Source organism: Dehalococcoidia bacterium (assembly GCA_025060295.1).
In the GTDB taxonomy this organism is placed as follows: Bacteria; Chloroflexota; Dehalococcoidia; order Lucifugimonadales; family HRBIN23; genus HRBIN23.
In genome coordinates this window covers 1-50,511 of record JANXCH010000020.1, presented here as the reverse complement: position 1 = coordinate 50,511, position 50,511 = coordinate 1, and the positions used below count along the sequence as shown (strand labels likewise).

The following is a 50,511-nucleotide window of genomic DNA, read 5'->3' as shown; positions in this document are numbered from 1 at the left end:
CAGTGGGCACACCTGGAGCGGCTTGGGGGTGGCATCGGCACCCGGGGGCCCGGCGAAAGCCAGTTGGAGACCGACCGTCGCCTTATCCGCAAGCGCATTCAACGCCTGGAGAACGCCCTTCAAGAGGTGCGGGCACAGAGGACTGTCCAGCGTACCCGTCGGCGGACTGCCGGCTTGCCTGTGGTCTCTTTGGTCGGCTATACCAATGCCGGCAAGAGCACCCTGTTCAATGCATTGACCCATGCCGCTGTGCGTGCGGAGGACCGCCTTTTCTCGACCCTGGACCCAGTAACTCGGCGCATCGTTTTGCCCGATGGGACGTTCGCCCTGCTAACGGACACGGTGGGCTTCATTCACAAGTTGCCCCCTACGCTTGTGGCAGCTTTCCACGCTACCCTGGAGGAACTGGAGGAGGCCACCGTGCTCCTGCACGTGGTAGACATAACCCATCGCAATGCCCGGCAGCAGGTTCAAGTGGTGGATGAAACTCTGGAGAGCCTGGGGCTAGCCACCAAGCCCCGGGTGTTGGCCCTTAACAAGGTGGATAAACTCGCCCCTGTGCAGGTGTCCCCCGCAGTGAGTGCGTTAGGCCTGTCCGTGCGGGAGAAGACGGTTCTGGTATCCGCCGCCCACAGATGGGGCCTTGATACCCTCTGTGAGGTGCTGGCAGAGACAATCCACGAAGTGGAGGAGAGCCGAAGGGTCGTACACTTTGTGAACTAAACCCTCGTCCAACTGGATACGGTATATAACGGGGCGGAATACAATCCGCCCACCACAGGAGGAACCAGCGGTATGCTCAATCGTATGTGGCGTGCTGCCCGTTTGGACGCGTCCCTTTACGAGGAGGTGGAGGCCGATTCTAAAGCCACAGGTCAGGCTATGGTAGTGGTGGTCCTCTCTAGCCTGGCCACCGGGATCGGAGGGCTCACGGAAGGGGGCGTAGTGGGGCTTCTTGTGGGGATTGGGATGGGGCTTTTGGGATGGGGGCTGTGGGCGTACCTGAACTACCTAATTGGGGGACGGCTGTGGAAAGAGGCGCAGACCCACGCCGATTGGGGGCAGTTGGCGCGCGTCATGGGCTTTGCCAGCACCCCGCGTCTGATAAGCGTGCTGGCGCTGGTCCCTGTCCCTGCTTTCCGGTTTCTCGTTTACCTGGTGGCGACGATCTGGACCTGGATCGCAATGGTCATCGCCGTGCGCCAGGCCTTGGACTATAAGAGCACCCTGCGGGCTGTTGTGGTTACAGGGTTGGGGTGGTTGGTCAATGCCATTGTGCTGACGCTCGTGCAAGTGGTGCTGATAGACACCTTATTCGGGGGCTAACACGAGGGGGAAGGTGTGTTGTCCTACACCTGCCCCCCTTGTCCCGCCAAGGGGGGCAGGGTATCCTTATCCCCGATAGGCTCTCCCGGTGTGTCCCGGGAGCGGAGGTGGATGCGATGGCTGTTGCCCCACGCCTTTATTACGATGTTTCCCCCGAAGGGTTGCGTATTCTCCAACCATCCCACCACGCCCAGGGGTATCAGCCGGTGCTGGTGCTCTTGGTGGGGCCGGGCAATGTCTTGGAGGCCCCACCTCGACGCGCAGTAAGCCTGGGCCCCGGTTTACTGAGCGTAGCCTGCGCTGACGGCTGGGTGGTGCTCTTGGACATCACTGAAGGGGTAGCACGCCGCACAAGGCTCCAGACAGAAGAGGTCTACGACGGGAGCCTGCAGGAGGGGAACCAGGGGCGGGGATGGATACCAGTGCGGTAGGAAGCACAGGACGGCGGGCGAGGGTTATTCGCCCTATATCTGTTATGTAGAGCACCCCCGTTGACATAACCGCCTGGTAGCGGTGCGGGGACAGTTTGGCGTCGAGGTCGGCCAGGCCTTCGGGGCGTGGGGTCTGTATAGCCACTGGCTCCCCCTCTCGCAGCCTCAACCCCATGCGCTACGCCCGGGTGCACCGTGTCGGCCCGGGTGCAGCCGTCAGGATGCGGCCCTTTGCGCCTGATTCTCCCGCTGGTCTATGGGGATATATCGCAGGTCCATGGGGCCGGTGTACAGCAGAAGGGGACGCAGGAGGATGTTGTCCCGCCACTGCTCCAACACCTGGAGCGTCCAGCCAGGGATGCGCCCCATGGCGAAGATGGGGATAAACAGGTCTTCGGGGATGCCCAGCAGGTAGTAAATAGATCCTGCGTAGAAATCCACATTCACATAGATGCCCTTGGCCCGATAGGGGGCCATGACCTCGTTTTCGAAGCGCTGGAGGATTTGGAACCACTGGGGTTGACCCTTCTTCTCCCCCAGCCAGCGGGAGCGCTCCCGCAGGTGGCGGGCGCGGGGATCCTCGGCCTTATAGACGCGGTGCCCGAAGCCCATAATGCGCTCGCCCCGGGCCAGGTGCTCCGCCGCCCAGGCCTTGGCCCGCTCGGGGTCGGCTACCTCTTTGACCATATGCATCACCGCCTCCGCCGCCCCGCCGTGCAGGGGTCCCTTGAGGGTGCCGATGCCGCTCACGATGGCCGAGTGGAGATCGCTCATCGTGGAGGCGGTTACCCGAGCAGCGAAGGCACTGGCGTTGGCCCCGTGCTCGGCGTGGAGAATAAAGTCCACGTCCAAAAGGCGCGCCTCCTCGGGGTCGGGCTCCTTCCCGAAAAGCATCCAGAGGAAGTTGGCGGCGTGGTTGAGGCGAGGGTTAGGGGGGACAGGCTCAAGCCCTTTGCGGATGCGGTCGTGGTAAGCCACAATGGTGGCCGCCTGAGCAGTAAGGCGAACACCCTTCCGGATGGTAGCCTCTTTGGAGAAGTCGTTGACATCGGGGTCAAAGGCGGACAGAGCAGAGACTGCCGTCCGCAGAACATCCATGGGATGGGCCCTCTGCACCAGGCGAATTACCTGCACCACCTCGGGAGGCAGGTATCGCGAGGCGCGTAAAGTGTTGTCCAGGTCTTGCAGTTGGGCGCGGGTAGGAAGGTGCCCATAAAGGAGCAGGTAGATCACCTCTTCAAAGGTGGATTTCTCGGCCAAGTCGTGGATATTGTACCCTCTATAGAGGAGTTTGCCCGCGCTCCCGTCTATATAACTGGCTTCCGTAGTGTCAATGTATACATCCTTAAGGCCCCGGTGAATGTGGACGCCTTTCTGTTGGGTCATGTCCTGAGTCATATCTTTGACTCCTGCGTGGTGTTCTGACATCCAGCGCTACCCCCGCCGGGGGTGGGCAAAGGAAGGCCGGGCACGCGGCCCGGCCCTCCCCCCGATGTGCAAACCTGCGTTTAGTCCCGGCGTCCGAAGATGGCCACCGCCCCCGTGAAGGAGCCGGGCCGTCCACCCAGGTTGTGGGTAAGCCCCAGGCGCGGGGTTTTCTTGATTTGCCGCGGGCCCGCCTTACCCTGCAGTTGCTTATAGACCTCGTAGATCATGCGGATGCCGCTGGCACCGATGGGGTGGCCAAAGCACTTCAACCCACCGTCGGTATTGACGGGCAGTTCGCCCTCTAGGGTGAAGGTGCCGGCCTCCACTTCCGCCGGGCCCCGCCCCCGCTCCGTGAAGCCCAAATCTTCGTAGAGGATCAACTCAGTGATGGTGAAACAGTCGTGGACGATAGCCAGGTCGATCTCCTTGCGGGGGTTCTTGACGCCGGCCTCTTGATAGGCGATGTGGGCAGCCTTGATGTTTTCGGGGAAGTGAATGAAGTCGTAATCATCATGGAGGAGGCCCTGCTTGCCACCCACTGCCAGGCCCAATCCCTTCACCAACACATAGTCGTCGCGGAAGTTCTTGGCCCAATCGGCACGCACAATGATAGCGGCCGCAGCCCCGTCGGAGACGCCACAGCAGTCATACAAGCCCAGGGGCCAGGCGATCATGGGGGCGTTGAGCACCTGCTCCTCGGTCACCTCCCGCTGGAAGTGGGCCTTGGGGTTGAGGGTGCCGTTGTGGTGGTTCTTGACGGCAATTTTGGCCAGGATGCGCTTCAACTGGTCCATGGGAATGCCGTAATGATGGGCGTAGCGGGTCGCCGCCAACGCAAACTGGGCAGGGGGCGGCGTGGGAGGCTCCACATCGCTACTGGGCCCACGCGGAACAACTAAGCCCGAGGCGCCCGAATCCTTCTGTTTCTCCACACCCATGGCCAGCACGATGTCGTAGATACCCGCCGCCACGGCGTAGCAGGCGTTGCGGAAGGCGTCGGTAGCGGTGGCGCAGGCGTTCTCGCAGCGGGTGATGGGGATGTAGTCCAGTTTGAGGGCCTCGGCCAGGCCCTGGCCGGTGCTAAAGGTGCCCACCGTGCCCACCCATGCCGCCTGGATATCCTTAGGAGAGATGCCCGCGTCCTGGTAGGCTTCGTAGGCGGCCTCCACCATCAGGTCTATGCCGTCGGCGTCCCATCGCTCGCCGAACTTCGTGCACCCCATGCCTATAATGGCCACCCGGTCCCGGATGCTCTCCATGCGCTGTCCTCCTTTCTGCCTGTTCGTCCTGGGCAGGCTAGGCCCGCACCGGCATACACTTCCAGTAGTAGTTGTGGATGCCGCCCACGGTGCGCAGTTTGCGGAAGGTTAGCTCCACCGGCATCCCAATGCGCACCTCGTGCAGTTCCCGGTCCGTCATCATCCCCAGCCAGCGCCCGCCCCCCTCAAAGTTTACCACTGCCACCACCAATGGGGTATCTATCGTGCCGGCCAGATAGTCCATAGAATACGTAAACACCGTGCCGTAGGTTTCGGCCAGACGGATAGGGGTCATCTGGTCAGCGGTCTGGCACTTGGTGCAGACCCGTTGGGGCGGGTACTGAATGTACCCGCAGGCGGTGCACCGGCTACCATAGAAGCGGATGTTCTCGTCCTTCTCCCGCCAGAGGGCCGATACCGAGGGGACAGGGGGCGGAGGCCGACGCGCCGCCTCAGAGACCCATACCTCACGCCAGCGGGTGTAGGTCTCGTAGGTAGGCAGAATACGCTTGGCCTCGGCGTAACGGCTGACGAGGCGGCGGTTCTGCTTCACCTCCCCTACGCGCTCGGTGGCCTGAAACAGGTAGACATCGCCGCCGTCCCCGTAGCCGACGGCCAAAATCCGCTCGCCCGGCTTAGCCGTCTCCAAGGCGCTGACCAGGAGCATCAAGGTGAAGGCAGCGCCCGTGTTACCTATTTTCCCGAAAAGGGGATCCACCACCTGCTCGGGGCGGAAGCCCAAGCGACGGGCCATGTCCTGGTGGCGGCGCGCATCGGGGGCGTAGAGGGCGACTTTGGCGATATCCTTGGGCACGACACCGGTCTTCTGAGAGAACTCGCTGACCACCTGGGGGACAACCCGCTGATAGCCCTCCTCCATGATGAAGCGGTCCTCCCAGGAGCGGATGAAGGTGTCCTGGGGGGTGCGCCAGGTGTCCAGCATATGCTCGGTGAGGGTGTGGCTGGCTACCACCTCCGCCACCCCCTTGTCGCGCCCCACCAGCACAGCCGCCGCTCCATCCCCCAGAGAGCGCTCCAACTCGCCCCGAGGTGCACTCATCCGACAGTCGGCAGCCACCACCAGAGCCTGGCGTGCGCTCCCCGCCTGGACGGCGTCCAGGGCGGTGCGCAAGGCGATGGTGCCTCCCCGCAGGTTGTTGGTGATGTCAGCGGCGAACACACTGGGGCGAAGGTCCAGGGCTTCGGCAATAAGGGCCGACCCCTGCTGTTCTAGGTAGGGAGGGGTGGTGGTGGCGAAATAGAGGGCGTCTATTTGGCTCCTGTCCAGGCCACGCAAGCAGTCCTGGGCAGCGGCCACGGCCATAGTTACACTGTCTTCATCAAAGTTGGCGATCGCCTTCTCTTGCGGCGAGCCCCAGCCGAGAGTTTCCTTCCCGAGGCGGAATCGGGGGATGTATGCCCCACACGCCAGAATTCCAGGCATGGGCGCTCCTTCGTGTGAAATGCCGCCCCTATCCTAACACCAACCTGCTCACTTGTCAACGGGTATGCTAGCATGACCCCAGAAGCCCCCGTGCCGCGCAGGCACGCGCGGGGGCCTCAAGGGGGAGGTCGGTATGCGCAGGCACTGGCTGCTGTGGGCTGTGATTGCGGTTCTCGTGGGGGTTATAGGGTGTCGGCAGACCCCCCAGGCGGCTTCCACCCCCACCCCCGACCAGACGCACCCGCCCGCCCTTTCCGTGCAGATACCCGAAGAGGTGCCCAAGGAGTTCAAGGCCCTTTGGGAGGCGTACACCATCCTCTCCCGAGAGTATGTGGACAAGTCCAAAATTCAACCGGACATCCTGGCACGGGGCGCAATCAAAGGCATGCTGGAGACCTTGCAAGATCCCCACACCGACTACCTGCCACCGGATCGCTACCTGCGGGAGTCCCAAGACTTCCGGGGGAGTTTTAGCGGGATAGGGGCGGAGGTGTTCCTGCGCAATGGCCGGATTATTTTGAACCCCATGCCGGGGAGCCCCGCCGAGAAAGCGGGGCTGCGCCCGGGGGATATCGTGCTTGCGGTGGACGGAGAGAAAACCGACGGCTGGACGGTGATGCAGGCGGTGTCCCGCATCCGTGGCCCGCGGGGCACGCCCGTGCGCCTTACCATCCTCCACCTGGGGGAATCTGAGCCCGTAGAGGTTACCATCGTGCGGGATATCATCCGCTTAGAGAGCGTTTTCATGAACATGATGAGCGATGGGGTGGCTTATATCCGTATTAGCGCTTTTTACGAGAACACCGAGCCGAGTTTCGTGCAGAAGGTGCAGGAGGCGCGCCAGAAGGGAGCGAAGGGCATCGTGCTGGATTTGCGCAATAACCCAGGGGGCTACCTCAGCGTGGCGGTGAACATCACCAGCCACTTTCTGAAAAGCGGACTGGTCGTGTACGAAGTAGACGGCAACGGCCGGCGCACCGATTGGCGGGTGCGCCCGGGGGGAATCGCCACCGATATCCCCCTGGTGGTGCTAGTCAACCAGTTTTCGGCCAGTGGGAGCGAGGTGGTAGCGGGTGCACTCCAAGATCATGGACGGGCGCAGGTGGTGGGCACCAAGACCCTGGGCAAGGGGAGCGTGAACCTTCTGCGGCCCCTGTCCGATGGGGGAGGCCTTTACTACACCTACGCCCATTGGTACACCCCCAATGGACGGCTCATTGAAGGCCAGGGCCTCACCCCCGATGTGGAGGTGCCGGCCATCGCCCGTCGCGGGGATCCTCAGTTAGAGAAGGCCCTGGAGGTGTTGAAACAAGCCATCGCGGCGACCCAGGGCTAAAGCCGTGCCTAAGCCCAAGCCACAGCCTACAGCCCCATCTTCGCAGACACCGGCCCCCCAGCGAAAGCCGGCCATCAAGGTCATTACCGTCAATCGGAAGGCCTACCACGACTACCATATCTTAGAGACCTACGAGGCGGGCATCGCTTTGAAGGGAACAGAGATTAAGTCTATTCGGGAGGGGCGTATCCAGATTCGGGACGCCTATGCCCGTCCCGAAGGGGGGGAGATATGGCTCTACAACTGCCATATCGCCCCCTACAGCAAGGGTGGTCCCCATAACCATCCGCCCACACGCCCCCGCAAACTCCTCCTACGCCGTGCTCAAATTGACGATATCATCGGCTCCCTGGCACGGAGGGGGATGACCCTTGTTCCCCTGAAGGTCTACATCAAGGGTAGGCTGGCCAAAGTGGAACTGGGCCTGGCCAAAGGCAAACGCCAGTACGAGAAGCGGGAGGCGATCCAGGAGCGGGAGGCGCGGGAGGAGATGGCCCGCTTCCTCAAGCGCTCTGGCTAGGCTGCCTCATTCCTTGCGCTCGAGGCGCAGGTCCACCTCCAGGCGGATGTTGTCCTCCACACTTAGCACCGCCATCACCCGAGGAATCTCCATCTGGAAGTCCCCGAAACGGAAAGCGGTCTTCGCCTGAGCCTGCACCCCTGTGGGGCTAAAGGTAGCCTCCACATCCCATACCACAGTGCGGGTAACACCGTGCACCGTCATATCCCCCTCTATCTGGAAGCGGGCGGTGCCCTGCGTGGGCAGAGGCCCCGCCAACCCCAGCACGCGCCGAGGGACGAACTCCGCATAGGGATACCTGTGGGTCTCTAGGGTATTTTGCTGAATGAAACGATCCCGCCGGCTCTCGTCGCTTTGCAAAGTGCGCAGGTCAACAGTAAACTTGGAGCCTTCGTGCACCGTCAAGGTCATAGGATCCACCAGAATGGCTCCGGTTACAGCCTGTGTGGTGCCGACGGCATCTGTGGGAAAGGGCAAGCGCACCAATTGCTCCCGCACGCGGTAGCGCGCCTCGCTCCCTGCGCCCACCTCCAGGCGCACCAGGCCGGTGGTCGGCCGAGAAGGCGCCGGAGTGGCAGTGGGTGTGGGAGCCGGGGAAGGCGTCGGGGTGGGCGTGGCAGCTAGTGGAGGTGGAGTAGGGGTGCTCGGGAGGGGGGTGGCCTGGGGAGCCACAACCGGGGAGGGTGTGGGTGTGGCTATAGGGGTTGGTGTTGGGCGTGGTGTGGGCGTGGGGGCCGCTGCCGGAGCGCGTGCACACGCCACCAAGACCAGGCTTATCCACAGGCTTGTCCAACACGTCGCAATAAGGAGACGCATACTCCCCTCCTTGCGTGGATGGTATCAATTAGTATTACGCTTGTCCACGCAAAAAACAGGCCCCATAATGGAGCCAGATGCAGGGTTTGCCCGAGGAGGCCGTTGTGCGTAGCGACCTGGATGCCCTTTTGCACCCCCGCTCCATCGCTGTCGTGGGAGCCTCCCCTGACCCGGAGAAGATGGGCCATCGTTATGTGCGCATCCTGCAAGAGGCCGGCTTCCCCGGCTCCATTTACCCCATTCACCCCCGCGCTCCGCAGATCCTCGGACTGAAGGCATACCCTAGTCTGTTGGCTGTGCCGGGGCGGATAGATTATGTCATCTCCAGTATACCCGCATCCAACATCTTGGAGGTGGTGGATCAGTGCGTGCGCAAGGGGGTGCGCCTAATCCACTCCTATACAGCCCGCTTCAGCGAGACAGGACGGCCCGACGCCGCCCAACTGGAGCAGGAGTTCCTGCGGCGGGCACGCCAGGCGGGCATCCGCATCATCGGCCCCAACTGCATGGGCCTCTACTATCCCAAGATGGGCATCAGTTTCAAGCATGGTTTGCCCAAAGAGGCGGGACCAGTGGGGATGCTCTCCCAAAGCGGGGGCAATGCAGTGGAGATGGTCTGGGAAGCATCCTTACGGGGCCTGCGCTTCAGTAAGGTGATAAGTTACGGCAACGCCGCAGACCTGAACGAGGCCGATTTTATGGAGTACTTCGCCGACGACCTTGATACCCGGGTTATCTGCGCCTACATTGAAGGGGCAAGAGAGGGGCGGCGGTTTTTCCAAGCTCTGCGCAAAGCAAGTAAAAGCAAACCCGTGATCGTTTTGAAAGGGGGACGCACCCTTGCTGGGCATCGCGCCGTCGCCTCCCATACCGCGTCCCTGGCAGGGGAGCGCCAATTGTGGCAGGCTCTGGTGCGTCAGGCAGGGGCCATTTGGGTGGATACCCTTGAGGAGATGATCGACACCGCCATCGCCTGTGCCTTCTGCAAGCCCAGCGCAGGGGTGCGGGTGGGCGTGGTTGGGGGTGGGGGAGGGCGCAGCGTCGCCTCGGCCGACGACTGCGAGGAGGCCGGCCTACGGGTTGTGCCCATCCCCGATGATATGCGCCAGGTTTGGCGAGAGCTAGACCCTTCCTTGGCCGACTGGCTCAGCAACCCGGCTGATGGCTCCATCCTCCTGGGAAGCCCCCTGACCGTGGAGCGCGTCCTGGGGATGATGGCAGACCACCCCGCCTTTGACTTACTCATCGCCAATGTGGGGGAGCACTTCCCTTTGGAGCATCCCGATGGGGTTCCCCGCACCCGCGCCACGGTGCAGGCCTTTATCCAAATTGCACAGCGCGCCTGCAAGCCCGTGGCGGTGGTGCTGGGGGATACCCTGGCCCACCAGCCCTGGCAGAGGGAGATCATCCGGGAACTGCGGGAGACCCTGGCCGCCGCGGGTGTGGCCACCTTCCCCACTGTGCGGCGTGCCGCTCGGTCTCTGGCACGCCTCGCCACCTATTACCGTGAGCGGGATGAGGAGGAGTCCCCCCATGATGGCCCGCAAGCTGCGCATCCTGGAAGAGATTGAACAGGCCTGGCGGGAACTCCTGGAGGTGCTGGACCAAGTCCCGCCCGACAGATGGGAGGTGCCGGGCGTGGTGGGCTCCTGGACGGTCAAAGACCTGTGCGGCCACATCACCACCTGGGAGGAGGAGGTGGTGGAGAACATCCAGCGTTTTCTGGAGCATCGGCGGATGCGCCAATATCGGGATATTGATGCCTTCAACGCCCGCGCCGTAGAGGGTAAACGCTCCCTGTCGCTAGACGCGGTGCTGGCCGACTTTTACCAAAACCACGGGGAGATGATGGACTTTTTGCGGGGGCTTCCTGATACCCTCTTCGCCCTGCGGGCTATCCAACAGCGCCTCCGCACCGATACCTACCAGCACTATCGGGAACACGCCCAAGACCTGCGCCGGTGGTTAGAGCAGAGCATAGTGTAGTCGCCGCAGGCGTCTTCTCCCGCGCATTGAACCGTTAGAAGCCCCCTTACCCCCCCGAGAGAAAGCCCTCGCCCCAAAACGGGAAACGAGCTGGCTGTTTATGTCAAGTCCTCTAGCGCTTACCCAAATAGGCCAACGCTGTGCGCACCATAATTTCGGCGGCGACGGGGAGGGCGTCCTCGTCGATGTCAAACTCGGGGCTATGGTGGGCACCCGTGGCCCCTTTGGAGGGGTTGTGGGTCCCCACCGTGAAGTAGCACCCCGGCACCTCTTGGAGAAAGAGGGCCATATCATCGGAGGTGGTGGTCAGGTCTGGCTCCACGACCCGCTCAGGGCCGACTGTTTCTACAGCGGCGCGCCGCACCACGGCAGTTACCCCGGCGTCGTTGTATACTGCGGGACACCCGTTGAGATGCTCCACCACCGCCTCGCCCCGCAGGGCAGTGGCGACCCCTTTGGCGGTGGTTTCTATGCGCTCGAGGATGAAGGAGCGCAGGCGCTCGTCAAAGGTGCGCACGGTGCCCGTCAGTTCCACCTTGTCCGCCACGATGTTGAAGGCTGTGCCCCCGTGAATCGTCCCGAAGGTAACCACGGCGGGCTGGGTGGGGATGACCTCCCGCGCCACGATGTTCTGGATGGCCGAAAGGGCAAAGGCGGTGATGGTGATGGCATCCACCGACAGGTGGGGCATGGCACCGTGGGCACTGCGCCCTTTGAAGGTGAGACGCAGTTGGTCGGCTGCCGCCCAGACGGTGCCCGCCCGCACGCCCACCCGTCCGGCCGGGGCGGTGTTGTCCACGTGGAAGCCGATGACCCAATCGGGGCGCGGATCCTTGAAAGCCCCATCCTCCAGCATGGCTCGTGCCCCCTGCATAATCTCCTCCGCCGGCTGGAAGACGAACAGCAGACGCCCCCGTAGGGCTTGTGTGTTCCGCGCCAGGATGGTGGCCACCGCCACGGCGACCGCCGTGTGCCCGTCGTGGCCTCAGGCGTGCATCTTGCCCGCCACACGGGAGCCGTAGGGACGCCCGGGGACCTCCTGAATGGGGAGGGCATCTATATCGGCGCGGATGGCCAGGGTGGGGCCAGGCTCCCCTGTCTCCAACAGGGCCACCACACCCGTTCTCCCCACCTTCTCCCGCACCGTGTAGCCCAAGCCACGCAGACGCCGCGCTATGAGCGCTGCCGTGCGCTCCTCGGTGAAGGCCGTTTCGGGGTGCATATGCAGGTCGCGCCGCAGGGAGACTATCTCCTCCTTCAGGTCGGCCACTGCACGCCGAGCGTCCATCGCACCTCCTTATGTCAAACCCCTTTTCCATGGTTATGGTAGCGTCGCACCAGAGCAGATGTCCTCTGCCTTTGACAGAAGCCAGCGATGCGCCAAAAGACCTCGTTCCCCAGCAGACGCCCACGCGGTGTCAAGCGAATGCCCCCCTCCGTGCGTTCCACCAGCCCCAGCCCCTCCACCTCGTCCCACAGGGGAGTCAACGCCGCTGTTATGGCAACACCGCAGCGCCGTTCCACGCTTTCCCAAGAAACGCCCTCCACCAGGCGCAGACCCAGCATAAGCGCCTCCTCCACTTGAGTCCAGGGGTCCAGGGCCTCGGCCCACTCTACCGCCAACCAGCCGGGGAGCTTTTCCCAACCTGGGAAGGAGCGGGGCACGCCGCCCAGAGCACGGATGTAGCGCTGGGGGCTTTTCAGGTTGGCGAAGCGGACGCCTCCCAGATAGGAGTGGGCACCCGGCCCACACCCTAGGTATTCGCCTCCCGTCCAGTAGAGCAGGTTGTGGCGGGATAAATAGCCAGGCCGTGACCAGTTGGAAATCTCATAGTGCTGGTAGCCTTCTTGCTCCAAGAATGCCTCAGCCCAGGTATACATATCGGCAGAGAGATCGGGGTCGGGGGTGGGTAGACGGCCCTGGCGCACCCAGTGCTCCAGAGGTGTCCCCTCCTCAAGGGTCAGGCAGTAAGCTGACAGATGTTCCGGCCGCAGGGCTACGGCCTGTTGGAGGGTTTCCTGCCAGTCCTCCAAAGTCTGGTATGGCAGGCCGAACATCAGGTCCAGGTTGATGTTGGTGAAGCCGGCTTGCCGCGCCGTGGCGTAGGCCGCTTGCGCATCCCGGGCTGTGTGGCGACGCCCCAACAGGCGCAAGTGGCGGTCGTTGAGGCTCTGGACACCTATGCTCAGGCGGTTGATACCCGCCTGGCGTGCCCCGGCACACCACTCCAACGTGATGTCATCGGGGTTGGCCTCGGCGGTAACCTCCGCACCCGGCGCCACACGAAACGCCGTTCGCACTGTGTCCAACAGGGACGCCAGTTGGCACGGGGATAGGAGTGAGGGGGTGCCACCGCCCAGGTAAAGGGTGTCAGCCGTGCGATGCTGAAGGGCCTCACCCCAGAGGAGAATCTCCCGACGCAAAGCCTCCAAGTAGGTTGGGAGAAGGGTCAAGATCCCCTGGTAGGTATTGAAGTCGCAATAGGGGCACTTTGTGGCACAGAAGGGGATGTGCAGATACAGTCCGAAGGCCACGCCGCCTCCTACACGCTAAAGAGGATGTGCACCACATCCCCATCCTGCACGCGGTAGGTCTTCCCCTCGGAGCGCAGGAGGCCCCGTCGCCGCGCCTCAGCCATACTCCCGCAGGCCACCAGCACATCCCAGGGAATCACCTCGGCGCGGATAAAGCCCCGTTCCATATCGGAGTGAATACGTCCCGCCGCCTCCACTGCGGATGTGCCCTGGGGCACCAGCCACGCCCGCACCTCCTCCTGGTTGCCGGTGAAAAAGGTGAGCAGGGAAAGCAGATGCACGAGGGCACGGACGACACGGCTTACCCCATCCTCCTCCAGGCCCATGCTGGCGCGGAAGGCTTGGGCCTCCTGGGATGGCATGAGGGCAAGGTCGCGCTCTAGGCGGGCGCACAGGGCCACCACGCGACGGCCTTCCCGCGGGGGCGTATCCAGGGCATCCTCAATGGCTTTTTGGCGGGGGAGGTCTTCCTCGCCGATGTTGACCACCACGAGGAGGGGCTTAGCCGTCAAGAGGTGGAAGTTGGCCAGCAGACGCCCCTCCTCCTTGCTGAGGGGGATGCTCCGCAAAGGACGCCCCGCCTCCAGAGCCTGCCACACCTGCTGTAAGACACCCTGCTCGTGGAGCAGGGCGGAACGCTCGTGGGGCTTGGCCCCTTTCAGGGCCTGCTCCAGGCGCTGAAGGCGCCGCTCCACCACCGACAGGTCCGCCAGAAGCAGTTCGGCCTCCAGGTCGGCCAGGTCGCGCCGAGGATCCACGCCTTTGGGAGGCGTAGGGACGGTGGGATGCTCAAAGGCACGCACCACCGCCAAGAGACAGTCCATCTCCTGCATGGCATTGAGCAGGTCTCCGCCAAATAGGAGACTGCGGCTCCCCCCCTCGCCCACCGGGAAATCGTGGTAGCGCACCTCAGGGTAGGTAAGGCGACGAGAATGGAAGATACCGGCCAACTGGGCCAGACGCGGCTCGGGCAAGTGCGCCGTTCCCACCACGCTATGCAGACGCCCACGCCCCACCGGCGCACCCTTTCCCCCTGTCAGTGCCTCAAAAAGGGTCGTCTTGCCACTGAGGGGGAAACCGATGATCCCGATATCCATACCCTCCCCTTCGATCCCTACGCCCATTTTACCCTAGCACCCTCCCCAGGGTTTCCCCCTACACTAGGATCGGGTGTGGTATGGAGCCTCGGGTTTTCCTTTTCTACGGAGCCGACAGTTACCGGGTGCACCGGGCGGTGCACGACATGCTCCAGCGCCTTCTAGTCCAAGCGGGCGAACTCGGAGAGGGGCTCAACCTCCAGCGGTTAGAGGGGGAAAACCTTACCCCTGATGCTTTGCGGACGGCGTGCTGGACGCCCCCCTTTCTGGGCAACCTGCGCATCGTGGTGGTACGCGACCTCCTGGGACGGTGGGGAGGAGAGCGAGGCCGTCGTCAAAGCGATGCCAGTCTGAACCCCTGGCGGGACACCCTCAAACGGCTAGTGGAGATTCCGCCCTTCACACGCCTGCTTTTTTGGGAGGGAGCCCTTCGCAACGACCATCCCCTTGTGCAGACACTCTGGGGTCTGGAGCCTTTGGTGCGGGTGGAGGCCTTCGAACGCCTCTCCTATCACGAGATGGCCCGCTTCCTGGAGGAGGAGGCGCACGCTCGGAGCCTCACCCTCACCAGCGAGGGGGTGAACGCTCTGGTTGAACACACTTGGCCCGACCTCTGGATGGCCACCAGCCACCTGGATAAACTGGCCCTCCTTTTCCCCAACCGCTCCCTCACGCGCTCCGAAGTTGAAACGGCTTTGCCCGCAGGGGGGACAACGGTGTTCCGCCTGTTGGACGCCCTTTTCGCCGGCGACAGCACCCGCGCCCTGGCCCTGGTGCACATTCTCCTCCAGCAGGGTGAAACGGTGAGCGGTATCCTGGCCCTTGTGGGCAGGGAGCTGCGGGCGCTGGCCATAGCACGGGAGATGCGCTCGGAGGGAGCACCCGTGAGTGCCATCCAAGAAGCCCTAGCCTTACCCGAGCAGAGGGTACGCCAGGTCTTGCGCCGAGCGGAGCGCATCAGCCTTCAGCGAGTTGCCCTGTTCTACGACCGCCTCCTGCACACCGACCTGTCCATCAAGCAGGGGGTACAGGATGAGGAGGTGGCACTGACCACACTGGTGGCTGACCTCTGCCGTCTGGGGGCCACGGGCTATTCATAGCGCATATGGTTATAGCAGGCTGCCCAGTGCCCCCCCTCCACCTCTTGGAGGGGAGGGCGGGGGTTGGTGCGGCACACAGCTATGGCCTTGGAGCAACGGGGGATGAAAGGACACTGGTCGGGCAAGTCCACCAGGTTGGGAGGTGTGCCCCGCAGGGGACGCAGAGCTTGGTCTGGCTTGTCCAAGCGGGGGAGGGCCTGAAACAACCCCCAGGTGTAGGGGTGGACGGGGCGCTGGAAGAGGGGAATGATGGGGCCATGCTCCACAATGGTGCCCGCATACATGACGGCCACCCAGTGGGCCACCCGGGCCACCACCCCCATATCGTGGGTAATAAGGAGGATGGCTGTACCCCGTTCCTTTTGCAAGGTGCGCAGGCGCTGGAGGATGTCCGCCTGCAGAGTTACATCCAGGTTGGAGGTCGGCTCGTCGGCGATAAGGACTTTGGGCTCCAGGCACAGGGCCATGGCTAACATCACCCGCTGAGCCATACCCCCGCTCAACTGGAAGGGATATTGGACAGCCACCCGCTCCGGGTCGGGCAAGCCCATTTGATACATCAAGTCCCGGACACGCCGTTGCACCTCCTTCCTCGGCATACGGGTATGGGCCTGGAGCACCTCCTCCACCTGCACACCGACGGGCAGCACCGGGTTGAGAGCCGAATGGGGGTTTTGGAAGACCATAGCAATTTCCCGCCCCCGCAGGTGCCGCAACTCGTCTTCGGAGGCCTCCAGCAGATTGCGTCCGCGGTAGACCACTGCACCCTGCACGATGCGCCCGGGGAAAGGGACAAGGCGCAGAATGGAGAGGGCGGTAACGGTCTTGCCCGAGCCACTCTCCCCTACCAGGCCCAAGGTTTGCCCCGGCTGCAGGGAGAACGAGACACCGTTGACCGCCTTCACCACACCCTCGCGCGTGAAGAAGTGGGTGTGGAGGTTGCGCACTTCCAGCAGAGGCGTCACGGGGAGACCCTGTGAGGCACCGGCTCGCGGAAAATGGCCCGTCCCAGCCACACGGGGCGGAAGGTGCCGGCCCGAAGGTTATCTATCAGATCGCGAAGGGTGCGTATCCTGCTGGGGAACTCGGTGGCGCACGTGCCGACGTCCTCAAGGCGGTGGGCGTCGCTGGCTCCGCTGCCAGGTAAGTGGAAGCGACGGGCCACCTCTTGGGAAAAGGCGTTCTCCATCAGGGAGCCGCGCCCGTTGAGCACCTCCACGCCATGACAAAAGCGGAACACACTGCTCTCGCAAGCCCGCCGCACCATGTTCTCATAGGTTAGGGGATCCCTGCTCTCCTCTTCGAAGAACTTGCGCCGGTAGGGGTGGGCTACCAGCAGCGCCCCCCGGTATTCCCGTACGAGGTCCTGTACGAAGGAGGCTTTGTGCATCCCAAAGATATAGCGATCCAGCCCAAACACCAAAAGGTGCCCCTCCTCGGTGGTTACCTCGCACCCGGGAAACAGGGGGAAGTCCCAACGATCAGCCAAGGCCTGGAGGTCTTGGACATCCCAGAACTGGTCGTGGTCGGTGAGGCAGATGCCGTCCAGGCCCACCGCCTTGGCCTGCGCCACCAACGCCTCCAGGGTCAAGAAACTGTCATCCGACTTGGGATAGGTATGAGTATGCAGGTCTATAATCACCTGCTCCTGCCTCCTCCGCTCTAGTGTGGCAGAGGCGTATCTTGCCGTCAAGGTGGGGCGATATGCTATCCTTTGTAGGGAACACCTGTTCGGGTACGGCCATGTTCGTCCTTGGCACCGCTGGCCACGTGGACCACGGCAAGTCCACCCTGGTCAAGGCTCTGACGGGCATAGATCCCGACCGTCTCCGGGAGGAGAAAGAACGGGAGATGACCATTGACTTGGGCTTCGCCTGGCTTCGTCTCCCCTCGGGGCGCGAGGTAAGCATTGTGGATGTGCCGGGCCATGAGCGGTTCATCCGCAACATGTTGGCCGGGGTGGGGGGTATAGACCTGGTGATGCTTGTGGTGGCCGCCGACGAAGGTGTGATGCCCCAAACGCGGGAGCACGTGGCCATCTTAGACCTGCTTCAGGTGAAGCGGGGGGTGGTGGTGCTGACCAAGGCCGACCTCGTGGAACCCGACTGGTTGGCGTTGGTCCAGGAGGAGGTCCAGAAGACCCTGCAGGGCACCGTGTTGGAGGATGCCCCCATCGTGAGCGTCTCCTCGGTGACCGGCCAAGGGCTGGACGACTTGAAAGCCACCTTGGATCGTCTTCTGGATGCCACGCCTCCCCGCCCCGACCACGGGCGTCCCCGCTTGCCCATTGACCGCGCCTTTGTGATGCCTGGCTTTGGCACCGTTGTTACGGGCACCCTTCTGGACGGCTCCCTAATGGTGGGGATGGAGATGGAACTGGTGCTCCTGCAGCGGCGGGTGCGCATCCGTGGTCTCCATCGCCATCGCCAGCGGGTGGAGTCCATTCCGCCGGGGAGTCGGGCCGCTGTGAACCTCACGGGTGCGGAACACCACGAAATCTTCCGAGGGGAGGTGCTCACCCTACCCGGGTGGCTCACGCCCACATCCCTAGTGGATGTGCACCTCCGCTCGGCCCGGTGGGCACCTCACCCTTTGCGCCACAACATGGGCGTCACTTTCCACACGGGCACAGCCGAAGTCCTAGCGCGTTTACGCCTGCTGGAGGCCGACACTTTGGAGGCCGGGGCCAGCGGATGGGCGCAAATTCGCCTGGAATCCCCCCTGCCAGTTGTGCGGGGAGACGTCTTCATTGTCCGCTCCTCCCAGCACACTTTGGGTGGGGGTATTGTCCTGGATGCCCACCCGCCCCGCCATCGGCGCCGCCACGCCCCAACCCTGCAACGCCTCGCCCTTCTCCTGAGAGCCTCCCCAGAGGAGGTTGTCCGCTCCCTGCTGGCGGGGCCGGTTCCCCAGGAGCGCCACACCCTCGCCCAACAGGCTACCCTTTCCCTGGACCAAGTGGCCACAGCCCTGGAGAATTTGCAGGCGCGGGGGGAGGTGCTGGTACTGACCGCCTCCTCGGCACCGGGTGAGTGGTTCATCGGCCGTGAGGGATGGGACAACCTGCGCCGGCGGGTCGTGGAGATCTTGCAGACCTTCCATACCCAGTACCCCCTGCGCAAGGGCATGCCTCGGGAGGATCTGCGTGCCCGCTTGGGGCTGGACGCGGGCCCCTATAGTGCCGTCCTGTCTGCCCTGGTGCGGGAGGGGATCCTGTCAGAGGTAGGTGCCCTCGTGCGCTTGGCCAGTCACACACCCCGTCTTTCCCCTGTTCAGGAGGCCGAAGCCACCGCCTTCCTCCAAGCCTTGGAGGCCTCCCCCTTTGCCCCACCTGCTCCGAGCCTCGACGCTGAGGTGCTGGCCTTCCTGGCCGAGGAGGGAAAGGTGGTAAAAGTGGCGGAGGGGGTGGTGTTCTCTGCCCGCGCCTATCAGGAGATGCAACAGCGCATCGTGGCTTACCTGCGCCAGCACGGGAGCATCACTGTTGCCCAGGTGCGGGATATGTTCGGCACCTCTCGTAAGTACGCCCTAGCTCTCACGGAATACCTTGATCAGAAGCGCATCACCCGTCGGGTTGGGGACGAGCGGGTGCTGGTGGGGGGACCATGAGCCTGGATTTGCCTGCCACCATGCGCCAACTGGAAGCCGTGGCCGAACGCCTGCGCCAGGGGTTAGCGGAGTATATGGCCCGTCTGGACGCCCTCGCCGCCTTTGCCCGCACGCTGCCCCTTGAGGCCCTCCGGCGGGCTGCGCAGGAGAGCCCCCGCCGTCTCCCGTTCCTGCCCGCCGAGCCGCTAGACCCTTTGCCATCGGCCTATGACCCGCCATCCCTTCCCTATCCCTGGCGTGCCTTGGCCACCGACGGCTCCCACATAGACCTCAACCGCCACCTTCCCCTTCGTTGCTATCTCATCAACATCGGGCGGGTGGCCATCACCTATGGTGCCGAAGAGCCTCCCCTGTTGGAATCCACCCCCCACCTGTTTGCCGACTCCGCAGACCTCCACCTCTACGACATCGCCACGCGCAAGACCATTGTGGTAGAGGGGGCACTGGTGACCCTCTACCGCTCTGGGTTGGAGGTGCAGGCCTTAGCGTCCCTGGTGCAGCGATGCACTCCACCCTACCCCACCGTGGGCTTGGTGGATGGCTCTCTGGTGCTGTGGGCACCAGAGGGGGGCCAATGGCCGGAGGTGGTGCGCCAGCGGTTTGTGCGCGCCGTGTTCCTGCAGGGGCTGGAGACTCTACGCCTCCAGGCGGGACGCTTCCCCCTGGCAGTGGGGGGCTATATCAGCCTCCCTAACAGCGCCGAGGTCATCAACACGCTGCGCTTGGCCTTGTGCACCTCGCCACCGGGGGAATGCCCCTCCCTGGTTGCACCGGAGAGGGAACCGACCTGTCCGTGTGCAGTGGCGCGGGGTTTTACCGACCGCGATTTATTCCGCCGATTGCTGGAGCCAGGCCAGCGCTCGGGCCTGTTCCGCTCCCTCTCCGTGCTGGTGCGTGAGGAGTATGGAGCCAACCAGGCTATCTATTTCTTTTACCTACACGCTGGCCCGGAAGTGGTGCGGGTGGAGATGCCCGCCTGGTGCGCCCGCCAGCCAATGCTCGTCGGCTTGCTTCACGCCTCCCTCCTGGAGCAGGTGCGCCGCGGAGACGGATATCCCCTCGTCCTTCAAGAGGCCCACGAGCAAGCGGTGATATCCTCGGCCGATAGGGAGGCCTTTCGCCTGCTGGTAGAGGAGAGTTTGGCCCAGCGCCATCTGCCTGTGTATACCTCCGAGAAACAGCGCTCCAAGCGCCTGCGCAGCCTGTAGGGGGAGAGCGTGGAGATCCGAGGGGAACGCATCGGTGAGGTGGTAGCGACGGCCACCGCCTCCTTTACCACCCAGTGCTACCGTCTTCACCAGGCCCCACCATTGGGGACCCTGGTGTGTGCAGGGCAACCTTTGGTCTATGGTGTGGTGGTGTCCGTAACCTCCGGCCCCCTGGATCCGGGGCGGGTCGTGGTGGCCCGAGGTGCCGATGCCCACGATGAGGAGGTCCTCTTTCAGGAGAACCCCCATTGGGAGCGTTTGCTGACCACACATTTTGAGAGCCGTGTAGTGGGCTATCAGGAGGGCGACGCCCTGCGCCCGGGGCTACCCCCTTTGCCCCCCCGGCTGCACGCCTTTGTCTACAGTGTGCGCCCTGCGGTGGTCCAGACCTTCCTACAAGATCTGTCCTTCCTGCACCTGCTCCTGGCCCCGGGGACGGTGGAGGCGGATGAAGCGTTAGCAGCTTTTTTGCGGGCATCGGCGGCCATCAGCCCCGAAGGACGTGAGGCCTTCCTGCGACGGGCGGGGTATGCCTTGGCGATAGAGTTGTCGCGCGATGCCCCACGTCTGCACGCCATCCTGCGGAGGCTCGCCCTATGATCGGACGCCCGCATCTGCCGGAACACGCCGGGCGCTACTTGGGGCAGGTGATCGGGGGCTCCCTGGCCGAGGGCTTGGCGGTGAAACTGGACCCGGCCGTCTCGCCCGAGGAGGTGAAGGCGGGCATTTTGGCCACCGTGGTGGGCGAAACCCATCGTTTTGTGGGCGTAGTTACCAACATTGAACTGAAGGCCAGCGACCCCTCCCTGCCCTTGCTGGTGGACAAGGGGTCATCCTTACTGGCCCAGGCGGCGCGGGGAAGCGTCGCTTACGCAGTCCTCACCCTGCGCCCAAGCGTTACCCTGCCCTTGGTGGGCACCTCCTCCTCCACAGTGCAACCGGCGCGGAGTATCCCCGGCCATTTCGCCCCCGTCCACCTGGCCACCCCAGCCGATGTGGCCGCTATCTACGGCACGGAAGATGACCAGCATTTCTGGGTGGGTAACCCCCTGGACCTAGACGCTAAGGTCTGCCTCAACCTGCCCCTTTTCGTGATGCGGAGCAACGGCATCTTTGGCAAGACGGGGTCGGGCAAGTCGTTTCTTGCCCGCATCCTGCTGGCGGGCATCCTGCAGACTGGCACAGCGGGGATTCTGGTGTTTGACATGCACAACGACTACGGCTGGCAGGCCCGCAGTGAGGAGGGGCATACTGTGAAGGGCTTGAAGCAGTTGTTCCCCTCCAAGGTAGCCCTGTTCACCTTAGACGAGGAGTGGACACGGCGACGGGGTGTTACCCCCGACCACGTGGTGCACATTCCCCGCACCGCGCTGGAGCCAGAGGACATCGCCCTTCTGCAGGCCACTTTGAACCTCACCGATGTGCAGGTGGAGACGGTATTCGCCCTGCGCGATCACCTGGGCCAGGGGTGGCTGGACACTTTCTGTGCGCGGCGCGCCCACGCTGAGGCGTGGAAGGCTCTGCGCGAAGCCATCGCTGCCTCGGCCAGCACCATGGACGCCCTCTGGCGACACCTACGGCCCATCCAGCGTTACCCCTTCCTCACCGACAAGGACGAAGAGGTCTCGTCGGTGCAGACCATTCTGCACACTCTAGCCCGCGGGATGACGGTGGTGCTGGAGTTCGGGCGCTACCGGGATGACCTGACCGCCTATGTGCTCGTGGCCAACTACCTCACCCGTCGTATCCACGAGCGGTATGTGCAACAAAGTGAGGAGGCACAGACGGATCAGGCCAAAAAGCCCAAACCCCTGCTGATCGTCATTGAGGAGGCTCATAAGTTCCTAGCCCCCTCGGTAGCCCGCCTGACCACCTTCGGCACCATCGCCCGGGAGATGCGCAAGTATTATGTTACCCTTCTGGTGATAGATCAGCGCCCTAGCCAGATAGACCCCGAGGTGCGCAGTCAATTGGGCACCCGCATCGTGTGCAAACTGGACGACGAGCAGGACTTGGACGCCGTGGTGGAGCGGACGCCCGGGGGGCGGGAGCTGAAAGCGGTGCTGGCCTCTATGGAGGCGAAACAGCAGGCCCTCATCTTCGGGGAAGCCGTGCCCGTACCCGTGTTGGTGCGGGTGCGCCCCTACGGCCCCGCCTTTTACGAGGCCGTGGCGTCCCGGGCGTTGTCGGCCCAAGACGGGGATGCCCTGTTCGGGTAGATGCGTGCCCCCTTATGCCCCCTCACTGGACACAGGTGCAGTCGTCGCTTGATCACTGCCCACCCACACCGCCCCATCCTCAAAGACCTCTTTCTTCCAAATGGGCACATCCTGCTTGATGCGGTCTACGATGTAGGCGATGGCAGCGAAGGCCTCCCGACGGTGAGGGGAGCCCACAGCCACCACCAGGGAGATTTCCCCCACCTCCAGCCTGCCCAGGCGATGGGCCACGGCAACATGGGGCACGCCGAACCGCTGGCGGGCCTCCTCCACCACTTGCGCCAGTTTCCGCTGGGCCATGGGGATGTACGCCTCGTACTCCAAATACACAACGCGTCGGCCATTGGTGTGGTTACGGGTGGTGCCCAAAAAGGTTACCACGCCCCCGTTGCTGGGGTGGCGCACCAGGTGGGTTATCGCCTCGGGATTCAAAGGGTCGTAGGTGATTAGGAGCACAGCGCCCCTCCACTCACCGGCGGGATAAGGGCTACCTCATCCCCTGCCTGCAGCACTTGGGAAAGCTCGGCAAACTCCAAGTTCACCGCCACACGTGTATTCTCCACAAGGGGGAGCAGGCGGGGGTAGAGTCGGGTCAACACTGGGAGCAGGTCGGCGACCCGTGCCCCCTCCGGCACCTCCAGGATAAGAGCATCCGTCCCCAAGCGCTCCCGATACAGGGCAAACAGGCGCACCGTTACCCGCACATCCCCCTCCTGCCGCAGGATAGCGTTCCCCGAACTATTCGGAGAGGGGGCGAGGCCAACCCTATAGTGCTAAAGGGATTTCCCCCCGCGTTGGGGGGCACCGATGGGAGATGCCAGGGCATCCACAATGGCGCGGTGGACGGCCTCCAGGCTCCCCTCCCCGTTCACCTCCACCAGTTTCCCTTGTCCCCGGTAGTAGGCTACCAGAGGGGCGGTCTGCTCCTGGTAGACCTGGAAGCGCTGGCGCACCGCCTCGGGACGGTCGTCCTCCCGTTGGAACAGTTCCCCACCGTCCACATCACAGCGGCCAGCAATCTTCGGCGGGTTGCTCACCAGGTGGTATGGGCGTTGGCACACCTTACAGATCCAGCGCCCCCCCAAGCGACGCACCAGCTCCCCCTCCGATACCTTTACCAGCACCACGCGCTCCACCCCGTGCGGGCGCAAGGCAGTATCCAAGGCCTGTGCCTGGGGGAGGGTACGGGGAAACCCATCCAACACGCACCCCCGCTCCTGGCAATCAGGCCGCCCCAGGCGTTCCAACAGCATGCCAATGACCACCTCGTCGGGCACCAGAAGGCCTTTCTCCATGTAGGAGCGGGCTTGGAGGCCCAAAGGGGTGCCCTGACGCTGATGCTCCCGCAGAAGGTCGCCCGTGGCAATGTGCACCAGGCCCAGGCGTTGGGCGAGGAGAGAGGCCTGGGTGCCCTTCCCCGCCCCGGGTGGCCCGAGCAGCACAATCACCCGCATAGAGCCCTCATCGGATAAACCCCTCATAGTGGCGCATTAACAGTTGGGCCTCCAACTGACGCATGGTGTCCAGGGCCACGCCCACCACAATCAGGAGAGCCGTGCTGGAAAGTTGCACCGCCCGCACATCGGTAATAAGGGCAGCCAGGTAGGGCAGGACGGCCACAAACCCTAGGAATAAGGCCCCCGCCCAGGTGATGCGCACGATCACCTTGCTCAGGTACTCCTCGGTGGGCTTGCCGGGACGAATGCCGGGGATGAACCCCCCGCCCTTTTGCAGGTTCTCGGCCAGGTTCATCTGGGAGTAGATCACCATAGTGTAGAAGAAAGTAAAGAGCACCACCAGAATGAATAGCATCACCCAATAGAACCAGTGGGTCGAGTCAAAGATGCGCACGATGGTGGCGGCCAGGCGCGTGCCGAAGGAGTCGCCCCCCGTGTTGAAATATTGGGCCACTGTGGCGGGCAGGATAAGGATGGAGAAGGCGAAGATGAGGGGAATCATCCCGGCGCTGTTGACCCGCATGGGGATGTAGGAGGCCCCCGCTGCCCGCCGAATCACACCCCCCCGAAACACCGTGCGCCCATACTGGACGGGGATACGGCGCTGGGCCTCGGTGAACAAGACGATGAGGGCCACAATGGCCAGGCCGATGATGCCCAGCAGGATGAGACCGCCCGTGTTCTGGCGCTCCACAAACCCCTGGCTCACAATCTGGGGGATGTTGGCCACAATACCCCCAAAGATGATAAGGGAAATCCCGTTGCCGATGCCCCGCTCGGTGATCAGTTCCCCCAGCCACACGAGAAACATGGTGCCCGCCGTCATGGAGATGACCATAGCCACGGTGCCCAAGGGATCGGCCCCGGGGCCCAAGCCGAACCCCTCCAGCACGCGCGCCTGTTGGAGCACGAGCAGTTGTCCATACGCCTGCAATAGGGCGATGGGCACCGTCATCCAGTGGGTAATCTGGTTGAGGCGTTGGCGTCCCAACTCGCCCCCCTCTTTGGAGAGGGTGCGCAGGGCGGGGATAACCGGCACCAGCAGTTGCAGGACTATGCTGGCGGTGATATAGGGGTAGACCCCCATGGCCGCCACGCTCAGGTTGCGCAAGGCTCCCCCACTGAACAGGTCCAGCATCCCCAGCAGTTGGTTCTCACGGAAGAGGCCCTCGAGGGCCGCCCTATCCACCCCCGGCACGGGGACATGGGCCACGAAGCGGAACACCACCAGCATGGCGAAGGTGAACAGAATCCGCTGGCGCAGGTCGGGGATGCGGAAGGCGTCAAAGACCGCTTGGAGAAGCCCTGGCCCCTGGGGCCCTGTGCGGGTTACCTGCGTCGCCATAGGCTACGCCTCCGGTGTCGGAGAGGCCTCTAGTTCCTCCACCTGCCCCCCGGCAGACAGCACCTTCTGGCGAGCGGTAGCCGAGAAGCGGTGTGCCACCACCCTCAGGGGTTTAGTCAGGTCGCCATCGGCCAGCACTTTGACGGGCCTATCGGGGTGGCGCACCAGCCCCGCCTGAACCATGCGTTCCACCGTAACCTCCTCCCCAGAGGAGAAACGGGCATCCAGGTCGCCCAGGTGGACAATCTGATAGGTCTTGGGGAAGGGGTTATGGAAACCGCGCTTGTGGGGAAGGCGCAGGATGAGGGGTGTCTGTCCGCCCTCAAAGCCGGGGCGTGGCCCTTTACCGGAGCGGGCCTTCTGTCCACCCCGCCCACGGCCAGACAGGTCGCCCCGTCCACTGCCTGTGCCTCGCCCGATCCGCCGACGGGGGCGCCGCGCCCCCGGTTGGGGCCGGAGGTTATGCAACTGCACCATACCTCGCCTACCTCATTTCATTGGGGGGCTTCGCGGACGGCTCTTCAGGCATCTCCTCCACCCGGACGAGGTGCCGCACGGTGTGGAGCAAGCCTTGCAAGGAGGGCGAGTCCTCCCGCAGAACACTTTGAGATAGTCGGCGTAAGCCCAAGGTCTCCAAAGTCTTCTTGTGGTAGGCTTTGGAGCCGATAGGGCTCCGCACCAGGGTGATGCGCAGCACTTTACCCATCGGGCACCCCTATGCAGCGGAGGCGGTCTTCACCGCCTCCCTTTGGGCCAGGGCCTCCTCGGGGCTTTGCAGGGACGCCAGAGCATCCATAGTGGCCTTGGCCAGGTTGACAGGATTGGTGTTGCCCAGGGCTTTGGTGAGGATATCACGGATGCCTGCCGCCTCCACAACCGCCCGCACTGTTGCCCCCGCCACCACCCCTGTACCCGCCACAGCGGGGCGCAGCATCACCGTGGAGGCATCAAACTTGGCGATGACTTCGTGAGGGATGGTAGAGCCTACCAAGGGCACCCGAATCATGTTCCGTCGGGCGATAGCCTGGCCCTTGCGCACGGCATCGGGGACCGCGTCGGCCTTCCCCAGGCCGATGCCCACGTGCCCCCGCCCGTCTCCCACCACCACCAAAGCGTTGAACCGCAGGTGTTTGCCCCCTGCCGTGACCTTGGCCACTCGCCGTATCATAATCACCTTCTCCTGCAGGTTCGCCTCCGGCAGGTCTTCGGCCTTGATTTTGGGCGCGCGCTCATAGGGAGATGCCATCAGAACTGCAGACCTCCTTCCCGAGCAGCATCGGCCAGGGCTTTCACCCGCCCTTGGTACCGGAACCCCCCGCGGTCGAACACCACCTTCTGTATGCCCGCAGCTGTAGCCCGCTGGGCCAGCAGACGCCCGACCAAGGCGGCACGTTCCGTCTTCCGCTTGCCGGCGCCCTGGGAGCGCACCTCCCGATCCATGTCCGAAGCGCTGACGAGGGTATGCCCTCGCGTGTCGTCTATGATCTGGGCATAGATATGCTTATTACTGCGGAAGACCGCCAGACGGGGGCGTGCGGGGGTGCCCTGCACCTTTTTGCGAATGCGTAAGTGGCGGCGAATACGCCGCAGACGGGGGGTGTTCCACTTGATGGGGATGGGCCACTTGGTGCGCGTTGTGATCCTTACCATAGCCCTTCCACGCCTACTTCTTTGCAGCCTTCTTGCCCGGCTTCAGGGAGATAACCTCGCCGGCATAGCGGATACCCTTCCCCTTGTAGGGGTCAGCAGGGCGGATGGCGCGGATGGAGGCAGCCACCTGCCCGACCACCTGTTTGTCTATGCCCGAGACGACGATGCGGTTGCCCCCCTCCACGGCTAGTTTGACCCCCGGCGGGGGCACCACCTCCGGGCGATACGACATCCCTACCTGGAGCACCAGAGTGGAGCCGCGCAGTTCGGCACGATAGCCTACACCGGTGATCTCCAGGGCCTTCTGATATCCCTGGGTTACCCCGATCACCATATTGTGCAGGACGGCACGGGTCAGACCGTGCAGGGCACGGTCGCGCCCGTCGTCCGAGGCCCGCTCCACCACAATGGCCCCGTCGCGCACCTGAATTGTTAGGCGAGGGGAGAAGGTGTGGGTCAGGGTGCCCAGTGGCCCCTTCACGGTTACCCGATTGCCGGGTTCCACAGTGACCTGGACACCCTTGGGGATAGGAACCGGGCGGCGACCGACGCGGGACATGGCTACTCCTTACCACACAATGCACAACACTTCGCCCCCGATGCCCCGTCGGCGGGCCTCGTGGCCGGTCAGGACGCCCTGGGATGTGGTGAGGATGGCCACACCCAGGCGGCCTCGGGAGCGGGGGATAGCGCCTTTACCCACATAGACCCGCAGGCCAGGCTTGCTGACCCGCCGCAAGCCGTGAATCAGCGGCTCCTTACTGGGCGTGTAGGCCAGGTAGATCTTCAAGGCCTTACCTGCCCCCGCCTGCACCTCCTCATACCCCCGAATGAAGCCCTCCTCTTTCAGCACACGCGCAATCTCCCTCTTCAAACGGGAAGAGGGCACGAGGACCTCTTCCTTGCGCACCAGCAAAGCGTTACGGATGCGCGTGAGCATGTCCGCGATGGGGTCGGTGAGCATGGTTGGTTCCCCTACCAGCTGGCCTTACGCACCCCGGGCAGTTCCCCCCTCAGGGCGAGAGTGCGGAAACAGATGCGGCACAGCCCGAAGTGGCGAATGTATGCCCTGGGCCTCCCACACAGGGAGCACCGGTTGCGCTTGCGGACAGCGTACTTGGGCGTCCGCAACGCCTTGGCGATCATCGCTTTGCGTGCCATGGACGAACCCCGCTCCTTTTTTCTATTCTAGCGTGTCCTGTGAGCACGTGGAAAAGGCCGTGCGTTCCGTTATGGAGAGCCCCCGCCCCCGGAGCGTTCCCGTGCGAAAGGCATCCCCAATAGCTCCAGGAGGCGTGCCCCCTCCCGATCTGTGCGAGCCGTGGTGCAGATGTTCACCTGCAGGCCCCGCAAGCGGTCTATCTGGCCGTATTCAATTTCGGGGAAGATAATCTGCTCTGCTACTCCCAGGGAGTAGTTGCCCCGCCCGTCAAAGGCGTGACGCGGTGTGCCCCGAAAATCGCGAATACGGGGCAGAGCGGCGAAGAACAACTTCTCCAAGAAGAAGTACATGCGGTCGCCCCGCAGAGTGCACATTACCCCCACCGGTTGGCCCCGCCGCACCTTGAAGGAGGCGATAGCCTTCTTGGCCCGTGTTACCACGGGCTTCTGCCCCGCAATGAGGGAGAGGTCGCGCACAGCGAACTCCACCGCCTTGGGGTTAGTAACCGCCTCCCCCAGGCCGATGTTCAGCACCACCTTTGTGATGCGGGGAGCCTCATACGGATTGCGGTACCCGAACTCCCGCATGAGGGTGGGCACCACCTCCTCCCGATACAGACGCAGGAGGCGCGGGATAACCCTCCCCTGGGGCGGAGGCGGTGCCTCCTCTCCGGGGGGCCTGCCCTTAGCCGGGCGCGCCTCGGGGCGGGCGGATGCGGGCGCGGGCGTGGGAGCCGCAGGTGCCTCAGAAGGGGCACCCCCCCCTTTGGCGCGCCGACGGGGAGACTCTGCAGACGTGTCGGCCGTGGGGTGCTCCGAGGGATGCCCCTCGGGGGCACGCCGCCCCGCACGCCGGGGGCGTGCGGGGGGGGCGACCGCCTCTTGTCCTTGCGTGCTTACCGGCTGATCTCGATCGTCTCGCTGCATTTCTTGCAAACCCTCACTTTACGCCCGTCCTCCAGGGTGCGAAACCCCACTCGCACCGGCTTCTGGCAATGGGGGCACACCAGACGCACCTTAGACCAATGAATAGGCGCCTCTAACGCCACAATCCCCGCTTGACGCACCCCGGGGCGACGGCGCAGATGACGCTTCAGGATATTCACCCCCTCCACCAGGATGCGTTGTTCCTTAGGGAAGACCCGCTGGACGCGGCCCTTCTTACCCCGGTCCTTGCCTACCATGACCATCACAGTATCCCCTTTGCGGATTTTTAGGGCCATAGGTGTGCCTCCAGCCTATACCACCTCGGGTGCCAGGGAGAGGATACGGGTGAAGTCGCGGTCGCGCAGTTCCCGGGCGACGGGGCCCAACACCCGGCTCCCCAGGGGGTTCTTCCCTTCCCCGAGGATGACGGCAGCGTTGTCGTCAAAACGCACATAGGTGCCATCGGGGCGCCGGTAGGGCTGGCTCTGGCGGACAATCACTGCCCGCACCACCTTGCCCTTCTTCACCGCGTCCGGGGCGTTGGGGATAGCCTCCTTCACCGAGGCGATGATGATATCCCCGAGCTGAGCATACCGGCGGTAGCCGTAGCCTGGGATGTTGATGCACATAATGACTTTGGCGCCGGAGTTATCGGCCACCACCAGGCGGGTGTAGCGTTGAATCACGGCTGGCCTCCTTCCGCGGGGGTGGCAGAGGGCGTCAGGGGATGCTCCACCTCCTGCCCAATAGCCGTGGGGGCCACTTCAGGCACCGCGCCCCGACGCAGAATCTCCTTCACCACCCAGCGCTTGGTCTTGGAGAGGGGGCGCACCTCTATCACCCGCACCACATCCCCCAAGCGGCACTCCTGGCGCGGATCATGGGCATAGAGTTTGGTGATGCGGCGGATGGCCTTCTTATACAAGGGGTGATGCTGAACCCATTCCACCGCCACCACTACGGTCTTCTGCATCTTGGCGCTAATGACGCGCCCCACATATTCCTTATTGCGTGGCATGGGATATCCCCAGTTCCCGCTCCCGTAAAACGGTCAGGACGCGGGCGATGGTTTTGCGAACGCGCTTGATCTCTTCGTAGTTCTCCAGTTGGCGGGTGTGCCAGCGCCACCGCAAGTTAGCCAGTTCGCGGTAAAGGTTTTGGACCTCTTTTTGCAGGTCCTCGGTGGAGCGGGCACGGATGTCTGCCAGGCGCAGAGCGGGCATTTTACGCCTCCTCGGCGGGGGCCTCCAGGAAGTCGGAGCGGTGGACCACCTTGACAGGGATGGGCAGTTTGTCGGCCGCCTGGCGCAACGCCTCCAGGGCTAAGTCTTGGGAAAGCCCCCCCACCTCAAACAGGATGCGCCCCCGTTTCACCACAGCGACCCAGTGGTCCACGGCTCCTTTACCCCCGCCCATGCGGGTCTCCAGGGGCTTTCTGGTCACGGGCTTATCGGGGAACACGCGAATCCACACCTGGCCGCCCCGCTTCAGGTGGCGGGAGATGGCACGGCGGGCCGCCTCGATCTGACGGGCGGTGAGCCAGCAGGGCTCCAGGGCCTTCAGCCCCCACTCCCCGAACTCCAGGGTCGTGGCGCCGGTGGAAAGGCCCTTGCGCCGCCCCCGATGGGCTTTACGATATTTGACACGCTTGGGCTGGAGCATTTACTCTGCCCCCTCTGCAGACTCGGTGGCTTCCGCAGGAATGGTAACTTGGATGGGCCGCGCCTCTTCGGGGGTAACTGCTGCCTCGGCCATACTGGGCGGGAGCACATCGCCCCTGTAGATCCACACCTTCACACCGATGCGCCCCATGATGGTCAGGGCCTCGGCCACGGCAAAGTCCACATCGGCGCGGATGGTGTGCAGAGGCAAACGCCCCATCATGACCTTCTCCCGTCGTGCGATCTCCGCACCACCCAAGCGCCCTGCCACGGCGATCTTGACCCCCCGAGCCCCGGCCTGCATGGCGCGCGTGGCGGCCTGGAGCATGGCGCGGCGGTGCCCTACCCGCTTCTCCAATTGCTCGGCCACACTGCGGGCCACCAAGAGCGCCTCCAGTTCCGGCTTCTCTATCTCCTTCACATCCACTTTGACCTTTTGGGTGGTGAGGGCCTCCAGGGCCTTACCCAGATCACGAATGCGTTTGCCGTCCCGCCCAATCACCACACCCGGCCGAGCGGTGTGGATAGTGACCCGCACCTGTTGGGAGTCCCGCTCAATCTCCACCTTACTGATGGCGGCGTCGCGCCCATAGGACTCGGCGATGGCGTGGCGGATGCGCAGGTCCTCGAGCAAGTTCTGGCGATACTGGGTGCCCTTGGGGGCGAACCAATGGGTCTGCCAGTCCTTGATAAGGGTCTGGCCGAGTCCTACCCCCAGGCGGAAGCCAATAGGATGCGTCTTATGGCCCACCTGTGGCCTCCTCGTCCACCACGATGGTAATGTGGCAGGTGCGTTTGAGGATAGGATTGATACGCCCCCGCGCCTGGGGACGGGCCCGCTTCAAGCGGGGGCCATCGTCGGCATAGGCTGCGACGATGCGCAGGTCATCGGCCGCGAGCATGTGGTTGTGCTCGGCGTTGGCGAGAGCCGACTGAAGGGCTTTGAGCACCGCACGAGCCGAGGGGCTGGGGATATACCGCAGGATGGCCTCGGCTTCGCCGACCTTCTTGCCCCGGATAAGGCCCAGCACCCGCCGCACCTTTTTAGGAGACTGGCCGTAGTTCTTAATGACGGCACGCACAGGCATACGCAACTCCTAGGAGGCGGTCTTGGTGACGCCCGTGGTTTTTTCGGCACGAGACGAATGGCCGCGGAAGGTGCGGGTGGGGGCGAACTCCCCCAGGCGGTGCCCCACCATGTTTTCGGTGATATACACGGGGATGTGGCGGCGCCCATCGTGGACGGCGATGGTCAGCCCCACCATCTCCGGCACAATCATGGATGCCCGGGACCAAGTCTTGATCACCACCTTCTCCCCGCTCCGTCGCGCCGCCTGCACACGCTGAAGCAGTTTGGGGTCCACAAAGGGCCCCTTTTTAGCCGACCGCCCCATAGCCGATCCTCCTCCGTTTGACAATGAATCGGTCGGTCTTCTTGTTGCGACGTGTTTTCACACCTAAGGCAGGCTTGCCCCACTTGGTCTTGGGGCCTTTGAGGCCGATGGGGTTACGCCCCTCTCCGCCTCCGTGGGGGTGGTCGCGAGGGCTCATGGCCTTCCCCCGCACCTCCGGCCGCCACCCTTTCCAGCGGCGACGTCCCGCCTTGCCCAGGCTGACATTTTGGTGCTCCACATTCCCCACCTGGCCGATGGTGGCGTAGCATTCCCCCAGGATGCGCCGCACCTCCCCCGAGGGCAGACGCACAAGAGTATACCGCTCCTCACGGGCTAGGATTTGAGCGGCTGCCCCTGCGCTCCGCACAATTTGCCCCCCCTTCCCCGGGTGCAACTCAATGTTATGCACCAAGGTGCCAATGGGAATAAGGCGCAAGGGCAAAGCATTGCCCGGCTTCACCTCTGCCTCGGGGCCAGCCATGAGGGTGTCACCCACCTTGACACCCAACGGCCACAGGATATACCGACGCTCCCCATCGGCATATTGAAGCAAAGCCAATCGGGCCGTGCGGTTAGGGTCGTATTCAATGGCGATAACGTGCGCCGGTTGGTTGAGCCGGTCATAGCGCTTGAAGTCAATGCGCCGATACATGCGCTTATGCCCGCCCCCCCGGTGGCGCGTGGTGATACGGCCCTGGTTGTTGCGCCCGCCGCTCTTGCGCAAAGGCTCTAAAAGGTGCTTCTCCGGCTCCTCCTTGGTGATTTCGGAGAAGTCGGGGAGCACTGCCGCCCGTAGGCCAGGGGTAACGGGCTTCATCGTCTTCAGTCCCATAGTTAGCCTTCCAAGATGGGGATTTTCTGACCAGGCTTGAGGGTAACGATGGCTTTCTTATAGCCAGGCTTCTGCACCCAGCGGGGGCCCAAGCGCTTTCTCTTCCCCTTCACCCACATGACGTTCACCCGCACCACATCCACCCCAAACAGGCGCTCCACCGCCTGCTTAATTAACCCTTTGTTGGCCCGGGGATCCACCTCAAAGGAGTAACGCCCCTGCTCCTGCAAGCGATAGGACTTCTCGGTGATGAGGGGGCGACGCAGCACGTTGGTCAGTTGGGCGATGTCGGTCATGGGACTGCCTTTCCTTTACGCCACCTGGGCGGCCCGCCGAGGGCGCTCCTGGGCCCACAGCGCCTCGATCCGACGCACAGCGGGCACGGTCAAGAGGAGATGAGGGTAGGTTATCAAATCTAAAGCGTTCAGGGTATGGGCAGGGAGGGATTTCACAGAGGGCAAATTACGGGTGGCAGCGGCCACCTTCGGGTCGGCTGTGTCGGTAACCACCAAACATTTCTTGCTGATGCCCAAGGCCTGTAAAAGCGCCACCATCTCCTTCGTCTTGCCGTTGACGGAGAGGTTGTCCAAAAGGGTGATGTGGCCTGAGCGCACCTTATCCGAAAGGAGCAGTTTGATGGCCAAACGGCGCATGCGCTTGGGGATGCGCTGATGATAATCCCTGGGATGGGGACCGAAGGCCACCCCCCCGTGACGCCACTGGGGTTCGCGAATACTTCCGTGGCGGGCACGGCCGGTGTGCTTCTGGGGCCAGGGCTTCCGCCCGCCCCCGCTCACCTCTCCCCGCGTTTTGGTGTCGTGGGTGCCCACACGCCGATTAGCCTGTTGGGCGACGATCACCTGATGCACCAGAGCGTGATTCATGGGCAGGCCGAACACCTGGTCGTTGAGGGTGACCTGCCCCACCACTTCACCGCTTTGGTTTTTGACCGGCAGTTCCATAGTCCCCTACTTCTCGGCGGCCTTAGCCCGGCGGATGAACACAAGACCATTGACCGGGCCGGGCACCGCACCTTTCACCAAGAGCAAGTTGCGCTCCGCGTCCACAGCCACCACCTCCAGGTTCCGGACGGTTACCCGCTGATGGCCCATGTGCCCGGCCATGCGCAACCCTTTGAGCACCCTGCCCGGGAAGGTGGTGGAGCCGACGGAGCCAGGAGCACGGTGGCGGTCGCTCTGGCCGTGGGTTTTGGGACCGCCCTGGAAGTGATGGCGCTTGACAACACCGGCGAAGCCCCTCCCCTTGGAGCGCCCCTCCACATCCACCAAGTCGCCGGGCTGGAAAATGTCCACGCTGACCTTCTGGCCCACTTGCACATCGCCTAAATCGTCCACCCGCACCTCCCGCAGGTGGCGCAGGAGGCGCCCCACTGGGCGCAGGTGCCCCGCCTCCGGACGGTTCAGGGGCTTCAGGTCGGCGGGGCGCAGGTCCTTCAGGCGCACCCCCTCCTTGAGGGTGCCCACCTCCTCAAACCCCAACTGCACCGCCGTATAGCCGTCTTTGGCCTGGGTGCGCACCTGGGTGACCCAGCACGGCCCCGCCTGGATAGCCGTGACCGCCACCGGCCGTCCGTCCGGCTGGAAGTGTTGGGTCATCCCTATCTTTTTGCCCAGAAGACCAGCGATGGCCATAGCACCCTCTAAGCTTTCACCTGGATGTCTACCCCGGCCGGCATATTCAGGCGGGAGAGGGTCTCCAGGGTCTTGGAGGTGGGTTCCAGCACATCAATGAGGCGCTTGTGGATGCGCAGCTCGAAATGCTCTCGGGAGTCCTTGTCAATATGGGGGGAGCGGATCACGCAGAAACGCTTTACGCGCGTGGGCAAAGGCACAGGCCCCGCCACCACCGCACCCGTGCGCTCGGCCACCTCCACAATTTGCCGGGCCGACTGGTCCAAGATGCGGTGGTCAAAGGCCCGCAACACAATGCGGATGCGTGGTCGCTGTCTAGCCATAGGATTCGCTCCCCTTGCTGTGGTGGCTCCCTTCCCGGGTCAGGAACGAGGCAGGGGGCACAGCCCCCTGCTCCTGGTGTACCCACTGTTGCACAGAGCCAAAGGTTATTATGCCATAACCCCGCAACCCTGTAAAGCCCCCAAGAAGGGCTAAGCGAGGGGCAAGCGCCCTTCCACCCCTAACGAGAAGGCGGTGCGGATGGCCTCCTGCATAGAGGTGGCTAGAGCCTTTCCCTGCCAGGCAATGTCAAAGGCGGTGCCGTGGTCCACCGATGTACGAATGAAGGGCAAACCGAGGTTCACGCTCACACTGCGCTCAAATCCGTGCACCTTGACCGGGATGTGCCCCTGGTCGTGATACATGGCGAGCACCACATCGTAACGCCCCTGAATGGCGTGATAGAACACGCTGTCCGCAGGCAACGGGCCGACGCAGGCGATGCCCTCTTTCTGGGCTTGGGCGACCGCGGGGGCGATGTGTTCTATCTCCTCCGTCCCCAACAGGCCCCCTTCACCGGCGTGGGGATTCAACGCGGCCACAGCGATGCGGGCCGAGGGCATCCCCCAGCGGGTGAAGTGCGCATGGGTGGTGCGGATGGCCGCCAGCACCGCCTCCTGGGTCACGGCGTCACACGCCCGACGGAGGGAGCGATGGGTAGTCAAGTGGACCACCCGCAAACGGCCCGTCATGAGCATGGTGTAGACCTTAGGGGCGCCGGCCAGGTGTGCCAGCAGCTCCGTATGACCCACCTCCCGGTAGCCCGCCAAGGCGGCCGCCTCTTTATGAATCGGAGCCGTGGCCATGCCCACAGCCTTCCCCTCCAGGCAAAGGCGTCCGGATAGGAGCACCCAGTTCACGCTGGCCGCCCCCGCCTTGGCCGACACCTGCCCGGGGGCCAGGTCAGCGGGAGAGAAGTCCTCGGGGTCGAGCACCGCCACGGTGCCATCCCCCTCACCCGCATCCTCTAGCCGAGGGATAGTCCTAAGGTGCAAGGATACCCCTACGAGACGCAACGCCTTCTCTAAAACCGGCCGTGAGCCGACTACCACCAACCGCTCTATGGGACAGGGGGGATCCGCCAAAGCCTTGGCCACCACTTCGGGCCCAATGCCATTGGGGTCACCCATGGTGATGAGGATGGGCATGGGCATGGTGCACGCTCCCGACGCTCCTACTGTAGCAGAAGGGCGGGGCGCATGCCCAGAGCCGCTTGCGCCAGCCGTTCCCTCGCCACCTGGCAGTAGCGCTCCGAGATGTCTATGCCGATATACCGACGCCCCAGCCGCGCAGCCACCACGGTCGTCGTCCCCGCCCCGTTGAAGGGGTCCAGCACCACATCCCCCCGATAACTGAACAGCTTCAGTAAGCGCTCCACCAGCGCCTCCGGGAACATGGAGGGGTGGCCGAACATGCGCATCCGGCTTTCGGGGGCGATGTCCCACCGCGCCCGCACCCACCTCTTGAACTCCTCGGCAGTGATGTCCACCGCGTCCTGGGGGCCGGGCTTCCTGCGGGAGCCCTTGGCGAACACCTCCACAAACTCCCAGGTATATTTCAAGTAGGGCATACGGGGGCTCTTCCAACTCCCCCACGCCGTGTACTTGGCGTTGTAGTTGTGCTTCTCCCAGAGGATTTCGGCGTAGAACAGCAGGCCCGCCTGCTCCAATAGGCGGGCGACCCGATGGTGGGTGGGCACATAGTCCGAGTAGAGAGGCTGGACGACCACACAGATGCGCCCCCCCGGCTTCAATAAACGAGCGCACTCGTGAAACACCTGCCCCAGAGTGGCGAAGTAGGCCTCCCAATCCTGGGTGTCCTCATAGCGGTCGTAGCCGTCCAGCCCGAAGTTGTAGGGGGGTGAGGTGATGATGATATCCACGCTTTGGGAGGGCCATTGGGGAAGTATCTCCCGACAGTCCCCGCAGAGGATGCAGTCTACCGGCAAGAGGCTCGCCCCCCCTGCGTGGGAGTCCTGGGCAAGCCAGTCTCCTATGCTCTCCGGGGGGTGACGCCGTGTTTTTTTGGCCTTTTTCGCCGTGGCCTTAGGCGGGCGCAAAGGCGCCCCACAGCGGTGGCACACACCCGCCATCGCGTCGTTACGGTTCCCACACCGTCGGCACCAGGGGCGATCCCGCATAACCTATGGACGGCTCTCTAGGCGTTTATCTGGGGCGCCGCCACAGAGATACTGCCCCAGTTATGGGCCCTCTGGGCTGATAATCAGGCCGTGTACAAGAATGCGCCGAGGACCATAAGCACGGCGCCGGGGCTACCCGCTATACCAAACCACGGGGTGCGAAACAACAACCACCCTCCTCCCCCCAGACTTGTCCATAGCAGGCCTCCTATAAACAGTAATGCTCCTGGAGACTCCATCGTTACCTCCTTTCACCCGCACTCGCTATACCCGCATGCCCGGCAGGTCAGGCATCCCTCCTGGTAGACCAGAGGGCCGTTGCACTTCTTGCACACCCCCCAGTTGCCCGTGGGCCTCTGGTGGTCGCCGTTGCGTGGAAGGAGCGACGGCTGGATGGCTTCGGGGCGCGGGGGCTCCTTCCCGATGGCCCGCCCCAGGGCGAGCGCCAAGGCATCGGGAGCCGACTTCACCTGCACCCCCCCGTCCCAGGCGGGGCAGCAGGTAATCCCCCGCAACTGCTCTACAATGGCTTGGGGGTCCACACCCGACCGCAAGGCCAGGGAGACCAGACGGGCGATGGCCTCCAGCTGGGCGCTGTCGCATCCGCCTGCCTTACCCAACGCCACGAACACCTCAAAAGGCCTCCCCTGCTCGTCGGAGTTGATGGTTACATACATGTTCCCGTGCCCGGTGCGGATGCGCTCGGTGCGCCCGGTCATGACCACGGGGCGCTCCCGAGGGCGCAGATAGGGCTGGGGGGTCCCTGAAGGCGGGGCCGCGGCCGCCTCCTGGGGCTTGCTCGTCGTGCCGGCGGTGAGCACCTCCTGCTCCCGACTACCCGCACGGTAGACGGTTATGCCTTTGCATCCCAGCTTCCAGGCCAGGATATACGCCCGCCACACATCCTCTTGCGTGGCGCTATTGGGGAAGTTGATGGTCTTGGAGATACCCGAATCCACAAACTCCTGGAAGGCCGCCTGCATGCGCACGTGCCATTCGGGGCTGATGTCGGGGGCGGTAACGAACAGGCGGCGCACCCACGCGGGCACCTCGGTGCGCTCCTGGAGGGATTTGCCCATGGCCAAGTGCTCCATCAGGGCATCGCTGTAGAAGCCCTCGGCCCGCGCCACGGCCTCGAAGGTCTGGTCAATGTAGTAGAGGGTCTGGCCCCCCAAGATGTTGTGCTTGCGGAACACCAGAGCAAACACCGGCTCAATGCCCGAGGAGCACCCTGCGATCATGGAGATGGTGCCAGTGGGGGCGATGCTTAGGCGCCAGGCGTTGCGCAGGGGCGGAGCGCCGGGCTTGTCGTGAATGCTCCCCTTGAAGGCGGGGAAAGGACCCCTCTGCTGGGCCAGTTCAGCCGACATAGCATCGGCCTCGCGGCGGAAGAAGGAGATCACCTGCCGCGCTAGGGCCAGAGCCTCCTCGGAGTCATAGGGGATGCCCAGGCGGAACAAGGCATCAGCCCACCCCATAATCCCCAGACCGATCTTGCGGGTCAGTTTGGTCATCCGCTCAATTTCGGGGATGGCGTATTTGTTGGCGTCAATCACATTGTCCAAGAAGCGCACCGCCAAGCGGATAGTCTGGCGCAGGCGCTCCCAATCGATCTCCACGGCGTCGGGGGTGTAGCGCAGGAACTTGGCCAGGTTGATAGACCCCAGGTTGCACGACTCGTAGGGCAGGAGGGGCTGTTCCCCGCAGGGGTTGGTGGCCATGATTTTGCCCAGGTGGGGGGTAGCGTTGTCCTGGTTGATGCGGTCCATGAAGAGCATCCCCGGCTCGCCGTTCAGCCACGCCCCGTAGACAATCTCCTTGAACACCTTCCGAGCATTCAGGCGGCCCACCACCTGGCCCGTGCGCGGGTCGATGAGGTCATAGTCCTCCCCTCGCTCCACCTTCTCCATGAACTCCGTGTCCACGCCCACAGAGATGTTGAAGTTATGGATCTCCCCCTCTTTGCGCTTGCAGGTGATGAACTCCATGATGTCGGGGTGACGCACATCCATAACCGCCATATTGGCCCCGTCCCGCTTCCCGCCCTGGGTAACCAGTTTGGAGACCGACGACAGGTGGCGCAGAACTGCCACCGGCCCGCACGCCTTGCCGTGGGTGGTGGAGATGGGAGCCCCCTTGGGGCGGATCTTGGAGAGGGCGAAGCCGGTGCCCCCGCCGAACTTCTGCACCATGGCGGCGTGCTTGGCCGTGTCCATGATGCCTTCCATGGTGTCCTCCAAGCCGATGACGAAGCAGGCCGAGAGGGTGCCGGCCCCCGTGCCCGCGTTCATCAGGGTGGGGGAGTTGGGGAGGAACTCCAGGCGGGCCATCATCCCATAGAAGGCGTCCTCCAGGGCCTGCACATCGGCCTTAGGATCGTAAAGGGTCTCCACCTGGGCGATGGCGCGGGCCACCCGGCGGAACATGCCCTGAGCGTCTTCACTGACCTGCCCGTTTTTGTCCCGCAGGAAGTAGCGGGCCTGCAGGACCCGCAGGGCATTGTCGGTGAGGTCCAGGTGCTTGGGCGGGGCGGTGAGATGGGCTTGCTGCAGGGCACGCAGAAGACGCTGTCGGAACTCTGGGGCGATGATGGGGCTAACAGCAGGCGACACGGATACGGTCATACCTCCCTCCTTACCGTGCTGACGGCATCAGCGTGGGGTGCTAGCGCAGGTGTTTGGTGCGGCGGGGAACTTTCCCGTCCAGGGGCAAAGGCAACTGGCCGGCGGGGGGCTTGGCCTGCTCCCCCTCGAGGGCATCCACCGCCTCCCGGAAACTCCCCACATCCTGGAAGTTGCGGTAGACGCTGGCGAAGCGCACATAGGCCACTCGATCCAAGCGCTTCAAGTGCTCCATCACCATCTCCCCGATAAGGGACGAGGGCACCTCCGCCCGCCCCAAGCGTTGCAGGTCCTGCTCAATGGCCTCCACCGCCTTATCAATGGCGTCCACAGGCACAGGGCGCTTGGTGCAAGCGATGAGCATGCCCCGTTTCACCTTCTCTCGGTTGAACTCCTCCCGCCGTCCATCCCGCTTCACCACCAGCAAGGCGGTGGTCTGCACCCGCTCGTAGGTGGTATAGCGCAGACCACACCGGGCACACTCTCGGCGCCGGCGGATGCCCTCCTCCGCATCCCGGGAGTCCACTACCCGGGAGTCGGGATGCCCACAGCGAGGACAGCGCATAGCCTTACCCCTTTACCAGTGTCCGAACACTGGCTAACCCGCGTCTGAAACAGCACCCAGTAAGTTGTGGTTTAGAACATATGTGCCACAAGATATTGTGGTCGCTGTGTGCCTCATACCCTAACAGAAAGGGAGGGATTTGTCAAGCGGGGTGGGCCAGGGAGTTGTGTCGTCGGGCGACGCTCAGGGGGACAGCGCCCGCGTTCCCGCCATCCGCCGCCTCCACGCACACCAGGCCTCCCTGCGCCTATTGACGAGGCGTAAACCGTTTGCTACAGTAACTTCAGAGCATTCCCCTCAACGGGAGACATATGCCGACTATCAATCAACTGGTGCGGAAGGGGCGGAGCCGCTCTCGTTCCAAGAGCAAGGCTCCAGCCTTACACTTTAGGTACAACTCCCTGAAGAACCAACGGGTCTACGACCCTGTGGGGGCACCCCAGCGGCGGGGGGTGTGCACGGTGGTGCGCACTATGACCCCCAAGAAGCCCAACTCCGCCCTACGTAAGATCGCCCGCGTGCGCCTGACCAACGGTGTAGAGATCACCGCCTACATCCCGGGCGAAGGCCACAACCTCCAGGAGCACTCGGTGGTGTTGGTGCGTGGAGGGCGCGTCCCCGACCTGCCAGGGGTGCGTTACCACATCATCCGGGGTGCTATTGATGCCGCAGGGGTGGCCAATCGCCGCCAGGGGCGCAGCAAATACGGTGCTAAAAAGGCTAAGAAGGGTGCCACTCCCGCCGAAGGCACAGCAGGGTAGCCAGGATGCGTCGCCATCGGGCAGAACCCCGACCCGTCAAACCCGACCCCATCTACAATAGCGAGACCATTGCCCGCCTGATCAACAAGGTCATGCAACGGGGCAAGAAGACCGTTGCCCAACGCATCGTCTACCGGGCATTGGCGCGCATCGAGAACCAGGCCAACCGCCACCCCGTGGAGGTGGTAGAGGAAGCCATCCGCCGCGCTACCCCCCTCCTCCAGGTGAAGCCTCGCCGGGTGGGCGGAGCCACTTACCAAGTCCCGGTGGAGGTTCACCCCCTGCGCGGGCGTTCCCTGGCCATGCGCTGGTTGGTGCAAGCCGCCCGCGCCCGCAAAGGCCGCCCTATGGAGGAGCGTTTGGCCGCCGAAATCCTGGACGCCGCCAAGGGTGAGGGGGCGGCGGTCAAACGCCGCGAAGACCTGCATAAGATGGCCGAGGCCAACCGCGCCTTCGTCCACTACCGGTGGTAATCTCCCCACCTCTAGAGGAGCAGAGACCCCTATGTCCCCTTCTGTGCCCTTGGAGCTCGTCCGCAATATCGGATTCATCGCCCACATTGATGCGGGCAAGACCACTGTTACCGAGCGTGTCCTCTACTTTACCGGCCGCACCTATAAAATCGGGGAGGTGGACGCCGGCACCGCTGTGATGGACTGGATGCCCCAGGAACGGGAGCGGGGCATCACCATCACCGCCGCCGCCACGGTGTGCTACTGGCGGAACCATCACATCAACATCATTGATACCCCCGGACACGTGGACTTCACGGCTGAGGTGGAGCGCAGTCTGCGCGTTCTGGACGGGGGGGTGGTCATTTTCGACGCCGTAGCGGGCGTTCAACCCCAGACCGAAACCGTGTGGCGCCAGGCCGACCGCTATCGCGTCCCCCGCATCTGCTTCGTCAATAAGATGGACCGCACAGGGGCCGACTTTTTCCGCACGGTGGATATGATCGCCCATCGCCTGCGAGTGCGCCCCGTCCCCGTGCAAATCCCCATCGGGGCCGAAAGCGCTTTTCGGGGCGTCGTGGACCTCATAGAACAGAAGGCCTATATCTACGACACCGACGAGCCCAAACCTCCCCTGGAGGCGCCCATTCCCCCGGAGGTGCAGGAGCGGGCTCGCCAGTGGCGGGAACGCCTCATTGAACGGGTCGCCGAAACCGACGATGCCCTTCTGGCCAAATACCTGGAGGGGGTCCCGATCTCTAAGGAGGAGATCTATCAAGCCCTCCGCCGCGCTACCCTCTCCTACACTTTGGTGCCCGTGCTGTGCGGAGCAGCCCTGCGTAACAAGGGCATCCAGCCCCTCCTGGACGCCATCGTGGCCTACCTCCCCTCTCCTCTGGATATGCCTCCTGTCAAAGGCACTGATCCCCGCACAGGCGAAACGGTGGAACGTCTCCCTCGGACCGACCAGCCCCTGTGCGCCCTCGCCTTCAAGGTGATGACCGACCCGTATATCGGGCGTCTGGTGTATATCCGGGTCTATTCGGGTGTAGCCAAAGCCGGGGCGGTGGTCTACAACGCTAGCAAGGGCCTTCGCGAGCGCCTGGGACGAGTAGTGCGCATGCACGCCCAGCACCGAGAGGATGTGGAGGCCCTCGAAGCGGGACACATCGGAGCCGTCATCGGCCTCAAGAATACCTTCACCGGTGATACCCTCTGCCTGGAGGATGCCCCCCTGGTGCTGGAGCCTCCCCGCTTCCCCGAGCCGGTGATCTCGGTGTCGGTGGAACCGCGCACCAAGGCCGATCAGGAGCACCTGGACACGGCCCTGCGCCGTCTGGCCGAGGAGGACCCCACCTTCAAGGTGCGCTACGACCCCGAAACAGGGGAGACGCTCATCTCGGGTATGGGGGAGCTGCACCTGGAGGTGCTGGTGGACCGCATGCGCCGGGAGTTTGGCGTCCAGGCGCGGGTGGGACGCCCCAAGGTCTCCTATCGGGAGACCATCACCCAGCCCGTGCGGGTGGAGGGGCGCTTCATCCGTCAGACCGGGGGGCGGGGGCAGTATGGCCATGTGTGGCTGGAGGTGGAGCCCCTGCCCCGCGGGAGCGGGTTCCAGTTTGAGAACCGTATCGTGGGCGGCGTCGTCCCCAAAGAGTATATCCCTGCGGTGGAGCAGGGCGTCCGCGAGGCTTTGGAAAATGGTGTTCTGGGCGGCTACCCGGTGGTGGATGTCAAGGTAACCCTGGTGGATGGCAGTTACCACCCTGTGGACTCCTCGGACATGGCCTTCAAGGTGGCGGGGAGTATGGCCATGCGGGAGGCCCTCAAGCGGGGCACCCCCGTGCTGTTGGAGCCGATTATGGCCCTGGAGGTGGTTACCCCCGCGGAATACTTAGGGGATGTGCTGGGCGACCTGAACGCCCGCCGTGCCCAAGTGCAGTCCCTGGAGGGAGTGGGCGACACTCACATCATCCGGGCGCTGGTGCCCTTGGCCGAAACCTTCGGCTACGCCACGGTGCTCCGCTCCCTCACCCAGGGGCGCGCCAGTTACTCCTTACAGTTCCACCACTACCAGGAAATCCCCGAGTCCATCGCCCAGAAAGTGCTGGTGCGATCCTAGCGACACGCCCCCACTCATCGCCCCTCAGACCGAACCACGGCCCAGGGCGATGGGGGCGCACGGCGCTTATGCTAGGCTGTGAGACAAGGGGGAGAGGAGCCCATGCACGCCCCGCACGCCCCGTTTCGTTTCATCCGCAAGCGCCACGGCCCCCTGGAAGCCTTTGACCCCGAGCGCATCGCCACGGCCATCGGGAAAGCCCTGGCCGCCGTCGGCACGCCCGACAGTGATCTAGCCCACCGCCTCGCCGACCAGGTTGTTCAGCGCCTCGCCCAACGCCTCCCTTACGGCTCCATCCCCCATGTGGAGGAGGTGCAGGACACTGTGGAGGAGGTGCTGATCCAGAGCGGCTTGGCGCAAGCCGCCAAAGCCTACATCCTCTATCGCCAGCAGAGGGCCCAGATGCGCCAGGCCAAAAGACTTCTGGGCGTGGGGCTAGACGAACTGAAACTCTCGGTCAACGCCGTCAAAGTGTTGGAACAGCGCTACCTGCTGAAGGACGAGGAGGGGCGCGTCATCGAGACGCCCCTCCAGATGTTCCAAAGGGTGGCACGGGCCATAGCCCGGGCGGAGGAGGAGTTTGGAGCAAGCCGGGAGGAGCGGGAGAGATGGGAAGAGCGCTTTCTGGGGATGATGCTCCGCCTGGACTTCCTCCCCAACTCCCCGACCCTCATGAACGCCGACACCCCTTTGGGCCAACTCTCCGCTTGCTTCGTCCTCCCCATAGAGGATTCCCTGGTATCCATTTTTGATACCCTCAAACACGCCGCTCTGGTGCACCAGTCGGGTGGGGGGACGGGCTTCTCCTTTTCGCGCCTGCGCCCCAGGGGGGATAGAGTGCGTTCCACGGGTGGCATGGCCTCGGGGCCGGTCTCCTTTATGCGCATCTATGACACGGCCACCGAGGTCATCAAGCAAGGGGGCAAGCGCCGGGGTGCCAATATGGGCATCTTGAGCGTTCACCATCCCGACATCCTGGAGTTCATTCAGGCGAAGGCCCAGGAGGGGGTGCTGGCCAACTTCAACATCTCTGTGGCCATCACCGATGCCTTTATGGACGCCTTGGCCACCGGGGCAGACTACGCTTTGGTCAATCCTCGCACGGGCAAAGAGGTGCGCCGCGTGCCGGCGCGGGTGGTGTTTGACCTCATCTGCACCCAGGCGTGGCGCACAGGCGACCCGGGCATCATTTTCATAGACGAAATCAATCGCCACAACCCGACGCCCCATGTGGGCACCATTGAGGCCACCAACCCCTGCGGGGAGGTGCCCCTTCTCCCCTACGAGTCGTGCAACTTAGGTTCCATTAATCTCTCCCATTATGTCAAAAACCGCCAGATAGATTGGGAACGGCTGCGGGAGACGGTGCATTGGGCCATTCGCTTTCTGGACAATGTCATTCAGGTCAACCGCTATCCCATCCCCCAATTGGAGCAGGCCGCCCGTGCCAACCGCAAGGTGGGTTTGGGGGTCATGGGCTGGGCCGATACCCTTATTGCCTTAGGTATCCCCTACGACAGTAGCGATGGTGTGGGCATGGCCGAGCAGGTCATGGGCTTCATCGCCCAGGAGGCCGACCGCGCCAGCCGTCTGCTGGCCCAGGAGCGTGGCCCCTTCCCCAACTTTCGGGGGAGCCGATGGGACACTGTGGGTGCCACCCCCCGGCGCAACGCCACCGTTACCAGCATCGCCCCTACCGGCACACTGAGCCTCATCGCGGGGTGCTCCTCGGGCATTGAGCCTCTGTTCGCCCTGGTCTATGTGCGGGAGGCGATGGAGGGGATGCGCCTGTTGGAAGTGAACAGCGCCTTCCGCCAGGCGATAGAGGCGCGAGGTGTGGCCTCTGACGCCTTATGGGAGCAGGTCGCCCGTAAAGGCTCCATCCGCGACATGGAGCACTTGCCCCCCGACCTGCGTCGTCTGTTCGTTACCGACTTTGACATCGCTCCCCAATGGCATGTGCGGATGCAGGCCGCCTTCCAGAGGCACACCGAGAACGCCGTCTCCAAGACCATCAACCTCCCCCACGATGCAACAGTGGAGGATGTCAAAACGGCTTTCCTCTTGGCGTGGGAACTGAAATGTAAAGGCATCACAGTGTATCGCTATGGAAGCAAGAGCCAGCAGGTGCTTTATCTGGGGGGCGATGTGAAGCACGGGGAGGTCATCCCCTTCGTGCTGGTGCATCCCGAATACGGGGGCGGATGTCCCGCTGGCACCTTGTGCCCCATCTAGGCCGGCGGTTGCGCCTGCGCGCTCTCCGCGCTACCCTTGAGGGAGAACACACTTTTTCAGGGCCAGGAGGGGTCAGGATGCCCTTCAACCAGACTGGCAAGCGGTATGTGTGTAAGGTTTGTGGCGCCGAGGTGATCGTTACGCGCGTTGGGCCCAGCCAGAAGAGCCCCCTGTCCTGCCACGGCCAACCTATGGAGGAGAAGAAGTAGCACCCGGCCCCCGTCGCAGATGGGGGAAAGCCTGCAGGCCGGCGTAGCGTCCTCTGTTCCCCAGGGCCTCCTCAATGCGCAGGAGGCGATTATACTTGGCGGTGCGCTCCCCTCGGGCGGGGGCACCTGCCTTGATCTGCTGTGTCCCCCAGGCCACTGCCAGGTCGGCGATAGTGGTGTCCTCCGTCTCGCCCGAGCGGTGGCTCATGACCGTCCCCCAGCCCGCCCCCTGGGCCAGGCGCACCGCCTCCCGCGTCTCCGAGAGGGTCCCTATCTGGTTGGGCTTCACCAGGAGGGCGTTGGCCACACCCCGCTGTATCCCCTGACGAATACGCTGGGGGTTGGTGGTGAACAGGTCGTCCCCCACCAGTTGCAGGCGCCCTCCCAGGCGACGGGTCAGGAGGGCCCACCCCTCCCAGTCGTCCTCGGCCAGCCCATCCTCCAGGCTGAGGAGGGGGACATCCCCGAGAAGGGATTCATAGTAATCCACCAGTTGGGCAGCAGTGCAGACCAGACCGTCACGGCGCAGGGAGTAGCGCCCATTATGAAAGAACTCGCTGGCGGCGGCGTCCAACGCCACCCAGACATCGGCCCCGGGGCGATAGCCGGCTAGAGCGATGGCCTCCCGCACCACCTGAAAGGCGGCGCGATTGGACGGTAAACTAGGGGCGAACCCGCCCTCGTCGCCCACATTGGTGCTATAGCCCCCCTCGCGGAGCAAGCGTCCGAGGGCGTGGTAGATTTCCGCCCCCGCCCGCAGGGCCTCGGCGAAAGTGGGAGCCCCCGCGGGGACCACCATGAACTCCTGAAAATCGGTAGAGTCGTGGGCGTGCTTGCCCCCGTTGAGGATGTTGAACAGGGGCACGGGGAGCACCCCTTCTTCCGTTGCACCCAGGTAGGCGTACAGGGGCAGACGCCGAGAGGCGGCGGCGGCATGGGCCACCGCCAGGGAGACGCCCAGCAAAGCATTAGCCCCCAGGCGTTGCTTGCTCGGGGTGCCATCGGCCTGGAGCAAGAGGCGATCTATGGCATCCTGGTCAAAGGGGGAACGGCCTATGAGCAAGGGGGCCAGCAGGGTGCGGACGTGCTCCACGGCGCGGCGCACACCTTTACCCCCGTAGCGCTTGGGGTCGCCGTCCCGCAGTTCCAGAGCCTCGTGGCGACCCGTGCTGGCTCCGGAGGGCACCAGTGCCCGTCCCCAGGCACCGTCGGACAGGGCGACCTCCACCTCCACGGTGGGGTTGCCTCGGGAGTCCAGGACCTCCCGGGCGTGCACGGCGGCGATAACAGGACCGCTCACTGGGTCATCCCCTCACGAGGAGTCGGGGCACGCTGCCCTCGTCGGGCCAGGGCGATGGCCTTCTCCACAGCCTCCTCCGGGTCAGAGGCGCGCACGATGGCGTTATCGGGTTGGTTGTTGACGCTGAACATCCAAGTATGCAAACCCACTACGGGAATCCCCTCCGCCAAGGCGTGGGCGATCTCGGAGAGAGTGCCGTAGGCGCCGTCAATAGCGATAACTGCCTGGCCAGACTTCACCACTAACGGGTTACGGGCATACCCCATCCCTGTGCAGATAGCGATGTCTACATAGGGGTTGGCCTCTTGAGGGTCGTGGCCGGGGAGGATGCCCACTGTGATACCCCCCGCCTCCTTGGCACCCCGGCACACCGCCTCCATCACTCCCGTGAGGCCCCCACACACCACCACAACCCCGCGCCGCGCCAGGGCCTTGCCCACCTGGTAGGCCAACTCCATGCTCTGGGCGTCGGCATTACCTCCACCTATGACGGCAATGGCCAGAGGACGTTTCGCTAGGGACATAGCATTTCCATACTACCATTGAGGGCAGGAGGTGGAGAAGGGTTGCGGACACATCCGTTAGCCCTCCTCCTGCAGCCAGCGCACGGCGTCCTTGGCGAAGTAGGTGAGGATACAATCGGCCCCAGCCCGTTTGATGGCGGTGAGCACCTCCAGCACCACCGCCCGCTCGTTGAGCCACCCCAGACGCCCCGCCGCCTTGAGCATGGCGTATTCCCCACTCACATTGTAGGCCCCCAAGGGGTGGTCAAACCGCTCCCGTGCCCACCGGATGATGTCTAAATAGGCCAAGGCGGGCTTCACCATCACGATGTCAGCCCCTTGCACGATGTCCCGCTCAATCTCCCGCAGAGCCTCCCGGGCGTTGGCCGGGTCCATCTGGTAGGCCTTGCGATCACCGAACTGGGGGGTGGAATCCGCAGCCTCCCGGAAGGGGCCGTAAAAGGCTGAGGCGAACTTGGCCGAATAGCCCATAATGGCCACCTCCTGGAAACCCGCCTTGTCCAGGGCCTCCCGGATAGCCCCCACCTGCCCATCCATCATGGCGCTGGGAGCAACGATATCCGCCCCCGCCTCGGCGTGGGCCAGGGCCATACGGGCTAGTATCGTCAGGGTCTCGTCGTTGTCCACGGTGCCGTTGCGGACAACCCCGCAATGTCCGTGGTCGGTATACGAGCAGACGCAGATATCGGTGAGCACCACCAGGTGGGGCACCGCCTCTTTGATTTTGCGCACTGCCTGGGGCACTAAACCCTGGGGAGCGTAGGCGTGGCGCGCGAAGGCATCCTTCTCCTGGGGAACCCCGAACAGGAGCACGGCGGGGATGCCCAGACGCGCCACCTCCTCCGCCTCTTTAGCCGCCCGGTCCACCGAGAGGCGGGAGATGCCGGGCATACTGGGCACCGGCTCCTCCCTGTCCACCCCGGGACAGATAAAGAGGGGGTAGATGAAGTCGGCGGGGGTAAGGGTCGTCTCCCGCACCAGGCGTCGTAGGGCCGGGGTGCGCCGTAGACGGCGCAGGCGATCGGCTGGGGCAACTGCATTACTGGTGACCAGGGTCATAACCCACCTCCGTCCACCAAATGGGCGGTTTGAGGCGCTGGACAGCCTCCAGCACGGCTTCCACCAAACCCTCTTCCACATACCGTCGGGCCGTGCCCACCACGGGGAAGCCCTCCTCCCGGGCGGCAGCAGCGGTAACAGGGCCGATGCACACGGCCGGCAGGCGCTCTAAGGGGAGAGGGAACGGCAGGGAGCGGACAAGGGCGGCGAGGGCTCGGGCGGTGGAGGGGCTTGTCAGGGTAACCAGATCCGGCACGGGAGACAGGAGCCGCTCCACACCCCTTCCGTCCGAGACGGGGAGCACCCGATAGACGCCCACCTCGGTTACCTGCGCCCCCCGCTCCTTGAGGATGTGGACAAGGGCCTGACGTGCCCCTTCTGCCCGTAGGAGGAGGATACGCTGTCCCTCCACGTCGCCCAGGGCATCGGCGATGGCTTCAGTGCGGAACTCAAGGGGAAGGGCGGCGGGCTTCAGCCCCCAGCGCTGGACGGCGCGGGCCGTCGCCGGGCCCACCACAGCAATGCGCACGGTGCTCAAAGAGTCCGGGGTGAAGCCTAAAGCCCCCAGGCGCTCCATGCCGTACCGCACCCCGTTGACACTGGTGAACACGATCCAGTCAAAGGCGGAAGCACGGCGCAGGGCGTCGTCTACCGCCGACCAGTCCTCGGGGGGCAGGATACGCATAACAGGGAGCAGGAGGGGCTGGGCGCCCAGGGAGCGCAAGCGCTGGGCCAGGGTATGAGCCTGACCCTCGGGGCGAGTTACCAGGATACGCCAACCGTGAAGTGGTTTGGAGGCTGTCATACCGGGCTTCCCACCAAGCGGTTGGCCCCTCGGCGGAGCAGGTCCTGGGCCAGGGCCACCCCCAACGCTTCGGCATCCGCGGGGAGACCCTCCACCTGGCCGCGGATGCAGGTCTGCCCGTCGGGGGTGATGGCCAAGCCGTCCAGGACAAGGCGCTGGTCCTGGACATGGGCATAGGCGGCGATGGGCACACGGCATCCCCCGCCCAACGCGCGCAAAAAGGCCCGCTCCGCAAGGACACTCCACCAAGTGGGCCAGTGGTTGAGGGCCTGGGCCAGGCGAGTGGCGTAGGCATCCCCCTCCCGCACCTCCAGCGCGATGGCGCCCTGACCGGGGGCAGGGAGCATCTCAGCGAAGGAGAACACCTGGGTGGCGCGCCCTTCCCACCCCATGCGGAGAAGCCCAGCCAGGGCCAGCACAATCGCCTCGTAGAGGCCGGCGTCCAGTTTGCGCAGGCGGGTATCCACGTTGCCCGTGATGGGGATGTAGTCCAAATCTGGGCGCAGGGCGCGCAGTTGGGCGATGCGGCGTGGGCTTCCACAGCCCACACGGGCTCGGGCGGGGAGACGGTCTAATGAGCCGAAAGGCGACACAAGAGCATCGCGGGCATCAGCCCGCTCCAGGACGGCGGCCATGCGCAGGCCGGGCGGTTGCTGGGTGGGCATATCCTTGAGGCTGTGGACCGCCAGATCCACCTGCCCGTGCAGGAGGGCCTCCTCCAGCTCCTTGACGAACACACCTACTCCCCGACGCTGACCCCTATCCCCGCTGGTGCGGATAGGCTGAAGAGTGGCCGGGACGCCTAAGGCGTGCAGGCGCTGGAGCACCTGCTGGGCCTGGACCAAGGCCAGGGGGCTGCCCCGGGTGCCCACCACCAGGGGGCGCGGCGGTTGCTGGGATAAGGATGCCATGCCACCGTCCGAAAGGAGGCCTCTGGGGAGATGGTAGACACAAAAGGCGAAAGGGGTCAAGTGTAGGGGAATCTACCAAGGCGAAGGGGGAGG

The 50,511-nt window shown here is 64.0% G+C and carries 59 protein-coding genes and 1 pseudogene; 16 read left to right on the top strand and 44 right to left on the bottom strand.

Translation table 11 applies throughout. The features are described from left to right. The 3 genes from hflX to NZ951_07545 form a co-directional block, all read left to right on the top strand. Window positions 1-723 (top strand): GTPase HflX (gene hflX, locus NZ951_07555; GenBank protein MCS7207768.1); only part of this gene is annotated, 723 nt, incomplete at its 5' end. Window positions 724-795: 72 nt separating this feature from the next. After that, window positions 796-1,326 carry a YIP1 family protein gene (locus NZ951_07550; GenBank protein ID MCS7207767.1) on the top strand — a complete coding sequence of 177 codons (531 nt, stop codon included), beginning with the start codon at window positions 796-798 and terminating at the stop codon, window positions 1,324-1,326. Window positions 1,327-1,442: 116 nt separating this feature from the next. Next, complete coding sequence (locus NZ951_07545) at window positions 1,443-1,757, top strand: hypothetical protein (GenBank protein ID MCS7207766.1); 315 nt, start codon at window positions 1,443-1,445, stop codon at window positions 1,755-1,757. 216 nt (window positions 1,758-1,973) lie between these two features. On the opposite strand, the gene NZ951_07540 is transcribed toward NZ951_07545, so the two are convergent. From NZ951_07540 to NZ951_07530, 3 genes are all read right to left on the bottom strand, one after another. After that, window positions 1,974-3,155: a citrate (Si)-synthase gene (locus NZ951_07540; GenBank protein ID MCS7207765.1), complete on the bottom strand. Its 1,182-nt coding sequence runs from the start codon at window positions 3,153-3,155 to the stop codon at window positions 1,974-1,976. Between the two features lie 110 nt (window positions 3,156-3,265). Further along, window positions 3,266-4,444 carry an acetyl-CoA acetyltransferase gene (locus tag NZ951_07535; GenBank protein MCS7207764.1) on the bottom strand — a complete coding sequence of 393 codons (1,179 nt, stop codon included), beginning with the start codon at window positions 4,442-4,444 and terminating at the stop codon, window positions 3,266-3,268. A 37-nt stretch (window positions 4,445-4,481) separates the two neighbouring features. Further along, the gene (locus NZ951_07530) at window positions 4,482-5,888 is read right to left on the bottom strand and encodes an OB-fold domain-containing protein (protein MCS7207763.1); all 1,407 of its coding nucleotides are present in this window, start codon (window positions 5,886-5,888) and stop codon (window positions 4,482-4,484) included. A gap of 133 nt (window positions 5,889-6,021) precedes the next feature. Here NZ951_07530 and NZ951_07525 point away from each other — a divergent pair, with 133 nt between their 5' ends. Continuing rightward, window positions 6,022-7,224, top strand: coding sequence for a S41 family peptidase (locus NZ951_07525; GenBank protein MCS7207762.1), 1,203 nt, complete (start codon window positions 6,022-6,024; stop codon window positions 7,222-7,224). 4 nt (window positions 7,225-7,228) lie between these two features. Then, window positions 7,229-7,744: an SsrA-binding protein SmpB gene (gene smpB / locus NZ951_07520; protein ID MCS7207761.1), complete on the top strand. Its 516-nt coding sequence runs from the start codon at window positions 7,229-7,231 to the stop codon at window positions 7,742-7,744. 6 nt (window positions 7,745-7,750) lie between these two features. On the opposite strand, the gene NZ951_07515 is transcribed toward smpB, so the two are convergent. Next, window positions 7,751-8,227: a YceI family protein gene (locus NZ951_07515; GenBank protein MCS7207760.1), complete on the bottom strand. Its 477-nt coding sequence runs from the start codon at window positions 8,225-8,227 to the stop codon at window positions 7,751-7,753. 437 nt (window positions 8,228-8,664) lie between these two features. Between NZ951_07515 and NZ951_07510 the strand changes: the two genes are divergently transcribed. Beyond that, window positions 8,665-10,131 (top strand): CoA-binding protein, encoded by a 1,467-nt coding sequence (locus NZ951_07510; GenBank protein MCS7207759.1) that lies wholly within the window; start codon window positions 8,665-8,667, stop codon window positions 10,129-10,131. After that, window positions 10,094-10,546, top strand: a complete 453-nt coding sequence (locus tag NZ951_07505) for a maleylpyruvate isomerase N-terminal domain-containing protein (protein MCS7207758.1) — start codon at window positions 10,094-10,096, stop codon at window positions 10,544-10,546. Before NZ951_07510 ends, NZ951_07505 begins: the two co-directional genes overlap by 38 nt. A 112-nt stretch (window positions 10,547-10,658) precedes the next feature. On the opposite strand, the pseudogene NZ951_07500 reads toward NZ951_07505, so the two are convergent. From NZ951_07500 to NZ951_07485, 4 genes and pseudogenes are all read right to left on the bottom strand, one after another. Next, window positions 10,659-11,516 (bottom strand): annotated as a pseudogene (locus tag NZ951_07500) (M20 family metallopeptidase). A 15-nt stretch (window positions 11,517-11,531) separates the two neighbouring features. Next, a complete protein-coding gene (locus NZ951_07495) occupies window positions 11,532-11,834 on the bottom strand; it encodes a hypothetical protein (GenBank protein MCS7207757.1) in 303 nt (100 codons plus the stop codon). 14 nt (window positions 11,835-11,848) lie between these two features. After that, on the bottom strand, window positions 11,849-13,081 hold the full coding sequence (gene hemW / locus NZ951_07490) for a radical SAM family heme chaperone HemW (GenBank protein ID MCS7207756.1): 1,233 nt from the start codon (window positions 13,079-13,081) through the stop codon (window positions 11,849-11,851). Between the two features lie 8 nt (window positions 13,082-13,089). Further along, window positions 13,090-14,178 (bottom strand): DUF933 domain-containing protein, encoded by a 1,089-nt coding sequence (locus tag NZ951_07485; protein MCS7207755.1) that lies wholly within the window; start codon window positions 14,176-14,178, stop codon window positions 13,090-13,092. 80 nt (window positions 14,179-14,258) lie between these two features. Between NZ951_07485 and holA the strand changes: the two genes are divergently transcribed. Next, window positions 14,259-15,278, top strand: a complete 1,020-nt coding sequence (gene holA, locus NZ951_07480; GenBank protein ID MCS7207754.1) for a DNA polymerase III subunit delta — start codon at window positions 14,259-14,261, stop codon at window positions 15,276-15,278. Here the strand turns inward: holA and NZ951_07475 are convergent. Together NZ951_07475 and NZ951_07470 are read right to left on the bottom strand one after the other, a co-directional pair. Next, entirely contained in the window at window positions 15,269-16,243 is a 975-nt protein-coding gene (locus NZ951_07475) for an ABC transporter ATP-binding protein (GenBank protein ID MCS7207753.1), read from the bottom strand. The genes holA and NZ951_07475 overlap by 10 nt on opposite strands. Further along, complete coding sequence (locus NZ951_07470; GenBank protein MCS7207752.1) at window positions 16,240-16,920, bottom strand: PHP domain-containing protein; 681 nt, start codon at window positions 16,918-16,920, stop codon at window positions 16,240-16,242. The genes NZ951_07475 and NZ951_07470 overlap by 4 nt, the downstream gene beginning before the upstream one ends. A 62-nt stretch (window positions 16,921-16,982) precedes the next feature. On the opposite strand from NZ951_07470, the gene selB reads away from it, so the two are divergent. Genes selB through NZ951_07450 form a run of 4 tightly spaced genes read left to right on the top strand, consistent with a single transcriptional unit; the run spans window position 16,983 to window position 22,314 of the window. After that, on the top strand, window positions 16,983-18,887 hold the full coding sequence (gene selB / locus NZ951_07465; GenBank protein MCS7207751.1) for a selenocysteine-specific translation elongation factor: 1,905 nt from the start codon (window positions 16,983-16,985) through the stop codon (window positions 18,885-18,887). Continuing rightward, window positions 18,884-20,095, top strand: a complete 1,212-nt coding sequence (locus tag NZ951_07460; protein ID MCS7207750.1) for a DNA double-strand break repair nuclease NurA — start codon at window positions 18,884-18,886, stop codon at window positions 20,093-20,095. Before selB ends, NZ951_07460 begins: the two co-directional genes overlap by 4 nt. Window positions 20,096-20,104: 9 nt before the next feature. Continuing rightward, entirely contained in the window at window positions 20,105-20,695 is a 591-nt protein-coding gene (locus NZ951_07455) for a hypothetical protein (GenBank protein MCS7207749.1), read from the top strand. Beyond that, window positions 20,692-22,314 (top strand): ATP-binding protein, encoded by a 1,623-nt coding sequence (locus NZ951_07450; GenBank protein ID MCS7207748.1) that lies wholly within the window; start codon window positions 20,692-20,694, stop codon window positions 22,312-22,314. The genes NZ951_07455 and NZ951_07450 overlap by 4 nt, the downstream gene beginning before the upstream one ends. 12 nt (window positions 22,315-22,326) lie before the next feature. On the opposite strand, the gene NZ951_07445 is transcribed toward NZ951_07450, so the two are convergent. From NZ951_07445 to nrdR, 29 genes are all read right to left on the bottom strand, one after another. Next, window positions 22,327-22,770 (bottom strand): molybdenum cofactor biosynthesis protein MoaE, encoded by a 444-nt coding sequence (locus tag NZ951_07445; GenBank protein MCS7207747.1) that lies wholly within the window; start codon window positions 22,768-22,770, stop codon window positions 22,327-22,329. Beyond that, complete coding sequence (gene moaD / locus NZ951_07440; GenBank protein MCS7207746.1) at window positions 22,761-23,018, bottom strand: molybdopterin converting factor subunit 1; 258 nt, start codon at window positions 23,016-23,018, stop codon at window positions 22,761-22,763. Before moaD ends, NZ951_07445 begins: the two co-directional genes overlap by 10 nt. Window positions 23,019-23,087: 69 nt before the next feature. Continuing rightward, window positions 23,088-23,768, bottom strand: a complete 681-nt coding sequence (locus NZ951_07435) for an adenylate kinase (protein ID MCS7207745.1) — start codon at window positions 23,766-23,768, stop codon at window positions 23,088-23,090. Window positions 23,769-23,775: 7 nt separating this feature from the next. Continuing rightward, entirely contained in the window at window positions 23,776-25,116 is a 1,341-nt protein-coding gene (gene secY, locus NZ951_07430; GenBank protein MCS7207744.1) for a preprotein translocase subunit SecY, read from the bottom strand. A 3-nt stretch (window positions 25,117-25,119) separates the two neighbouring features. Then, complete coding sequence (gene rplO / locus NZ951_07425; GenBank protein ID MCS7207743.1) at window positions 25,120-25,590, bottom strand: 50S ribosomal protein L15; 471 nt, start codon at window positions 25,588-25,590, stop codon at window positions 25,120-25,122. 10 nt (window positions 25,591-25,600) lie between these two features. After that, entirely contained in the window at window positions 25,601-25,822 is a 222-nt protein-coding gene (gene rpmD, locus NZ951_07420) for a 50S ribosomal protein L30 (protein ID MCS7207742.1), read from the bottom strand. 9 nt (window positions 25,823-25,831) lie between these two features. After that, window positions 25,832-26,332: a 30S ribosomal protein S5 gene (rpsE, locus tag NZ951_07415; protein MCS7207741.1), complete on the bottom strand. Its 501-nt coding sequence runs from the start codon at window positions 26,330-26,332 to the stop codon at window positions 25,832-25,834. 29 nt (window positions 26,333-26,361) lie between these two features. Next, window positions 26,362-26,766, bottom strand: a complete 405-nt coding sequence (gene rplR, locus NZ951_07410) for a 50S ribosomal protein L18 (GenBank protein MCS7207740.1) — start codon at window positions 26,764-26,766, stop codon at window positions 26,362-26,364. Between the two features lie 13 nt (window positions 26,767-26,779). Beyond that, window positions 26,780-27,325 (bottom strand): 50S ribosomal protein L6, encoded by a 546-nt coding sequence (gene rplF, locus NZ951_07405; protein MCS7207739.1) that lies wholly within the window; start codon window positions 27,323-27,325, stop codon window positions 26,780-26,782. Window positions 27,326-27,334: 9 nt separating this feature from the next. Then, window positions 27,335-27,730 carry a 30S ribosomal protein S8 gene (gene rpsH, locus NZ951_07400; GenBank protein MCS7207738.1) on the bottom strand — a complete coding sequence of 132 codons (396 nt, stop codon included), beginning with the start codon at window positions 27,728-27,730 and terminating at the stop codon, window positions 27,335-27,337. 11 nt (window positions 27,731-27,741) lie between these two features. Further along, a complete protein-coding gene (locus NZ951_07395) occupies window positions 27,742-27,897 on the bottom strand; it encodes a type Z 30S ribosomal protein S14 (GenBank protein MCS7207737.1) in 156 nt (51 codons plus the stop codon). 99 nt (window positions 27,898-27,996) lie between these two features. Beyond that, on the bottom strand, window positions 27,997-28,563 hold the full coding sequence (gene rplE, locus NZ951_07390) for a 50S ribosomal protein L5 (GenBank protein MCS7207736.1): 567 nt from the start codon (window positions 28,561-28,563) through the stop codon (window positions 27,997-27,999). Window positions 28,564-28,823: 260 nt separating this feature from the next. Then, complete coding sequence (gene rplX / locus NZ951_07385; protein MCS7207735.1) at window positions 28,824-29,150, bottom strand: 50S ribosomal protein L24; 327 nt, start codon at window positions 29,148-29,150, stop codon at window positions 28,824-28,826. A 15-nt stretch (window positions 29,151-29,165) separates the two neighbouring features. Further along, window positions 29,166-29,540, bottom strand: coding sequence for a 50S ribosomal protein L14 (rplN, locus tag NZ951_07380; GenBank protein ID MCS7207734.1), 375 nt, complete (start codon window positions 29,538-29,540; stop codon window positions 29,166-29,168). After that, window positions 29,537-29,872: a 30S ribosomal protein S17 gene (rpsQ, locus tag NZ951_07375; GenBank protein MCS7207733.1), complete on the bottom strand. Its 336-nt coding sequence runs from the start codon at window positions 29,870-29,872 to the stop codon at window positions 29,537-29,539. Before rpsQ ends, rplN begins: the two co-directional genes overlap by 4 nt. Next, entirely contained in the window at window positions 29,859-30,068 is a 210-nt protein-coding gene (gene rpmC, locus NZ951_07370; protein MCS7207732.1) for a 50S ribosomal protein L29, read from the bottom strand. Before rpmC ends, rpsQ begins: the two co-directional genes overlap by 14 nt. 10 nt (window positions 30,069-30,078) lie before the next feature. Further along, a complete protein-coding gene (gene rplP, locus NZ951_07365; GenBank protein MCS7207731.1) occupies window positions 30,079-30,516 on the bottom strand; it encodes a 50S ribosomal protein L16 in 438 nt (145 codons plus the stop codon). Beyond that, a complete protein-coding gene (gene rpsC, locus NZ951_07360; GenBank protein MCS7207730.1) occupies window positions 30,517-31,266 on the bottom strand; it encodes a 30S ribosomal protein S3 in 750 nt (249 codons plus the stop codon). After that, complete coding sequence (gene rplV, locus NZ951_07355) at window positions 31,256-31,603, bottom strand: 50S ribosomal protein L22 (protein ID MCS7207729.1); 348 nt, start codon at window positions 31,601-31,603, stop codon at window positions 31,256-31,258. Before rplV ends, rpsC begins: the two co-directional genes overlap by 11 nt. Before the next feature lie 9 nt (window positions 31,604-31,612). Further along, window positions 31,613-31,909: a 30S ribosomal protein S19 gene (rpsS, locus tag NZ951_07350; protein MCS7207728.1), complete on the bottom strand. Its 297-nt coding sequence runs from the start codon at window positions 31,907-31,909 to the stop codon at window positions 31,613-31,615. Beyond that, window positions 31,893-32,741 carry a 50S ribosomal protein L2 gene (rplB, locus tag NZ951_07345; protein MCS7207727.1) on the bottom strand — a complete coding sequence of 283 codons (849 nt, stop codon included), beginning with the start codon at window positions 32,739-32,741 and terminating at the stop codon, window positions 31,893-31,895. The genes rpsS and rplB overlap by 17 nt, the downstream gene beginning before the upstream one ends. A 2-nt stretch (window positions 32,742-32,743) precedes the next feature. Then, complete coding sequence (gene rplW / locus NZ951_07340) at window positions 32,744-33,037, bottom strand: 50S ribosomal protein L23 (GenBank protein MCS7207726.1); 294 nt, start codon at window positions 33,035-33,037, stop codon at window positions 32,744-32,746. 15 nt (window positions 33,038-33,052) lie between these two features. Further along, window positions 33,053-33,703 carry a 50S ribosomal protein L4 gene (gene rplD / locus NZ951_07335; protein ID MCS7207725.1) on the bottom strand — a complete coding sequence of 217 codons (651 nt, stop codon included), beginning with the start codon at window positions 33,701-33,703 and terminating at the stop codon, window positions 33,053-33,055. Window positions 33,704-33,709: 6 nt separating this feature from the next. Beyond that, entirely contained in the window at window positions 33,710-34,393 is a 684-nt protein-coding gene (rplC, locus tag NZ951_07330) for a 50S ribosomal protein L3 (protein ID MCS7207724.1), read from the bottom strand. 8 nt (window positions 34,394-34,401) lie between these two features. Next, complete coding sequence (gene rpsJ, locus NZ951_07325) at window positions 34,402-34,716, bottom strand: 30S ribosomal protein S10 (GenBank protein ID MCS7207723.1); 315 nt, start codon at window positions 34,714-34,716, stop codon at window positions 34,402-34,404. 150 nt (window positions 34,717-34,866) lie between these two features. Further along, window positions 34,867-35,868 carry a 4-hydroxythreonine-4-phosphate dehydrogenase PdxA gene (gene pdxA, locus NZ951_07320; protein ID MCS7207722.1) on the bottom strand — a complete coding sequence of 334 codons (1,002 nt, stop codon included), beginning with the start codon at window positions 35,866-35,868 and terminating at the stop codon, window positions 34,867-34,869. Between the two features lie 20 nt (window positions 35,869-35,888). Further along, the gene (locus tag NZ951_07315; protein MCS7207721.1) at window positions 35,889-36,662 is read right to left on the bottom strand and encodes a site-specific DNA-methyltransferase; all 774 of its coding nucleotides are present in this window, start codon (window positions 36,660-36,662) and stop codon (window positions 35,889-35,891) included. A 443-nt stretch (window positions 36,663-37,105) separates the two neighbouring features. After that, window positions 37,106-39,370 carry a vitamin B12-dependent ribonucleotide reductase gene (locus NZ951_07310; GenBank protein MCS7207720.1) on the bottom strand — a complete coding sequence of 755 codons (2,265 nt, stop codon included), beginning with the start codon at window positions 39,368-39,370 and terminating at the stop codon, window positions 37,106-37,108. Between the two features lie 148 nt (window positions 39,371-39,518). Next, window positions 39,519-40,040, bottom strand: coding sequence for a transcriptional regulator NrdR (nrdR, locus tag NZ951_07305; GenBank protein ID MCS7207719.1), 522 nt, complete (start codon window positions 40,038-40,040; stop codon window positions 39,519-39,521). 311 nt (window positions 40,041-40,351) lie between these two features. Between nrdR and rpsL the strand changes: the two genes are divergently transcribed. The 4 genes from rpsL to NZ951_07285 all read left to right on the top strand — a co-directional run bounded on the left by rpsL (window position 40,352) and on the right by NZ951_07285 (window position 45,610). Beyond that, window positions 40,352-40,801 carry a 30S ribosomal protein S12 gene (gene rpsL / locus NZ951_07300; GenBank protein MCS7207718.1) on the top strand — a complete coding sequence of 150 codons (450 nt, stop codon included), beginning with the start codon at window positions 40,352-40,354 and terminating at the stop codon, window positions 40,799-40,801. Window positions 40,802-40,806: 5 nt separating this feature from the next. Beyond that, complete coding sequence (gene rpsG, locus NZ951_07295) at window positions 40,807-41,274, top strand: 30S ribosomal protein S7 (protein ID MCS7207717.1); 468 nt, start codon at window positions 40,807-40,809, stop codon at window positions 41,272-41,274. Window positions 41,275-41,305: 31 nt separating this feature from the next. Further along, window positions 41,306-43,375, top strand: a complete 2,070-nt coding sequence (fusA, locus tag NZ951_07290; protein MCS7207716.1) for an elongation factor G — start codon at window positions 41,306-41,308, stop codon at window positions 43,373-43,375. A 102-nt stretch (window positions 43,376-43,477) separates the two neighbouring features. Further along, window positions 43,478-45,610 carry an adenosylcobalamin-dependent ribonucleoside-diphosphate reductase gene (locus NZ951_07285; protein MCS7207715.1) on the top strand — a complete coding sequence of 711 codons (2,133 nt, stop codon included), beginning with the start codon at window positions 43,478-43,480 and terminating at the stop codon, window positions 45,608-45,610. 189 nt (window positions 45,611-45,799) lie between these two features. Here the strand turns inward: NZ951_07285 and eno are convergent, their stop codons facing one another. From eno to hemC, 5 genes are read right to left on the bottom strand one after another with little or no spacing between them, the layout of a single operon-like run. After that, on the bottom strand, window positions 45,800-47,119 hold the full coding sequence (eno, locus tag NZ951_07280; protein ID MCS7207714.1) for a phosphopyruvate hydratase: 1,320 nt from the start codon (window positions 47,117-47,119) through the stop codon (window positions 45,800-45,802). After that, window positions 47,116-47,643, bottom strand: a complete 528-nt coding sequence (locus tag NZ951_07275) for a TIGR00725 family protein (GenBank protein MCS7207713.1) — start codon at window positions 47,641-47,643, stop codon at window positions 47,116-47,118. Before NZ951_07275 ends, eno begins: the two co-directional genes overlap by 4 nt. Before the next feature lie 57 nt (window positions 47,644-47,700). After that, window positions 47,701-48,702, bottom strand: coding sequence for a porphobilinogen synthase (gene hemB / locus NZ951_07270; GenBank protein ID MCS7207712.1), 1,002 nt, complete (start codon window positions 48,700-48,702; stop codon window positions 47,701-47,703). Further along, complete coding sequence (locus NZ951_07265; protein ID MCS7207711.1) at window positions 48,683-49,507, bottom strand: uroporphyrinogen-III synthase; 825 nt, start codon at window positions 49,505-49,507, stop codon at window positions 48,683-48,685. Before NZ951_07265 ends, hemB begins: the two co-directional genes overlap by 20 nt. After that, the gene (hemC, locus tag NZ951_07260; protein ID MCS7207710.1) at window positions 49,504-50,418 is read right to left on the bottom strand and encodes a hydroxymethylbilane synthase; all 915 of its coding nucleotides are present in this window, start codon (window positions 50,416-50,418) and stop codon (window positions 49,504-49,506) included. Before hemC ends, NZ951_07265 begins: the two co-directional genes overlap by 4 nt. Window positions 50,419-50,511 lie beyond the last annotated feature (93 nt).

Bases quoted from the DNA above. Each gene is read 5' to 3' on its own strand.
- NZ951_07550 (MCS7207767.1), top strand. From the start codon at position 796: ATGCTCAATCGTATGTGGCGTGCTGCCCGTTTGGACGCGTCCCTTTAC.
- NZ951_07545 (MCS7207766.1), top strand. From the start codon at position 1,443: ATGGCTGTTGCCCCACGCCTTTATTACGATGTTTCCCCCGAAGGGTTG.
- NZ951_07540 (MCS7207765.1), bottom strand. From the start codon at position 3,155: ATGACTCAGGACATGACCCAACAGAAAGGCGTCCACATTCACCGGGGC.
- NZ951_07535 (MCS7207764.1), bottom strand. From the start codon at position 4,444: ATGGAGAGCATCCGGGACCGGGTGGCCATTATAGGCATGGGGTGCACG.
- NZ951_07530 (MCS7207763.1), bottom strand. From the start codon at position 5,888: ATGCCTGGAATTCTGGCGTGTGGGGCATACATCCCCCGATTCCGCCTC.
- NZ951_07525 (MCS7207762.1), top strand. From the start codon at position 6,022: ATGCGCAGGCACTGGCTGCTGTGGGCTGTGATTGCGGTTCTCGTGGGG.
- NZ951_07505 (MCS7207758.1), top strand. From the start codon at position 10,094: ATGATGGCCCGCAAGCTGCGCATCCTGGAAGAGATTGAACAGGCCTGG.
- NZ951_07495 (MCS7207757.1), bottom strand. From the start codon at position 11,834: ATGGACGCTCGGCGTGCAGTGGCCGACCTGAAGGAGGAGATAGTCTCC.
- NZ951_07485 (MCS7207755.1), bottom strand. From the start codon at position 14,178: ATGGATATCGGGATCATCGGTTTCCCCCTCAGTGGCAAGACGACCCTT.
- holA (MCS7207754.1), top strand. From the start codon at position 14,259: ATGGAGCCTCGGGTTTTCCTTTTCTACGGAGCCGACAGTTACCGGGTG.
- selB (MCS7207751.1), top strand. From the start codon at position 16,983: ATGCTATCCTTTGTAGGGAACACCTGTTCGGGTACGGCCATGTTCGTC.
- NZ951_07460 (MCS7207750.1), top strand. From the start codon at position 18,884: ATGAGCCTGGATTTGCCTGCCACCATGCGCCAACTGGAAGCCGTGGCC.
- NZ951_07450 (MCS7207748.1), top strand. From the start codon at position 20,692: ATGATCGGACGCCCGCATCTGCCGGAACACGCCGGGCGCTACTTGGGG.
- NZ951_07435 (MCS7207745.1), bottom strand. From the start codon at position 23,768: ATGCGGGTGATTGTGCTGCTCGGGCCACCCGGGGCGGGGAAGGGCACC.
- secY (MCS7207744.1), bottom strand. From the start codon at position 25,116: ATGGCGACGCAGGTAACCCGCACAGGGCCCCAGGGGCCAGGGCTTCTC.
- rpmD (MCS7207742.1), bottom strand. From the start codon at position 25,822: ATGGGTAAAGTGCTGCGCATCACCCTGGTGCGGAGCCCTATCGGCTCC.
- rplR (MCS7207740.1), bottom strand. From the start codon at position 26,766: ATGGTAAGGATCACAACGCGCACCAAGTGGCCCATCCCCATCAAGTGG.
- rplF (MCS7207739.1), bottom strand. From the start codon at position 27,325: ATGTCCCGCGTCGGTCGCCGCCCGGTTCCTATCCCCAAGGGTGTCCAG.
- rpsH (MCS7207738.1), bottom strand. From the start codon at position 27,730: ATGCTCACCGACCCCATCGCGGACATGCTCACGCGCATCCGTAACGCT.
- rplX (MCS7207735.1), bottom strand. From the start codon at position 29,150: ATGGCCCTAAAAATCCGCAAAGGGGATACTGTGATGGTCATGGTAGGC.
- rpsQ (MCS7207733.1), bottom strand. From the start codon at position 29,872: ATGCCACGCAATAAGGAATATGTGGGGCGCGTCATTAGCGCCAAGATG.
- rplP (MCS7207731.1), bottom strand. From the start codon at position 30,516: ATGCTCCAGCCCAAGCGTGTCAAATATCGTAAAGCCCATCGGGGGCGG.
- rplV (MCS7207729.1), bottom strand. From the start codon at position 31,603: ATGCCTGTGCGTGCCGTCATTAAGAACTACGGCCAGTCTCCTAAAAAG.
- rpsS (MCS7207728.1), bottom strand. From the start codon at position 31,909: ATGGGGCGGTCGGCTAAAAAGGGGCCCTTTGTGGACCCCAAACTGCTT.
- rplB (MCS7207727.1), bottom strand. From the start codon at position 32,741: ATGGGACTGAAGACGATGAAGCCCGTTACCCCTGGCCTACGGGCGGCA.
- rplW (MCS7207726.1), bottom strand. From the start codon at position 33,037: ATGACCGACATCGCCCAACTGACCAACGTGCTGCGTCGCCCCCTCATC.
- rplD (MCS7207725.1), bottom strand. From the start codon at position 33,703: ATGGAACTGCCGGTCAAAAACCAAAGCGGTGAAGTGGTGGGGCAGGTC.
- rplC (MCS7207724.1), bottom strand. From the start codon at position 34,393: ATGGCCATCGCTGGTCTTCTGGGCAAAAAGATAGGGATGACCCAACAC.
- rpsJ (MCS7207723.1), bottom strand. From the start codon at position 34,716: ATGGCTAGACAGCGACCACGCATCCGCATTGTGTTGCGGGCCTTTGAC.
- pdxA (MCS7207722.1), bottom strand. From the start codon at position 35,868: ATGCCCATGCCCATCCTCATCACCATGGGTGACCCCAATGGCATTGGG.
- nrdR (MCS7207719.1), bottom strand. From the start codon at position 40,040: ATGCGCTGTCCTCGCTGTGGGCATCCCGACTCCCGGGTAGTGGACTCC.
- rpsL (MCS7207718.1), top strand. From the start codon at position 40,352: ATGCCGACTATCAATCAACTGGTGCGGAAGGGGCGGAGCCGCTCTCGT.
- rpsG (MCS7207717.1), top strand. From the start codon at position 40,807: ATGCGTCGCCATCGGGCAGAACCCCGACCCGTCAAACCCGACCCCATC.
- fusA (MCS7207716.1), top strand. From the start codon at position 41,306: ATGTCCCCTTCTGTGCCCTTGGAGCTCGTCCGCAATATCGGATTCATC.
- NZ951_07285 (MCS7207715.1), top strand. From the start codon at position 43,478: ATGCACGCCCCGCACGCCCCGTTTCGTTTCATCCGCAAGCGCCACGGC.
- NZ951_07275 (MCS7207713.1), bottom strand. From the start codon at position 47,643: ATGTCCCTAGCGAAACGTCCTCTGGCCATTGCCGTCATAGGTGGAGGT.
- hemB (MCS7207712.1), bottom strand. From the start codon at position 48,702: ATGACCCTGGTCACCAGTAATGCAGTTGCCCCAGCCGATCGCCTGCGC.
- NZ951_07265 (MCS7207711.1), bottom strand. From the start codon at position 49,507: ATGACAGCCTCCAAACCACTTCACGGTTGGCGTATCCTGGTAACTCGC.
- hemC (MCS7207710.1), bottom strand. From the start codon at position 50,418: ATGGCATCCTTATCCCAGCAACCGCCGCGCCCCCTGGTGGTGGGCACC.